The organism is Bradyrhizobium sp. Bra78 (assembly GCF_024519855.1).
GTDB lineage: Bacteria > Pseudomonadota > Alphaproteobacteria > Rhizobiales > Xanthobacteraceae > Bradyrhizobium > Bradyrhizobium japonicum_G.
This window is the reverse complement of the sequence record NZ_JALJRE010000005.1, coordinates 248,669-306,339: the sequence shown is the minus strand read 5'-3', so window position 1 is coordinate 306,339 and position 57,671 is coordinate 248,669. Positions and strand designations below refer to the sequence as shown.

Below are 57,671 nucleotides of genomic sequence, written 5' to 3'. Positions count from 1 at the left end.
CCGCGGCGAAGGTCAAGAACACCAGATTGCGGCCGGGCACGAACGTATTCGGCAGGCCGTCTGCGCCCATCGCGATCGCGACGTCGCGCGTCAGCGCCGTCTCTGACACGGCCGCGAGCGTCGGGATCGACAGTGTGTGGCTCTCGCCGAGTCTTGCGGCCCAATCCGCGCGCAGGCTCTTGAGACCGTCGAAAAGCCGCTCACGGCAGTCGAGCTCGACGGCGTGGCGCTGGCCGTAGTCGAATCCCAGCGTTTCCACGCGCGCGAAGCGGCTGAGCGCCCAGGCAAGGCAGGTGGTCGAGTCCTGGCCGCCGGAGAACAGCACCAGCGCGGTTTCGGAGGAAAATGCATCACTCATGGCTCCGCGCTTTAGCATTGCGGAACGTATCAGCCAATCGGTGGAAATCGGCCTGTTCCGCGTGCCGGCGCTGGGATCGGCCGGCCGCTTTTGGCATAAGGTTGGAGACCCAGGAGACTGCCCCGCAATGACCCCATCCCGCGACATTTCCCGCCTGATCGAGATCATGGCGGCGCTGCGCACGCCGGTGACCGGCTGCCCCTGGGACCTCGAGCAGAATTTTGCGACGATCGCGCCCTACACCATCGAGGAAGCCTATGAGGTGGTCGAGGCCATCAGCCGCGGCGATCTCGACGATTTGCGCGAGGAGCTCGGTGATCTCCTGCTTCAGGTCGTGTTCCACGCCCAGATGGCGTCGGAGCAGAACGCGTTTGCCTTCGGCGACATCGTCGAGGCCATCACGCGAAAAATGATCCGGCGCCATCCGCATGTCTTCGCCGACAAGGACGGCAACCTCGCCTCCTCCCACGTCAAGGAAGTCTGGGACCGCATCAAGGCCGAGGAAAAGGCCGAGCGCGCCGCACGCCGGCCACCGGAGGAGGCGCCGCCGCATAAATCGCTGCTCTCAGGCGTGAAGGCCGGCCAGCCCGCGTTGACGCGCGCCATGGAGCTGCAGCGCAAGGCCTCGACCGTCGGCTTCGACTGGAACGACCCCCGCGCCGTGCTGGCAAAGATCCGGGAGGAAGCCGACGAGATCGAGGCTGCGCTCGATCGCAACGACAGCGAGGGGCTGGCGGAGGAAACCGGCGACCTGATGTTCGCGCTGGTCAACCTCGCCCGCCATGTCGATGCCGATCCGGAAGCCGCGCTGCGCGCGACGAATGCGAAATTCGAACGGCGGTTTGCGTTCATCGAACGGGCACTGGAAGCGCAGGGACGGACGCTGGAGCAGGCGTCGCTGGCGGAGATGGATGCGTTGTGGAATGCGGCGAAGGCCGGGACCCATAACCCCAAGGAGTAGTTTGGCGAAGACTCGTCGTTCGGTGCTTCTACCAATCGCAATCGATAGATCACGAGGTATTCGTCCCGGCCTGCGCCGGGACGACATCGTTCAGGCCGAAAGACGCGGCACGGCGTCGAAGCGATTGACCACGATATCCCGCTTGGTTTCGTCGACCCGCACGGTCATGTCGAACCGGCCGTCATGCAGCTCCTTGGCCAGCACCTCGGAATTGCGATGCAGCCAGCTGATGCCGGCGCCGTCGGCGGCGTCGATCGAGAGATCGAGCGTGGTACGTTTGGCAGCCAGGCGCTCCTCGATCGCGGCGAGCAGCGCGTCGACCCCCTCGCCCGACACGGCCGAGACCAGCATGGCCGGATGATCTTCCGGCCTGCGCGCGGCGATGTTCAACAGCTCTTCGCGCTGCTCGGGGCCGTAACGGTCGATCTTGTTCCAGACCTCGATGATGCGGCCGCTGTCGTCAGGATTGATGCCGAGCTGGCGCAGCACGGCATCGACGTCGCCCTGCTGCGCCTCGGCATCCTCGTGCGAGATGTCGCGCACATGCAGGATGACGTCGGCCTCCAGCACCTCCTCCAGCGTGGCGCGGAAGGCTGCGACGAGCTGCGTCGGCAGGTTCGAGATGAAGCCGACCGTGTCCGACAGCATCGCCTTGCCGCCATGCGGCAAAGTGAGCGCGCGCAAGGTCGGATCGAGCGTGGCGAACAGCATGTCGGCGGCCTGGACGTCGGCGCGGGTCAGGCGGTTGAACAGCGTCGACTTGCCGGCATTGGTGTAGCCGACCAGCGCCACCACGCGATAAGGCACGCGCTGGCGACCGGCGCGGTGCAGGCGCCGCGTCGCCTGCACCTTCTTCAGTTCGCCCTCGAGCTTGGAGATGCGTTCCTGGATCAGGCGGCGATCGGCCTCGATCTGCGTCTCGCCCGGGCCGCCCATGAATCCGAAACCGCCGCGCTGGCGTTCGAGATGGGTCCATGAGCGGACGAGGCGCGAACGCTGGTAGTTGAGATGCGCGAGCTCGACCTGAAGCGAGCCTTCCTTGGTCTTGGCGCGACGGCCGAAGATTTCGAGGATCAAGCCGGTGCGGTCGAGCACCTTGGCGTGCAATTCCTTCTCGAGATTGCGCTGCTGGATCGGCGCCAGCGCGCAATCCATCACCACGAGCTCGACATCGAGGCTCTTGGCCAGCGCGGCGATCTCCTCGACCTTGCCCTTGCCGATGTAGGTCGCGGGCCTGATCTGGCTGATCGGCGCGATGATGGCATCGGCGATGACGAGATCGATCGCGCGCGCGAGGCCCGCGGCTTCGTCGAGCCGGGCCTCGGCGTTTCGCAGGATATGACTTTCCGATTGCGCGTCGGCACTGCCTGCGCGCACCCGCAAATAGGGGCCGATGACAAGCACCCGCCCCGTTCGCTTTGCCCCTGCCGACTGCGGACGGTCGGCTTCCCCGTCGAAATTCCGGGGTTCCAATCAGATCACTCTCAAGCCGGCTGATCCTCGCCGCCTTCGAACAACTGGATCGGAGCGCCCGGCATGATGGTCGAGATCGCATGCTTGTAGACGAGCTGCGAGTGACCGTCGCGCCGAAGCAGCAAACAGAAATTGTCGAACCAGGTCACGATGCCCTGGAGCTTCACTCCGTTGACCAGAAAGATCGTCAGTGGCGTCTTCGTTTTGCGAACGTGATTGAGGAAGGTGTCCTGTAGGTTTTGTGCGCGGTCTGCCGCCATTGTTTTTTTCTCGCTTTGAGTTTCTTTTTATTGCGCCGGTTGCGGCCCTCTTTTGCTGGAGCCGCTTCCGGTTGCCGTCCTCATGAGATCCCCCTCGGAAGGAACAGCTGTGCGATTAGAGGACAGGTGGACATATTAGGCAAGCCGCTTCACGCGGCAGCCCACGCGGTATTGCCCCGAAAAACTACGGAAATCGATGATTTTCCTCGCTTATCCCTGAGGTCCGGCCGCAACGTCGCCGCTCCAGATTGTTGCTTTGACGCCTTTTTCCCGACGCGAACCGTGATGCAACTCCGCTCGAAAAGCCCTAGCCGACGCCGAGCGCCTTCAGCTTGCGGTGCAGGGCCGAGCGTTCCATGCCAACAAACTCGGCCGTGCGAGAAATATTTCCTGAGAAACGGCTGATCTGTGCAATCAAATAGTCGCGCTCGAACACTTCGCGCGCTTCGCGCAGCGGCAGGCCCATGATGTGCTCGCCGTTGTTGCTGGTCGGCATCGCCGGCACCATCGAGCCGACGTCCTGCGGCAACATGTCGGCGGTGATGATGACCTCGGGTCCGCCCGCGGCCAGAATCATGACTCTCTCAACGTTGTTGCGAAGCTGGCGCACATTGCCCGGCCAGACATGCGACTGCAGCACCGCCATCGCGTCCTGCCCGATCTGGCGCTTGGGCAGGCCGCTGCCCGCCGAGATCTGCTCCATGAAATAGTCGATCAATTCCGGAATGTCCTCACGGCGCTCCGACAGCGCAGGCACACGGATCGGCACCACCGAGAGCCGGTGATAGAGGTCCTCGCGGAAATGGCCGGCCGCGATCTCCTCTTCCAGATTGCGCGCGGTGGAGGAGATGATGCGGACGTCGACCTGCACCTTGGCGGTGCCGCCGACGCGCTGGAACGACTGCTCGACCAGCACGCGCAGGATCTTGTTCTGGGTCTCGCGCGGCATGTCCGCGATCTCGTCGATGAACAGCGTGCCGCCATGGGCTTCCTCCAGCGCGCCGGCCTTGCGCGGCTGCTCGCCGTTGGACTGCTCGACGCCGAACATCTCGTGCTCCATCCGTTCCGGCGTGATCGCGGCGGCATTGATCACGACGAACGGGCCGTCGGCTCGGCCCGAGGCGGTGTGCAGCGTGCGCGCGGTCAGCTCCTTGCCGGCGCCGGCGGGGCCGACGATCAGGATGCGGCTGTTGGCCTTGGCCGCGCGCTCGATGGTCTGGCGCAGCTGGTTCATGCTGGGCGAACGGCCGACGAGCGAGCTGGCACTCGGCGCCAGTTGCTTCAGCTCCTTGACCTCGCGCTTCAGCCGCGAGTTCTCCAGCGCCCTGGTGGCGACCAGGATCAGCCGGTCGGCCTTGAACGGCTTCTCGATGAAATCGTAGGCGCCGCGCTTGATCGCGGCGACCGCGGTCTCGATGTTGCCGTGACCGGAGATCATCACGACCGGCAAATCGGCGTTGTCCTTCTTGACCTGCTCCAGCAGCTGCAAGCCGTCGAGCTTGGAGCCCTGCAGCCAGATGTCGAGGAACACCAGATGCGGCCTGCGGTTGGCGATCTCGGTGAGTGCCGTGTCGCTGTCGCGTGCCGTCCGGGTCACGAAGCCCTCGTCTTCGAGGATGCCCGCAACGAGATCCCGAATATCGGCCTCATCATCGACAATCAGAATTTCACTTGCCATGGGTCGCGCCTGTCTTCTCAGTTGCCTGTTGAGGCTTCGATCTTCGTTGAATCATTGGTCTTTTCAGCCGGCTCTTTGGTTCCGGAGGCCGGCTCTATTGTTTCGAGGTGCTTGGCGGGAGCCGTGCTCGCTTCCGCGATTTCCGGCTTGATCGTTGCCTCGCCCGCCGGCTCGGCCCCCTCGCTTTTCGCGGGAGCGCCGGAGATCGCAAACCGCATCCGCATCCAGGCGCCGCGCTGGCCTTCGCGGAAGTCGGAGGCGTCCTTCAGCTCGATGCGTCCGCCATGGTCTTCCAGCACGCGGCCGACGATTGCGAGCCCGAGGCCGGTGCCCTTGGCGCGTGTCGTCACGTAAGGCTCGAGCAGACGCGACCGCGCCACCTTGGGCAGGCCGATGCCGTTGTCGATGACGTCGATCAGCACGTCCTCGCCCTCGCGCGAGACCACGACGTCGATCCGGCCTTTTCCCAGTTCTTCGGCCGGGACCTGCTCGATCGCCTCGGTGGCGTTCTTGACGATGTTGGTGACCGCCTGCGAGATCAGCCGCCGGTCGAACTGGGCGCGGAGCGGATCCTCTTTGAATTGCGCCTCGATCTCGATCTCGGGATGGGCGACCTTCATGAGGAACACGGCCTGCCGCACGGTGTCGGCGACGTCCTCGCCCTCCATCACCGGCTTGGGCATCCGCGCAAAGCGCGAGAACTCGTCGACCATGCGGCGGATATCGTCGACCTGGCGCACGATGGTGTCGGTGCACTGTTCGAAGATCTGCTTGTCCTTGGTCTCGGTGATGGACTTGCCGAATTTGCGGCGGATGCGCTCGGCCGAGAGCTGGATCGGCGTCAGCGGGTTCTTGATCTCGTGGGCGATGCGGCGCGCCACGTCGCCCCAGGCCGAGGTGCGCTGCGCCGAGACCAGCTCGGTGATGTCGTCGAGCGTGATGATGTGGCTGTCGTGCGGCTGGCTGGTCTTCTCGGCGCTGACGCGGACCGACAGATTGCGTTCCTGCCCGTCGCGCGTGATCGTGATCTGGCCCTGCACCAGGCGCTGGGTCCCTTCCCGCGCCGTCTTCATCATCTCGTCGAGCTCGGGCAGCACGTCGGAGAGCGGATGGCCGAGCGTCTCCGCTTCGGAGTGCCCGATCAGCTTCTCGGCGGAGCGGTTGAGGATGCCGACGCTGCCCGAGGTATCGACGCCGATGATGCCGGCACTCGCAGAGGACAGCACCGCTTCGATGAAGCGGCGGCGGCTGTCGATGAGATCGCTGGCGTTGACGAGTTCGTCGCGCTGGCTGCGCAATTCCTGCGTCATCTTGTTGAAGGTCTCGCCGAGCTGGGCGAGGTCGCCTTCCGACTGGTGCACCGGGACCTTCACATGGAGGTCGCCGGTCGAGACCGTATGGGCCGCGTTCATCAGCCGCCGAATCGGCGAGACCAGCGAGTTGGCGAAGTTGAGGCCGATCAGCACCGAGGCCATCAGGATGGTCAGCGCGATCACCGCGAACATCAGCGCAAATGCGACCTGGATGCCGAGCCGGCGCGACTCGATCTGGGCGTATTCGGCGACGCTGACCTCGGTCTGCTTGAGCTGGGTGACGACGTTCGGATCGAGCGGCCGCGCGACGTAGAGGAAGGTGTCGCTGAAGGCGCGCAAGCGGATCACGGCGGCGACGTAGCTGGCGTCCGGCAGCACCGCGATCTCGGGCTCGGATTCGTTGACGTTGCTGAGGAAGTCCGGCGCTGGCGGCGAATAGGCCAGCCGCATGCCGGTGTCGGCGGATTCGAGAATGTTGGTGTTCTTGTCGATGATCATCGCGCCCGGCAGATTGCGGGAGCCGGCGCTGGCGGTCAGCAGCTCGCGGAACGAGCGGCGATCCTGGTCGTAGAGCGGCCGCGCATGAGCGATGTCGTTGGCCATGCCGAGAATATCGCCGCGGATCAGCTGCGCATGGTCCTGCATGTAGGCGCGGGCGATCGTCAGCGAATTCTGGATCACCTCCTTGGTCGGGCCGGAGAACAGGCGGTCGAGGCCGCGCTCGATGGTGACGTTGGCAACGACCGAGACCAGCACCGCCGGCAGCACCGCCACGATCGAGAACAGGCTGACGATCTGGACATGGAGGCGCGCCGCCGCCCGGCCCCGCCGCCGCGCCAGGATCAGCTGCCACAGCTCGCGCACGATGATCCCGACCAGCAGCAGGATGGTGGCCGCATTAAGCAGGTAGAACGAGCGGACCACCGCCGGTGTCGGCTCGATGTTCGTCAGTCCGGTCAGGACCAGAAAGGTCAGCAGGGCGGACAGCAGCGCCAGCGCTACGGCAAAGGGCGCCAGCCAGCGTCGCACCGACCAACGCCGGGGCTCTTCCGCTGGGGCCGTGTCAAAGGATGCGGCCGAGGTGTCTGCGCTGGTCATTCCGGCAATGGGGATGCTGAAAACGGGGATCCGCGGATCGCGGATACTGATGCATTCCTACCACAATGTTGCCGAATTGCGACAATTCCGCGGCGCATCTGCCACGGCGGACCGGCGCATCCACAGGGCATGCCGGGCCGGCGCCAGCCGGCGGAACGGATTCCCGTCCTTCCGGCTTGATCCCGCATGGACAGGTTCTTTCTCGCGATGATGGTTTCGGCCGTGCTGCTGCTGATCGTGGCCGCTGACCTCTTGGTCAACGGCCCGAGCCTGGAGGCGCGGTCGGTGAACCTCGCCTCCACGATGCCGGTTTCAACCCGGCTGGTCAGATAGGTCTGAGGACGCGCGCCCCAGGCCGAATGACCTTTTGCATGTTCCAGAGGAACATTTCAGCCCGGATCGGACTTCTGCTCACCGCGTCAGCCACAACGGCCAGCGCGATCCGGACAGGCTCAGCTCCGCTTTGGTAGGGGAGCTGAGCCACCGTCAGGTTCGAAAAACTAGCCCCCGCTCCGATAGACCTGGATATCGAGATCCCGGATCTTCTTCCGCAGCGTGTTGCGGTTGAGGCCGAGCAGGTCGGCTGCGCGGATCTGGTTGCCGCGGGTGGCGGCGAGCGCAGCCGTCAGCAGCGGCACCTCGATCTCCTTGAGGATGCGGTGATAGAGCCCCGGCGGCGGCACGCCGTTCGGAAAACCCTGGAAGTGCGAGGACAGATACGCCTCCACCGCGCCACCGAGATTGTCGACGCCCTGCTGGACGGCGGCACCCGCACTGACCGTGGGTGGGGCCAGCTCGCCGTCGATGACGGAGCCGGTGATCACGTCCTGCGGATAGAGCGCCGCGAGGCGCCGCGCCAGGTTCTCGAGCTCGCGCACGTTGCCCGGCCAGCGGTGCTGCTTCATCCGCTCCAGCGCCAGCGTGTCGAGCTTCTTCGGCGGCAGGCCGTCCTTCTCGGCCAGCGTGAAGAAGTGCCGCACGAGGTCCGGCAGGTCCTCGATGCGCTCGCGCAAGGGGGGAAGCCGCAGCGGCACGACGTTGAGGCGGAAGAACAGATCCTCGCGGAACAGGCCCTGCTGGATCAGGACGCGCAGGTCCTTGTTGGAGGCCGCGACGATGCGCACGTCGGTCTTGATCGGAGTGCGGCCGCCGACGGTGGTGTATTCGCCCTGCTGAAGCACGCGCAGCAGGCGCGTCTGCGCCTCCATCGGCATGTCGCCGATCTCGTCGAGGAACAGCGTGCCGCCCTCGGCCTGCTCGAACCGGCCCGAGGCGCGGGTGTTGGCGCCGGTGAAGGCGCCGCGCTCATGGCCGAACAGTTCGGACTCGATCAGGTCACGGGGGATCGCGGCCATGTTGACCGCGACGAACGGGCCGTTGCGCCGCTTGCCGTAATCATGCAGCGCGCGCGCCACCAACTCCTTGCCGGTGCCGGACTCGCCCGTGATCATCACGGTGAGATCGGTCTGCATAAGCCGCGCCAGCACGCGGTAGATTTCCTGCATCGCCGGCGAGCGGCCGACCAGCGGGATCGCCTCCATCTCGGCGTCCTCGTCCGGCGACGAGATCCGCTCCTTCGGCTCGGCCAGCGCGCGGCCGACGATGGCGATCAGCTCCTTCAGGTCGAAGGGTTTTGGCAGATATTCGTACGCTCCCCGCTCGGAGGCGCGGATCGCCGTCATGAACGTGTTCTGCGCGCTCATGACGATGACGGGCAAATTCGGCCGCATCTTCTTGATCCGCGGCAGCAGGTCGAACGCGTTCTCGTCGGGCATCACCACGTCGGTGATGACGAGATCGCCCTCCCCCTGGCTGACCCAGCGCCACAGCGTCGCGGCATTGCCGGTGAGCCTGACCTCGTAGCCGGCGCGGGATAGTGCCTGATTGAGAACCGTGCGGATGGCGGTGTCGTCATCAGCAACGAGAATGCTACCTGCGGGCATCGTTAATCCTCATTTTGCCCCCTGTGATGCAGACGACGACTTCCCGGCAGAGCCGTCGCGACTGCTTTGATCGGCATGTTTCACCGATGTGGAATACATCGGCATCAGCACGCGGAAGGTGGTCCTGCGCGGCTGAGATTCGCATTCGATGATGCCCCCGTGATCGCCGATGATCTTCGCGACCAGGGCGAGGCCCAGACCCGAGCCGGTCTGCTTGGTGGTCACGAAGGGATCGAACAGGTTGGGCAGAAGATCGTCCGGCACGCCTGGTCCATTGTCCTTGACGCAGAATTCAAGCGGCAGAGATACCCGGGATTTTTGACCGGGGACTGACAGACGCACGCCGGGACGGAACGCGGTGGTGAGCTGGATCTCGGCGTCGGGAACGTCGATCAGGGCTTCGGCGGCGTTCTTGACCAGATTGAGGAACACCTGAATGAGCTGATCCTGGTTCGCCAGCACCGGCGGCAGCGAGGGATCGTAGTCCTCGACGAAACGGATGTTGCGGGCAAAGCCCGATTGCGCCAGCCGTTTGACGTGATCGAGCACGGAATGGATGTTGACGGGGCCACGGACCACGGGACGTTCGTCGCCGAACACTTCCATGCGGTCGACCAGCGTCACGATACGATCGGCCTCGTCGCAGATCAGCCGCGTCAGCATGCGGTCTTCCGAGGAGGCCTGCTGCTCCAGAAGCTGCGCCGCGCCGCGGATGCCGGAGAGCGGATTCTTGATCTCGTGCGCCAGCATCGCGGCCAGCGCGATCACCGAGCGCGCGGCGCTGCGATGGGTGAGCTGGCGGTCCATCTTGTCGGCGATGGTGCGTTCCTGGAGCATCACCACGATATGTCCGGGCCGCTCGGTCAGCGGCGCGACGTGGAGATCGACCTGGCGGTCGCCGCCCATGCGCGGCGTGCCCAGATCAACCTTGTATTCGTTGACCGGCGAATTCGACGAGCGCACCTGGTCGATCAGCGCCAGCAACGGGCTTCCGAACGGAACCAGCTCCTTCAGCGACTGCCGCTTCAGGAACTGCGTCGAGATCTCGAAGAAGGCTTCGGTCGCGATGTTGGCGGCGACGATCTTGCCGTCCGGCCCGATCATGAGCACGGGATTGGGAAGTGCGTCCAGGATGGCGTCGCTGTCGGACGGAATCGGCCGACGATGTTCAACGGCTGAGCTCATGCAGCAGCGCTCCATGCGAAGTCGTCGAAGGCATCTTGCAGGGACTGGTGGACGCGGCCCGGATCCTCCGAGGTGAGGATCTTCTGGCGCCAGGATTTCAGCGTCGCGGCCGGCGCACGACTCACATCGGCCGCAACGTCGAGCGCCCAGCCGAGATGTTTTCGCGCGTGCCTCAGGCCGATGCGCAGGCCGTACAGCGCGCAGACACCCTCATAGAGCGTGCGCACGTAATGGAGCTGCGTCTCGAGCGACGGCGTGGCTTCCGCTGCCCCGCCCTTCAGGCGGCGGCCGATCTGGCCGGGCAGCCAGGGCTGGCCATTGGCGCCGCGGCCGATCATCACGGCATCGGCGCCGGAGGCTTCCAGCGCCGCGAGCGCCTTCTCGTAAGACGTGATGTCGCCATTGACGACGAGCGGAATCGAGACGGCCTCGCGCACGGCGCGGATCGCATCCCAATCGGCCTCGCCCTTGTAGAACTGGCAGCGGGTGCGGCCATGCACGGTGACGAGCTTGACGCCGGATGCCTCCGCGCGGCGCGCCAGTTCCGGCGCGTTGCGCGTGAGGTCGTCCCAGCCGAGCCGCATCTTCAGCGTCACCGGCACCTTCACCGCCGCGATCGTCGCCTCGATCAGGCTGACGGCATGGTCGAGGTCACGCATCAGGGCCGAGCCGGACTGGCCGCCGGTGACGTGACGGGCCGGACAGCCCATGTTGATGTCGATGATATCGGCGCCTTCGGCCTCGGCGATCCGGGCGCCCTCTGCCATCCAATGCGTCTCGCAGCCGGCGAGCTGGACTACATGCGGGCCGATTCCCGTGGCTTCGCAGCGCAACCGGGACATCCGATGGCCATTGGCGAGCTCGTCGCTGGCGGTCATTTCGGACACGACCAAACCGGCCCCCAGCTCCGCGGCCAACCTGCGGACGGGCGAGTCCGTCACCCCCGACATCGGCGCCAGGAAGACCGGGGCGGCGACATCAATATCGCCTATTTTCAACGGCTTAGAGCCAGATAATGCCGAGCCGGTCACAGGGGTCTCGTTGCGTAGGCAGGGCCTCATCGCGCCTGCCATGATCTATCTTGCGCACAATTCTTGTGCAGTCAAGCGTCATGCCTACAGTTTAGACAGTTCTGCAAATCTTTCAAGTGCAGTGCAACAAAATGCTGTTTCCCACAATCCAGGGAAACCCCCTTTTTTTGCGGGCCTGTCGTGCTAGAGGCATGCGGCCATCACCCCACTCCCGAGTTCTCCTCATTATCAACTGAGTATTTGAGTCCTATGGCGAAATCACAGCGCACCGCAGTCGTTCTTGTCGCGGCCGGACGCGGCCTGCGCGCAGGTGCTGGTGGGCCGAAGCAATATCGCGAGATCGGCGGCGTGCCGGTGATCTATCGCGCCATGGAAGCCTTCAGCGGTCACGCCGAGGTGTTCGCGGTGCAGCCGGTGGTGAACCCCGACGACAGCGCCATGTTCACGGCGGCGGTCGCAGGACTCAAGCACGAGCCGCCGACAAATGGCGGCGCGACCCGGCAGGCTTCCGTTCTCGCCGGTCTCGAAGCGCTTGCAAAGCACAAGCCGGACATCGTCCTGATCCACGACGCCGCGCGGCCCTTCGTCTCGGACGGCGTGATCTCGCGCGCGATCGAGGCGGCGAGCCGCACCGGCGCCGCGATCCCCGTCGTTCCCGTCACCGACACCATCAAGGTCACCGGCGCGAGCGGCCAAGTCGAGGACACGCCGGACCGGGCTCGCCTGCGAATCGCGCAGACGCCGCAATCCTTTCGTTTCGACGTCATCCTCGAGGCGCATCGTCGGGCGGCAAAGGACGGGCGCAGCGATTTCACCGACGATGCCGCGATTGCCGAATGGGCGGGATTGACGGTTGCAACCTTTGAAGGCGATGTTGCCAATATGAAGCTCACCACCCCCGAGGATTTCGTGCGCGAGGAAGCGCGCCTGGCCAGCCTGCTCGGCGACATCAGGACCGGCACGGGCTATGACGTGCACGCTTTCGGCGAGGGCGACCATGTCATGATCTGCGGCGTCCGCGTGCCGCACAGCAAGGGCTTCCTGGCGCATTCCGACGGCGATGTCGGCCTGCATGCGCTGGTCGACGCCATTCTCGGCGCGCTCGCCGATGGCGATATCGGTTCGCACTTTCCCCCGAGCGACGCCAAGTGGAAGGGCGCCTCCTCCGACCAGTTCTTGAAATACGCCATCGAACGCGTCACCGCGCGGGGCGGCCGCGTCGCCAATCTCGAGGTGACGATGATCTGCGAGCGGCCGAAGATCGGCCCCTTGCGCGACACCATGCGCGCGCGCATCGCCGAGATTTCCGGTGTCGACATCTCCCGCGTCGCTGTGAAGGCGACGACCAGCGAGCGGCTCGGCTTCACCGGCCGCGAGGAAGGCATCGCGGCCACCGCAAGCGCCACCATCCGCCTGCCGTTTAACGAGAAGACTTGGAGCGCCTAGTCCATGGCCGGCAGCGACGCACGCGCCCTCTCCCGCTCGCTGCTCGATCTGTGCCGGATGCGCAAGCTGACGATCGCGACCGCCGAGTCCTGCACCGGCGGGCTCGTCGCAGGCGCACTGACCGACATCCCCGGCTCGTCCGACGTGATCGATCGCGGCTTCGTCACCTATTCCAATGACGCCAAGCGCGCGATGCTGGGGGTCGAGGCCGGGACGCTTGCCAATTTTGGCGCCGTCAGCAAGGAGACCGCGACCGCCATGGCGGTCGGCGCGCTGGAGCGTGCCGGCGTCGATCTCGCGGTCGCCATCACCGGCATCGCCGGTCCGGGCGGCGCCACGCCGGGCAAACCGGTCGGTCTCGTCCATTTCGCGGTCGCCGCGCGCGACGGCCGCATCGTCCACCGCGAGCATCGTTTCGGCGCGATCGGCCGCACCGCCGTCCGTCAGCGCTCCGTCGTCGAGGCGCTGCGCATGCTGATGGATCTTGCCCGCGGCCCGCAGGCGGCGACAAAGCCCCGCCGCGCCGCCGCAGCCACTCGTCTGCGTCCTCGCGTGACCCGCTCGCCGCGCCGGCATGTGGCCAAGCGCAGACCGCCGCGGGGCTGAGACCTCGCGCCGCCGCGAGCAGCGCGCTGGCGTGATCGAGCACGTGCTGCCTGACCGCATCGGCATCCGACGGCTTCAGCTTCGCGCTCACGGTCAACTCCACGACGGGCGCTGCGGGATTGGCGGCATCGATGACCTTCGACACATTGACCGCCGGTGCGGCCTTCTCGTCGATCCGCGGGTCGCCGTCCCGGATATGGCTGCGCTCGTGCGGGCCACAATCTCTTGCGTTGCCCGACGGGCAAAACACGCCATCGATGGGTCGATGCCGGCCGACGAAAAGATTCCACTTTACCGAAATTCGGCTTTGGCGTATTCCTGCGCCACCTCATCCCCAGTCAGAGGGGCGTATCGCGATCGTCACGAAACGCGGGATGGGTTGTGGCGGACGCTGGCAGCACTGGCGCGAAGGGCATCGCAGGGCGGCAAAAACCGTGAGCGACAGCGGCGCGCAACGACCGGTGCGGTTCGCGTACGGCAAAACCGTGTCGTCCTGACGCCCGGGGTCTGTGCGTCAAGTCCTGCGGTGATGCGGCGGCCCGACCGGGCACGCGCATCAGCGATCCGCAAGGCGACGGGGGCAATAGTGCATCGCTCCCCGGGGAGAGCACGGCATAAGCCGTCAAACCGCTGCGCAGGGAAGGCCGTGTGTTGGGCTTAACCTGTATGCCGCTGTGCAGAATCTTGTAGCGCAACCTTCGCACAGTGGACCGTGGGTGCCAGCCGGCACCCGGCCTTCCCTGCGCCCTCTGACAAAAGAGGGCGACACGACGAAGCAAAGCTCGGGCGAGACACGCCGCGAGGCTGCAGCGTCATGTTTGCTTTTCAAAAAGCACGCAAATCTTGTCGAATTCGATCGGGATCGTGACGGTTCAAGCGCGACCAAACGTCGTGGTTTCCGTCAGAACTTGGCGCGGCAAAAATATTGGCGCAATAATGCCGCTCTACGTTGTGGTCCGGAATCAACCGACCCACCCCTCTGGAGGGCGACAAAAGTGCTCGCTCGCGCCGCGGCCTCGGCCGTCGTCATGATTGCTTTGACCGCCTTTGATGGTGCAGCCGCACAAACGGCCAACCAGCCGCCGGATACCATGGCAGCGCGGGTGGAAGCCTGCACGCCGTGTCACGGCAACAAGGGCGAAGGTACCAGCGACGTCTATTTCCCGCGCCTTGCCGGCAAGCCGGCCGGTTATCTCTACAACCAGCTCCTCGCCTTCCGCAGCGGCCGGCGCAAATACCCGCCGATGAACTATCTGCTGGAGTTTCTGCCGGACCCGTATCTGGAGGCGATGGCGGAATATTTCGCCAGCGAGCATCCGCCGCTGCCGCAGCCCGCGCCGAGCGAGGTCAGCAAGGACGTGTTGGCGCAGGGCGAGCTGCTCGTGACCAGCGGCGATGCGGGGCGCAACATTCCGGCCTGCGTCAGCTGCCACGGCCCGGGACTGACGGGCATGCAGCCCGGCATCCCCGGCCTGCTGGGCCTCCGCTCCAACTACATCAGCGCGCAACTTGGCGCGTGGCGCTACGGCACCCGCACCGCCAGGTCGCCCGACTGCATGCAGCTTGTGGCCGGCCACCTGACCGAAGCCGACGTCACCGCGGTCGCAGCCTGGCTCGCCACGCGGCCGGCTCCCGCCAACCCTGCTCCCGTCCCGAAAGGCACCTACGCGCTGCCCTTCGGCTGCGGCAGCCAGCCCAACTGACGAGGCGGATGATGGGCTTCAAATTGTCGATCACGCTCCTCGCGCTCGTAGCGCTCACCACGGCTGCGCAGGCGCAGGACAAGACGGGCGATGTCATCGCGCGCGGCGAATATCTCGCCCGAGCCGGCGACTGCACCGCTTGCCATACCGCGGCCGAGGGCCGCCTGTTCGCCGGCGGACGTCCGATGCCGACCCCGTTCGGAACGATCTACACCTCCAACATCACGCCCGATCCGGAGACCGGCATCGGCAAGTGGAGCGCAGACGATTTCTACAGAACCATGCACAACGGGCGCTTCCCGGATGGCGGGCTGATCTATCCGGCGATGCCGTTTGCGTCCTACACCAAGGTCACGCGCGCCGACAGCGACGCGATCTTCGCCTATCTGCGCTCGGTCGCGCCGGTGAACCAGAAGAACAAGCCGCACGAGCTGCGTTTCCCTTACGACAACCGTCAGCTCATCCTCGGCTGGCGCACGCTGTTCTTCAGCGAAGGCGAGTTCAAGCCGGATCCGAAAAAATCGGCGGAATGGAATCGCGGCGCCTATCTGGTTGAGGGCCTCGGCCATTGCGGCATGTGCCATTCGCCGATCAACGCGCTCGGCGGCACCTCGCAATCGGACGCCTTCAAGGGCGGGCTGATCCCGATGCAGAACTGGTACGCGCCCTCGCTGACGTCGAATCGCGAAGCAGGCCTCGGCGACTGGAGCATCAAGGACATCACCGATCTGCTCCAGACCGGCGTCTCCATGCGCGGCGTGGTCTACGGTCCGATGGCCGAGGTGGTGCACAACAGCCTGCAATATCTCAACGACGAGGACACCAGGGCGATGGCGGTGTACCTCAAGGGCATCGCGGAGCCCTCGCCTTCGCCGCCGGCAAGCTCGGCACTGCCGACCACCGAAAGCAGCCTGCTGATCAGCCTCGGCAAGACCGTCTACGACAAGAGCTGCGCGAGCTGTCACGGCACGCAGGGCGAAGGCAAGCCGCCGCACTGGCCGCCGCTCGCCAACAACCAGTCGATCGAGATGCAGTCGGCGGTCAATCCGATCCGCATGGTGCTGAACGGCGGCTATCCGCCGGGGACCAAGGGCAATCCGATGCCGTATGGCATGCCGCCCTTCGCCGGCCTCCTCTCCGACAACGAGGTCGCCGCCGTCGTCTCCTACATCCGCACCGCCTGGGGCAATCGCGGCACGCCGGTCTCGGCGCGCGAGGCCAACGAGCTGCGCTCCGCACCGCTGAACTGAGAGGCGCCGAGGAAACGTCATGTTCAATTCCGATCCGCCGACCAGCCCCGCCGCCGCCGATCAGGCTGTCGAGGAGGTCGTGGCGCAGGGCCCGTCCGGCGCGATCGTGCTCGCCGGCATCGCCACCGCCTGCGTGGTCGCGATGTGGTTCGCCTTCTATCTGTTCGTCTTCCTGCCGCGCGGGTCGCTGCAATGAGCGCCGAGGAAACCCACGGCAACGGCAGCGCCAGCACCGAGGTCGCAGCCCGCGTCGAGCGGCGCTGGGCCACCATCGCGGCAATCATCATCGTGATGATGGCGCTGCTGGCGGCATTCGCGGGCATTCATCGCGCGACCATGCCGCAGCCGCGCGTCGAGACCACCGATCCCTCGCGGCTGCATCTGAGCGGCGAGTTCGTCGAGAGCAATCTTGGCAGCGTGCTGGAGGCCAACGGCAACGTGACGGTGCGCGCGATCGGCCAGCAATATTCCTTCACGCCGGCCTGCATCGTGGTGCCCGCCGACACGCCGATCACGCTGCGCGCCACCAGCGCCGACGTCGTGCACGGCATCCTGATCCAGGGCACCAACGTCAACACCATGCTGGTTCCGGGCTACATCTCCGAGCAGCTGATGCGCTTTACAAAGACCGGTGACTATCTGATGCCCTGCCAGGAGTTTTGCTCTTTCGGCCACGAGGGCATGTGGGGCAAGGTCAAGGTGATCGACAAGGCCGAGTTCGCGAACCGCGCGAAGGGTGGCGGGAGGCTGAGCTGTGTTGGTCAATAGGAAGCTCATTCTCGCCCATTTCTGGCTGGCCTTCGCCGTGTTCGGCATCGCGCTCACGCTCGGCGCCTGGCAGATGTTCATTCGCAGCCCGATCGGCACCTGGCTGTCCAATCCCGAGCTCTATTACCGTTCGCTGACCGCGCACGGCACGGTGATGGGCTACGTCTTCCCGACCCTGGTCGCGATGGGCTTCGGCTATGCCATCAGCGAGGCCGCGCTGCAGCAGCGCCTCGTCGGCGTGCGCTGGGCCTGGGCCGGCTTCTGGCTGATCGTCATCGGCAGCATCATGGCCGTGATCCCGATCGCGCTCGGCCGTGCCTCGGTGCTCTACACGTTCTATCCGCCGCTGATCGGCAACGTCTTCTACTATCTCGGCGTCGTGCTGGTCGTGGTCGGCTCCTGGATCTGGGTCGCGCTGATGTCGGTCAATCTGCGCATCTGGCGAAAGGCCCATCCCGGCGCGCCGGTGCCGCTGGCGATGTTCGCCAATGTCGCGGGCTCCTATCTGTGGGCCTGGACCGCCGTCGGCGCCGCGCTCGAGCTGTTGCTCCAGATCATCCCGGTGGCGGCGGGATTGAAGAACACCATCGATGCCGGACTTGCGCGCATCTTCTTCTCCTGGACGCTGCACGCCATCGTCTATTTCTGGCTGATGCCGACCTACATCGCGTATTACACCATCGTGCCGCGCGCGATCGGCGGCCGGGTCTATTCCGACACGATGGCGCGGATCTCCTTCATCCTGTTTCTGGTGGTGGCGATGCCGATCGGCATGCACCACACCTTCGCCGATCCGCAGGTCGGCGCCGGCTTCAAGTTCATCCATTCCGCCTTCACGGCGCTGGTCACGCTGCCGACGTTTCTGACCGTGTTCACGATCTGCGCCTCTGTCGAGATCGCCGCGCGCCTGCGCGGCGGACGCGGGCTGTTCGGTTGGATCACGGCGCTGCCCTGGGACAATCCGATGATGCTGGCGCTCGCCTTCTCCTTCGTCATGCTCGGCTTCGGCGGCGCCGGCGGCCTCATCAACATGAGCTACCAGCTCGATACCTCGATCCACAACACGCAATGGATCACCGGCCATTTCCACCTGATCTTCGGCGGCGCCATCGTGATCATGTATTTCGCGATCGCCTATGATCTCTGGCCGCATCTGACGGGGCGCGAGCTGGTCGATCTCCGCCTGATCCGCACCCAGCTCTGGCTGTGGTTCGTCGGCATGATCGTCACGACCTTCCCGTGGCACTGGGTCGGGATTCTGGGCATGCCGCGCCGCATGGCCTATTTCGACTTCGGCGATCCTGCGATCGCGCCGCAGGCGCTCTCGGTCACCCTGTCGGCGATCGGCGGCTTCATCCTGCTGGCGTCGGGCATCATGTTCATCGTCATCCTGGCTCGCGGCATGCGTGCGCCCCAGGCCGACGCCGGTGCCTATCGCTTCGCGCTCGCCGTGCATCAGCCGGCCACCGTCCCGGTCGCGCTCAACACACACGCGTTGTGGGTGGCGCTGATGATCGGCCTCACCCTCACCAATTACGGCTATCCGATCCTGAATCTGGCGCTGAGCGAGGGCACCTCGGTGCCGGCCGTCTATGTGGGAGCGCAGTGATGAGCACGCGCGAGCTCTTCACCCTCACCAATCGTCATTTCAAGGCGAGTGTCGGCATCTTTGCCGCTATCTTCGTCGTGACGGCGATTGCCGGTTTCATCGTGCTACCGTTCGCACAGCCCTGGGTTCAGTTCGCCAACGTCTGGGATGCGATCTGCAGCGCCGCCGGCGTGCCGCAGCGCGCGGCAAGCGTGGCGACGCCGGAGCAGAGCAAGCGCCTCTCGGAGGTCGTGCTCACGTCGAACACGCTGTCACGCCCGAGCCAGGAAGCGATCGGCCGCGGTGCCACCCTGGCTCAACGCTGCGCGATCTGCCACGGCCCGACCGGCGTCAGCCGCGCGGATTCGCCCAACCTCGCCGGCCAGTACGCTGCCGTGATCTACAAGGAGCTGCACGATTTCCGCACCGGCGCGCGCACCAATGCGGTGATGTCGCCGTTCGCCGTCAATCTGACGGATCAGGAGATCGCGGACCTCTCGAACTATTACGCCTATCTGCCGCGGCTGCCGGCCTACCACCCGACGCCGCAGCTGCCGAAGCCCAATATCGTGATCTATGGCGCGCCGATGCGCGGGATCGCGCCGTGCGGCTCCTGCCATGGCAGCCTCGACAACAAAACCGGCAGCCCGTGGCTCGAGGGCCAGTCGGAGGCCTACATGAAGGCGCAGCTCCAGGCCTTCGCCTCCGACGAACGGCGCAACGACATCAGCCAGCAGATGCGCAACGTCGCACGCGCGATGACGCCGCAGGAGATCGAGCAGGCCGCGGCATATTACGCCTCGCAGCCGCCGGATATCGTGAAGGCGGTGGATTGAAGTGAGGAGTTCGTGCGGCGTGGATCCCGGCTCTGCGGAGCAGCGCTACGCGCTGCACCGCGTCCGGGACACGAGAGTATGCCTGGCCGGAGCCTACGACGATGCCAGCTTCGGCCGGCCGTAGATCACATCCGCCCGCTTCTCGAATGCGGTCGAGAAGCGCGCGAACGCGGCGTCGAACATCGAGCCCATCAGCAGCGCCAGCATGCGGCTCTTGAACTCGTAGGACAGGAAAAAGCCGACGTCGCAGACGCCACTGCCCTCCTCCTGGCCTTTGGGCTCAAACGTCCAGCGGTTTTCCAGATTGCTGAAGGGACCTTGCAGATATTCGACCAGGATTTTCAGATTGGCGCGGTCGAGCGTCACGCGGCTGGTGAAGGATTCCTTGACCAGCTTGAACGACACCGTCATGTCCGCGACCAGCACCTCGGTGCCGTCGGGCTTTGCCATGCGCTGGCGCACCTTCAACGCGCTGCACAGCGGCACGAATTCCGGATAGCGCTCGACGTCGGCGACCAGATCAAACATCTCGGACGCGCTGTGATTGACACGGCGCTTGCTCGAAAATTTGGGCATGGCGGTTCAGCGGGCGCTAGCTGCCCGCGCGGCCTTCAGTCTCGCAAAGTCCTCGCCGGCATGATGCGACGAGCGGGTGAGCGGGCTCGCCGACACCATCAGGAAGCCCTTGGTATAAGCGACCTTTTCATACGACGAGAACTCGTCCGGCGGCACGTAGCGCATCACGGCGTGATGCTTGCGGGTCGGCTGGAGATATTGCCCGATGGTCAGGAAATCGACGTCGGCGGAGCGCAGATCGTCCATCACCTGCTGCACCTCGTGGCGCTCTTCCCCGAGGCCGACCATGATGCCGGACTTGGTGAAGATGGTGGGATCGAGCTCCTTGACCCGTTGCAGAAGCCGGATCGAATGGAAATAGCGCGCGCCCGGTCGCACCGTGAGATAGCGCGACGGCACGGTCTCGAGATTGTGGTTGAAGACGTCGGGCTTCGCAGCGACGACGATTTCGAGCGCGCCCTCCTTGCGCAGGAAGTCGGGCGTCAGAATCTCGATCGTGGTCGAGGAGCATGCGGCCCGGATCGCGCGAATGGTCTGGGCAAAATGCTCGGCGCCGCCATCGGCGAGATCGTCGCGGTCGACCGAGGTGATGACGACGTGCGCCAGCCCGAGCTTGGCCACGGCCTCGGCGACATTCTGCGGCTCGGCTGCGTCCAGCGCGTTTGGCATGCCGGTCTTGACGTTGCAGAAGGCGCAGGCGCGGGTGCAGGTGTCGCCCATGATCATGAAGGTCGCGTGCTTCTTGTCCCAGCACTCGCCGATATTCGGGCAGCCCGCTTCCTCGCACACCGTGTGCAGACCGTTGGCGCGCACGATGTTGCGGGTGTCGGCATAACCGCGGGTGTTGGGCGCGCGCACACGGATCCAGTCCGGCTTCGGCGGCGAAGCGGAGTCGGGCCGGTTCACCTTTTCAGGGTGGCGCGGGCGCAACGGGTTCGAGATGGTATCGACAATAACGACCATGGGATGTCCGGTCTGACCAAGTCCTACCTAGTCGGTCTGGCGGCCTGCCGCAACCCGGCTCGCCCCGCTTCAGGGAACATGGCAGATATGGGCAATATCCTGCTCTGTTCTCAGGCGATTCTCATCTCGAATGGCTCCAGTCTCGAAAGCCTCCAGACCGCGGCTCGGCAAAGTCCTGAAGCGCAGCTTTTTTGCCCGCAGCGTCCACGAAGTTGCGCCCGACTTGATCGGGGCGACCATGCTGGTCGGCGGCGTCGGCGGGATCATCGTCGAGGTCGAGGCCTATCATCATACCGAGCCGGCGGCGCACTCCTACAACGGACCGACGCCGCGGAACCAGGTGATGTTCGGCCCGCCCGGCTTTGCCTATGTCTACCGCTCCTACGGCATCCATTGGTGCGTGAACTTCGTCTGCGAGGAGATCGGCTCTGCGAGCGCCGTCCTGATCCGCGCGCTGGAGCCGACGCATGGGATCGCTGCGATGCGCCGCCGCCGACATCTCCAGGAGGTGCACGCGCTGTGCTCGGGTCCGGGCAAGCTGACCGAAGCGCTCGGCATCACCATCGCGCACAACGCCCTGCCGCTGGACCGGCCGCCGATCGCGCTTTATGCGCGGACGGAGGACGTCGAAGTCGCGGCGGGCATCCGGATCGGCATCACCAAGGCGATCGAGTTGCCCTGGCGCTATGGCGTCAGGGGCTCGAAATTCCTTAGCAAGCCGTTCCCGAAATAAGCTCAGGACGCCTGCTTGAGCCGTTCCAGCGCCTCGAGCAGCTTGGCCTTGCGGGCGAGCGCGGCCTCACGCTTTTCGCGCTCCTCCTCGACGACCTCCTCGGCCGCGTTGGCGACGAATTTCTCGTTCGCCAGTTTGGACTCGGCGCGCTTGATGTCGGCGTCGGCCTTGCCGATCTCCTTGTCGAGGCGCGTGCGCTCGGCGACGACGTCAATCACGCCCTTCAGCGGCAGCGCGGCCACCTCGCCGCGCACCAGCAGCTGGACTGCGCCATCGGGCGCACGGTCGGCGAAGGAGATGCCGGAGAGCCGGGCCATGCGCTTGATGACGTCGCTCCAGCGCGGCGCGCGCTCCCTGGTCCCGGCCGAAGCGCCCGCGAGCACCAGCGCCGTTAGCGTTGCCGGCGGGATGTTCATCTCGGCGCGCACCGAGCGGATCTGCGTGACGAGGTCGATCACCCAGCCGATCTCGGCCTCGGCCGCGGGATCGGTGAAATCGGCATGGTCGAAGATCGGAAGCACCCAGGCCGGCGAGACGAGCGCGTCGGCCGGTCCGGTCGTCGCAGCGAGCATCGCAAGCTGCTCCGGCGTCGGTGCTGCCGGCTTCAGCGGCCATTGCGCCAACGCGAGCAGACCGTCGCGTTTGGCCGTCACCTCCCAAAGCTCCTCGGTGATGAAGGGCATGAAGGGATGCAGCAGCTTCAGGATCTCGTCGCGCGCCCAGGCGACCATGGCGCGGGTCTCGGCCTTGGCAGGGCTGTCCGGACCGAGCAGCACCGGCTTGGCGAGCTCGACATACCAGTCGCAATAGACGTTCCAGACGAAGCGGTAGATGCTGCCTGCGGCATCGTTGAAGCGATAGGCCTCGATCGCCTCGGTCACCTCGCGCGTGGTGTGCGCGCTCTCATGCGCGATCCAGCGGTTCAGCGTCTCCTTCACCTTCGCCGGCTCGAACCCCTCGGGCACGGCGCAATGGTTCATCTCGGCGAAGCGCGACGCATTCCAGAGCTTCGTCGCGAAATTGCGATAGCCCTCGACCCGGCTGGTCGCGAGCTTGATGTCGCGGCCCTGCGCCGCCATCGCGGCCAGCGTGAAGCGCAGCGCGTCCGCGCCATATTCGTCGATCAGGTTGAGCGGATCGATCACGTTGCCTTTCGACTTCGACATCTTGGCGCCCTTCTCGTCGCGGACGAGGGCGTGGATGTAGATCGTCGAGAACGGCACCTCCTTCATGAAGTGCAGGCCCATCATCATCATGCGGGCGACCCAGAAGAAGATGATGTCGAAGCCGGTCACCAGCGCATTGGTCGGGTAGTAACGCTGCACTTCGGGCGCCTCTTCAGGCCAGCCGAGCGTAGAGAACGGCCACAGCGCCGAGGAGAACCAGGTGTCGAGCACGTCCTCGTCGCGCGTGATGAAGCCCTCGCGCTTGTTGCGGTCGAGCGCCATCTCGCGCCCCTGCTCCGCCGTGATGACCTCCTGCTCGACGTAATAGCCGAGCGCGTGGCTGACGGCCTCCTCCTCGGTCTCGGCGACGAACACCTTGCCGTCAGGGCCGTACCAGGCGGGGATCTGGTGGCCCCACCAGAGCTGACGCGAGATGCACCAGGGCTGGATGTTCTCCATCCACTCGAAGTAGGTTTTTTCCCAGTTCTTCGGCACGAAGGCGGTTTCGCCCGATCGCACCGCCGCGATCGCGGGCTTGGCCAGCGTCTTGGCGTCGACGTACCACTGATCGGTCAAATACGGCTCGATCACCGTGCCCGACCGGTCGCCATGCGGTACCATGTGGGTGTGCGGCTCGATCCGCTCGATGAAACCGAACGAGTCCAGCCGCTCCACGATGCGCTTGCGCGCGGCGAAGCGGTCTAGCTTGTTGAATTCCTCGGCGAACTGCGCGGCGCCTTCGGGCAGGTCGCGCAGATAATCCTCGTTGTCGACGAGATCGAGACAACCTTCCCGGTCGATCACGCTGATGCGGCCCAGGCCGTGGCGATTGCCGACCTCGAAATCGTTGAAGTCGTGCGCCGGCGTGATCTTGACCGCGCCCGAGCCCTTTTCCGGATCGGAATAGTCGTCTGCGACGATCGCAATCTTGCGGCCGACCAGCGGCAGGATCACGTTTTTGCCGACCAGCTTCAGATAGCGCTCATCCTCCGGATGCACGGCAACGCCGGTATCGCCGAGCATGGTCTCGGGGCGCGTCGTGGCGACGACGATGAAGCTCGTGGGATCCTCGGGGCTGAAAGTCTTGCCCTCGATCGGATAGCGCAGATACCAGAGGCTGCCCTTGACCTCGGTCTGCTGCACTTCGAGATCGGAGATCGCGGTCAAGAGCTTGGTGTCCCAATTCACCAGCCGCTTGTCCTTGTAGATCAGGCCGTCGCGGTGCAGCTCGACGAACACCTTGATGACGGCCTTTGACAGGCCCTCGTCCATGGTGAAGCGCTCGCGCGACCAGTCACAGGAGGCGCCGAGGCGCTTGAGCTGGTTGATGATGGTGTCGCCGCTCTCGGCCTTCCACTGCCAGACCCGTTCCAGGAATTTCTCGCGGCCCATCTCGCGGCGGCCGGGCTGCTGGCGCTCCATCAGCTGCCGCTCGACCACCATCTGGGTAGCGATGCCGGCATGGTCGGTGCCGGGCTGCCACAGCACATCGCGGCCGCGCATGCGCTCGAAGCGGCACAGGATGTCCTGGAGCGTGTTGTTGAGGGCGTGCCCCATGTGCAGCGAGCCCGTCACGTTCGGCGGCGGGATGACGATGGTAAAGGGCACTGCGTCGCGGCGGTCGGGGCGGCCGGCCTTGAAGGCAAGGCTGTCCTCCCACACGACGGACATGCGGGCTTCGATATCGGCGGGCTGGTAATTTTTCTCGATCATGGGGGCTAGAAAGCCGCGCGCGGGGGGCAAGTCAACGAAAAGGTCAACGGAAAGCCAGGCGGGAACAGGGCTTTCCGGCCGGTCGGGAGGCCGAATATGACGCGCAAGCGGGGCTTTATGAGGGCTCGACGGCCCGGTCTACCTGCCGCCGCGCGAGACCCGCTCGATTTCGGCCTTGACGATGCGCTCTACGAGGCCCGGCAGGTTGTCGTCGAGCCAGGATTTCAACATCGGACGCAGCATCTCCTTGACCAGATCCTCCAGCGTGCGCGCATTGCTGCTGAGCACCGTGTGGGCCAGGGAATTGAAGGCGGATTCGACCGCCGAGACCGTCGACTGCGCCAGGATCGGCTGCTGGGGCGGCACCGGCGGCGCATCGAAGTCCACGGCTGTGTAGGACGCCGACGGCGGCGGACGCGGCGGCGGCGATTCGGCGAATTCGAGATCGTCGCGCGGCTCGACCTTGCGGAAGCTCGGCGGCGGCGGAGGTGGCGTCGGGTCCATCGCCATTTCGTCGGTCAATTCGAGCACGTCGGGCTCAGGTTCGGGCTCCGGCTCGGGGGTACGGACCTCGGGCGCGGGCGTGGCCGCGTCGAGCCCCGCCAGCAGCGCGTCGATATCGTCCTGATTGTTGGACGCATCCGCCGCAGGTGCGGGTGGCGGCGGTGGTGACGGCTTGGCGGCCGGAGGCGGTGCGGGCTTCTCGGCAGCCGGTTTGGCCGGTGCGACCTTGGACGGCGGAATATCGTTCATCGCCTGCGGCTTCGGCGGCGCGGCGGGGGCTGCGGCCTTCTCCGGCTTCGCGACCTCGGCCGGCGGCGGCTTGGCCTCATCGTCGGCAATGATGCGCCGGATCGAGGCCAGAATCTCCTCCATTGAGGGTTCTGTGACCTTTGCAGGCTGCGTCATCTCCGACTCCACATCATCAACGCCCTCGCATGCGTTGTTTTACACCAAGCACGACAGGATTGGCCGGTTCCGGATCGGTGGCCCGACATTTTCGTCGTGGCAGCCCGACTTGTCCCCAGATGACGGCTCAACGTGCAGCGGTGCGCCCCTGCCCTCGGCACTCAAGCTTTACGCACACGGCATCGGATGCAGGGCGAATCGACCTGCACCTTCTTGGCAAGGCTATGTCAGGGATTTTGACGATTGCAAGCAAAGCGCCGGTCGGCATCGGCTGTTCGCGAGGCCGACCGGATGACTACGGGACTTTAGCGCCCGTCAGGAATGCGCACGCCGGCCCAGCTGTCGCGGACCTGCTGGTAGTGCACGCTGGGATCGTAGACAGTGGTCGCAAGACCCAGCACCTGCGGCGCCAGGCGACCGACCGCGTTGAGCACCGAATAGGACGCCACCACGCGGTCATGCTGGGCGGTGACGAGCGCGACGCGCGCGTTGACCAGGGCCTGTTGCGCGTTGAGCACGTCGAGCGTGGTGCGCTGGCCGGCCTTGGCTTCTTCGCGGACGCCGTTCAGCGCGATCTCGGAGGCCGTGACCTGCGCCTGCGCGGACTGCACCTGCGCCTTGCCGGCTTCCAGCTGGCCCCAGGTCTGCACGACGTTGGCGCGGGCCTGATCGCGGGTGGTTTCAAGGTTCAGTCGCTGCTGCGCCAGGTTCTCTTTCGACTGGCGGATGAGCGCATATTCGGCACCGCCCTGATAGATCGGCACGGAGGCTGTCGCGATAGCTGAAGCGGTCGTCGTTCGGAAGACCGTCAGGGTCTGCTGGTATGACTGGGTGATGCCAGCCTGGAGAGAGACCGTCGGCAGCAGCGCGCCTTCGTTGATCTTGACCTGGAGATAGTTGACGTCGATGCCGAACATCGAAGCCGTAACGCTGGGATTCTCCACCAGGCCGAGATTTACCGCGGAGGCGAGCGTCGAGGGCAGGAAGCGATCGACCGGCGAGCCCGGAGCGAGGTTCGTCGGCTCGTTCCCGATGATCCGGCGGAAGTTCGCGCGCGTCGTCGTGAGATTTGATTCTGCCGTCAGCGCCTGGGTCCTGCCGGCAGCCAGCTGCGCTTCGGATTGCGCGACGTCTGTACGCGTCACCTCGCCGACGTTGAAGCGATCGCGCGTTTGCTTGAGCGTCTGTTCGAGCACGCGCACGTTGCTGCGCTGAACTTCGAGAGTTGCCGAGTCGCGCAGGTAGTCCATATAGGTCGTGGCAGCCTGCAGCAGGACCGTCTGCTCAAGCACGCGCAACGCCTCGCGGGACCCCGAGACCTGGCTCTCCGCCGCGCGCGTCCGGTTGGCAGTCTGATTGCCGTTATAAAGTGTCTGGTTGATGGTCAGGCTGGCGCTGTTGGGCTGAAGCGGATCGGAGCTGTGGATCGGCAGGCCCTTCTGCGTCTGTTGGATATCCTGATATTGAGACCCGCTGCTGAGGGTCATGTTGACCTTTGGGCGATAGCCCGACAAGGCCTGCGGCACGTTTTCGTCCGTCGAGCGCACCTGGGCACGCTGCGCGTTGAGCTGCGGATTGTTCTGATAGGCGCGCACCAATGCGGCCTCGATCGTGTCCGCCAAGGCAGGCGCGGGCCCGGCCAGCGCCGTGAGCAGGACCGAAACCGCAGCTCCGGTGAAGAGCTTCACCCCATGCATCCGTGAAATTCCGTTCATTCTAACGCCAGGTTCGTGCCCGCGAGCCTGGTTACCGTATCCGAGTGGAGTCGTTGCCCCGTCGCAACATAGGACGCGGTCAAGCGCGACGGAACTACCTGAGGGTGGTTCTCGGTCGAAACTCTTTACGTGCAGCATCCCGGCCACACTTCTGATTCAGAACGGGATTTTAACGGGCCAAAGCGCCGCAAAGGGCCGTCAGAAGACGAAGGCGGCGGCCCGTTCCAGCCCGGGAAGGACCGGGGCTGAGGCATCGAACAACGCCCGATGGCCGAATTCACCGTGGGTATGGGTCACGATCATGGCCCGCGGCGGCCTTGATTCGGCAGACACCCCCACCAGCCGCCCGCCTTCCTTGAGCTGGCCAAGCAGCCCTCCCGGCGTCACCTCGGTGGCACCGTTGAGGACGATCACGTCATACGGAGCGGCAGAGGGATCGCCGTCGGTGCAGGCTGCGGCCTTGCAGGTGACATTGGCGAGCCCGAGACCAGCGAAGGCGTCCCTGGCCTTCGCGGCCAAAGCCGAATTACATTCCGTCGCGGTGACCTGACGCGCGATCTTTGCAGCCAGCGCGGCGAGGTAGCCCGTGGCGCAGCCGACCACCAGCACGTTGTCGCCCTCGCCGATCTCGGCAGCCTGAAGCAGCTTGCCGGTCAGTTGCGGCTTGATCAGGAAGCGCTTGGCGCCGCTTTCGCTCACGTCGAGATCGAGGTCGAGATAGGCCAATGCCTGCCTGCTGGCCGGCACGAAGGCCTCGCGTGGAACCGAGAGCATGGCGTCGAGAACACGACGGTCGGTGACGTCATTGGTACGCACCTGGCCATCGACCATTTTGAGGCGCGCGGTCGAGAAACCGGACATTAGCGAACCCTGCAAGGCGGACAATGCCGCGGACCAAAGTTGGCGGCATCTTTGGAACATGCCCGGCGAAAACGCAACATGGCCGTTGGCCCCGAGGATCGTGCCTTCCGCTTCTCTCCAGGTCGAGGGCGAGATGCTTATTCGATCGTGACCGCGAGGCGGCCGATCAGTGCGGCGACTTCATCCAGCCGAGCCGAATCGTGGGTCTCGACCGCGCGCGCAAGACAGGCGAGGCATTCATCGTCGCTGAGCTCGGGGACGTCTGCCGGCTGAATCGAGGGGGCCATTTGGGAACGGTCGGCCTTGATGTCTGGCATGGGGAATCAGCTCCGTAAAAATCCGCCGCTTGCGAAGCTCGATTTGAATTGAGTCGATTTGGCGCCGCGCTGGCGGCGCGAGGGCGCCCGCGCGCACACTTCTGCTTGAACGCGATTCTGTACGGCATGCGGGCCGCCGGACCTGAGGGATTAGCGCAGGAGATCGCGCGTCACATCAGGACGCGACCGCAAACCACTGAAAATGCGATTGAATTTGGCTCCCCGGGCTGGATTCGAACCAGCGACCATCCGATTAACAGTCGGATGCTCTACCGCTGAGCTACCGAGGAAAAGGGCGAACCCGTCGTTCGCGCGCGGCTGCGTATAACAAAGCCGCTTGCGCTTGCAAAGGACCAATTCGCCATCTTGCACATTGCGTCGAGAAAGGGCCTCAAGGTCCCTCCTCCGACGACGTCAGGCCAGGTTACTCGGCTACGAACGAAGTGGTCTTGGTGCCGGGGTCGTAGCGCAGCCGCAGCGCGGTGAACTTGCAGAGGTTGACGTTCTTCCACAGCACGGTCTCGTCATAGTTCTGCCAGTCGACGCGGAGGTTCCAGACGCAGCCCTCGTCGTCCTCATCGAACTCGACATAGGTGCTCGCCTGGTTCTGCAAAACCTTCTCGAGCTCATTGTCCCATTCGTCCAGGCCATCGTCCGGCGCGTTGAAGCCAAGGAATTTGATGGCGTAGCCGGTCTCGTTGATGACGGAGACGTTGCGGGCATCGGCTGCGAACGACGGCGCGGTAGCCATCGACAGAGCGAGGGCAAACAATCCCGACAGAAAATACTTCATGTGAGAATTCCCCGATCGAAACGGGCTTTCGGCGCCTGACGTCGATCGGCGCAGGCGCCGCGGCAACAAAATGGCGTTGCCTCACGAGATTCATCCGGAGCCCGTTCTTATCGATTCGAATTCTCCGCAGCAATGAACCGGCATTCATAGGTCGGCGGTGCCTGGCTTCTCCGTTGCAGGCGCCGGCACCGCTGCACCATTGCTCTTCCCCGTCACGGCGCCGACCAGCGCCTGCACGGGATCATCGCCCGGCGCAAAGCCGCTCTGGCGCAGGATCTCGTCGATCATCGGACGCAGCGCGTGCACCTTGAGGAGCTCGCCGGCGAGCCCTTCGCCGAAACCGACATTGCCGCCGGTGCCGCTACCATTGCCGCCGAACGCACCGCCGGTGTGCAGGATCCGGACGTCCTTGAGGTTACCGATCGGCCTGACCATCTCGGCCAGCGCCGAGGGCATCGTCTCGATCCGCCTCTTGGCAAGCTCGAAGTCGATGACATTGGCGCCGAGCTTGTTCTGCGCCTCGTTCTTGAGCGTGATGATGGCGGCCTCGGCCTCACCGATATTCCTGACGCCGACCGCCTTGATCTTGTTGGACTCGGCTTCGGCGGTGGCCAGCGTCTTGGTGGCCTCGGCGCGGTCCAGCGCCGCCTTCTTCTCGGCTTCGGCCGCCACGATCACCTCAGTCGACTTGCGCTCGGCCTCGGTGCGCGCGGCGAGCACCTGGGTGAGACGCGCGCGGTCGGCGACCTCGACGGCCCGCGCGGTCACGACCTTTTCCTCCGCGGAGACGGCGATCGCCTCGGCCGTCTTGGCTTCGGCGACGGCCTCCGAGGTCTGCTTGCTCTTGGAAGCGATCTGGATCTCGTTCTCCTGGGTGGCGATCTGGATCTCGCGCTGCGCGTCGGTCTTGCGCTTGTTGATCGCCAGATCCGACTCGATGACGGCGGTTTCCTTGACCTGCTTGGCGCCTGCCTCCTTCTCGGCCACGGCGCGGTCGGTATCGATGCGGGCATTCTCCTCGGTCAAACGGGCGGTTTGCGTCGCCGTCGCGACTTCCGCGCGGGTGCTCGCGGTCTTGTTGGCGATGTCGCGCTCCTGGGAGAGCTCGGCCTCTTTCTTGGTGCGCTCGATGGTGAGGGTCTGCTGGCGCGCCTCGAGGTCCTTTTGTGCGATCGCCACCTCGTTGTCGCGCACGATCGAGTTGCGGTCGCGCCGGCGCGTCTCGGTGACGGTTTTCAGCTGGGTCAGACCTTCGGCGTCGAAGAAGTTCTCCGGATTGAAGAACTTCACATCGGTCTGGTCGAGCTTGGTCAGCGACACCGATTCAAGCTCGAGCCCGTTGGATTTTACGTCCGACTCCACGGTCGCCTGCACGTGCTTGACGAAATCGCTGCGCTTTTCCTGCAGTTCCAGAATGCTCATGGTGGCCGCCACTGAACGCAGGCCGTCGACGAATTTTGCCTCGACCTGGTTACGCAGCGCTTCGGCATCATTCGTCAGCGCGCCCAGCGTCTGGCTCGCGAGCGCAATGCTCTCATCGTCGGGGCGGACGCGCACGTAGAACTCGGCGACGATGTCTACGCGCAGGCGATCCTTGGTGATCAGGGATTCCCGTTCCTTGCGCTCGACGGTCAGCCGCAGCGTCTTCAGATTGACGCTGGCGTAGGAGTGGAAGATCGGCAGGATCATGGCGCCGCCGTCGAGCACGACTTTCTTGCCGCCGAGGCCGGTGCGCACGAACGCCTCGTCACGCGTGGCGCGCTTGTAGAGAATGGTGAAGACGATCCCGAGGACGACGATCAGCGCGACGCCGATCACGGCCGGGACTGCGATGTCGAACATGACTTTCTCCAATAAATGACTTGCTAGCTGCTTAGAGTAGGTTTGGACGGTTTGAGTTCATCCTCGGCCTTCACCGCCACGAAGCGGGTGCCGGCGCGATCGACCAGGAGAACCATGGTTCCCTGCGGCAGAGGCGATGACGCCGGCGCGGCGACCGCCCAGACGAAATGGCGGTTGCTGTGGACGTCGGCGACGCTGACGCGGCCGGGCGGCCCCTGATCCAGCGGGCCGATGACGACCTCACCAACGCGGCCGACGAGATCGCCGAGGCCGACCGCGTAGCTTTCATCCTTGGGAATGACCCGCGCGATGGTCCTGCTCGCTGCGCGGACCAGCGGAACCGAGACGACCACCGCTCCGACCGAGGCCAGCGTCGCCGGCAAGGGCCCCGCCACCATCCGCGCGATGTCCTGGATCAAGAAGCCGGTGATGGAGAAGACGCCGAGCAGCAGCAGCAGAAAGATCAGCAGCGGCACGCCGCCGACATTGATCCAGGAAATGGCGTTGATGACGCCATTGTCGCTGGGGTGACCGAAATCGATGTTGGTGCCGAGGATCTCGCTCAAGGAGGCCCCGACCAGCATCGAGACCACCTCGATCGAGCCGACGATGAGGATCATGGCCGCCGCAATCGCGAACGGCCTGACCTCCGGCGACATGACGTGTTCGAGCAGAGCGCTCATGACACAGTACTCAGGAGCGCGACTTCAACCGCGCCAGCCTCGCTGCAATCTCCTTGTCGCGATGCAACGTGCTGAGCTCGTCGATGTCGCTTGAGAACGGGATGGCCGCGGGAACGCCGGTGGCCCGGGCCACTGCCCTGCCCGCACGCAGCGCTTTCGCCGCTGCAGAAGCTCCGCCGGGCTTCCGTGGTGACGTGGAATCCTGCTGGCTCGCGGCCGCCTCGCTCTTTGCAAGATCGGCGCGGCGCTGCTCGGCATCCTGGAGCGCCGACAGCACGGCACGCAGCGATGTGATGCTACTCTCGATCTTCTCGTTGTTCTCGTCGATGGCGCGGGAGAGCACCTCGAACTGCGCCTCCATATCCATCTGTCGCGCGATGCCGGCACGCGCGAGATCGTCGCGACTGTCGGCGATCGCGCCCTCGATCTTGGGAGCAAGATCGGTCATCTCGCGCTCGATCTCGGTGCGGCGGGCGTTGAGGCGGTACTCCTCGGCGCGGGCTGCGGCGAGCGCATCGCGCGCCTCGCTTTCGGCGCGCTCGATCTCGCGGATGGCCTGTCCGACCACCCCAAGCTTGTTCTTGCCTTCCGCCTGCTCGATCGCGTCATAGGCGATCCCGGCGATCAGGCGCCCGACCCGGGACAGGAAGTTGTCGGGGGCGGCAGCAATGGTATCCATGGCATTCTCCTCCTCTGGCAGGCTGTTCGGCGTGACGCCGTAGTGAACCTCGAAACCGTCGTCGGTGCGGATGAGGTGCGCGGGCACGCTCTGCCCCCAGCCCTCGGCGTAGCCGACATAGTCGAACGGCACGCTGAAGCGCCCCTGCACGGTCGCAATCGAAATGGTGGCGGGACCCTTGATCTTGGCCAGCTTGTCGTCGAGCGGCAGCCGGCGGCCCCCCGCTGCGCGATAATCGGCGCGGTCGCGCAGACCCAGCGTCACCAGCCGTGAGGGCAGCGCAGTCTGTTTGCGGATCGGGTCATAGGCATGGGCGTGAAGCAGCACGACGTTGGAGCCCACATTGTGGTTCCGCGCGACCTCATCCAGGATCTCCATCATGCGGTCATAAGCCCTGAACGTCGCCTCCAGCGCGGCCTTGGTGGCCGGGTCAGGGGCAAGCCTGTAACGCAGCGCGGAGGGCGCGTTTCGGGGCGATGGGCTCATGAAAAGCACTAAAGCACCATTTTGGTGCTTTAGGAAGGGACGACCTGATCACGTTCCACTGATCCTGATGTACTCGTGGATTAGTCGCGGCGCCCGGCGCCGCCGTTCAACGCGCTCCATCACCTCTTAGATCACCGCCGATCAAGACTTCTTGCACGCGCGGGTTGCAATTTGAGGTAAATGTGCGGCCGATCGCACGACACTGAATTGCGAGGCACCGCTCTCTCCACGTCATTGCAAGGAGCTCTTGCGACGAAGCAATCGAGAGTCTTTCCTTGGAGGGATTCTGGATTGCTTCACCGCGCTAGCAATGACTGCGTTTGACGCAACAGCTTTCTCCGTCAACTCGCATCTCAACTCGCAGATACGGCTTCGCGTCCTCGCGGCGTGTCTCGCCCGAGCTTTGCTTCGTCGTGTCGCCCTCTTTTGTCAGAGGGCGCAGGGAAGGCCGGGTGCCGGCTGGCACCCACGGTCCACTGTGCGAAGGTTGCGCTACAAGATTCTGCACAGCGGCATACAGGTTAAGCCCAACACACGGCCTTCCCTGCGCAGCGGTTTGACGGCTTATGCCGTGCTCTCCCCGGGGAGCGATGCACTATTGCCCCCGTCGCCTTGCGGATCGCTGATGCGCGTGCCCGGTCGGGCCGCCGCATCACCGCAGGACTTGACGCACAGACCCCGGGCGTCAGGACGACACGGTTTTGCCGTACGCGAACCGCACCGGTCGTTGCGCGCCGCTGTCGCTCACGGTTTTGCCGCCCTGCGATGCCCTTCGCGCCAGTGCTGCCAGCGTCCGCCACAACCCATCCCGCGTTTCGTGACGATCGCGATACGCCCCTCTGACAGGGATGAGGTGAGGAACGATGCGGTAAATCCGCATTTCTGTAAAGGCGAATATTTTCGCAAGGCCGGCTTGACCCTTTGCTTGGGTGTTTTGCCCGTCGGGCAACGCAACGGCTTGTAGCTCGCATCTCACGGCCGCCGGCACACCAGATCGATCTCGATCAGCGCATCATAGGCAAGGCCGGTGACGCCGACGCAGGTGCGCGCCGGCAGGCGGCCGGGCGCGAAGTACGTGCGGTAAGTCTCGTTCATCGCCGTGTAGTCGTCCTTGAAGCGCGTGAGATAGATCCGCGCCATCACCACGTGCTCGAGGCCGAGATCGAGACCGGCGAGCACCAGCTTCAAATTCTCCATCACCGCCCTCGTCTGCGCGACGATGCCCTCTGGCAGCACGCCCGGGGTTTGCGGCGTATCCGGCATCTGGCCGGTGACGAAGACGAAGCCGTCGGTTTCGACCGCGTGGCTGAAGGGCGCGACCGGCTTCGGGCCGCCGCTGATCATGTGGAATTTCACTCGGGTATCCTTCGGCTCAAGGCGCGTCCTGAAACAGGCGCTTGCTGATGATCGCGTGCACGCCCCAATTGCCGTCGACGACCTGGGTGACGCCGAAGTCCACGGCGGCTGACATCAGGGCGATCGCCTCGTCCTCGCTGAGACCCTTCACGTTCATCAGGAAGCGCCGCATCTTGCGGAAGGCGTCCTTCATGGCGAGGTCGAGCGAGGACTTTGCATAGACCTCGCTCTGGCCCTGCGCGCCGAACTCGGCGAGATAGTTGGGATGGCTGAAGCCGGTCAGCACCCAGTCGGTCGCGGTTTCAATCAGGGGATAGCTGAGATCGGCGAAGGGCTGGCCGGCAAGGTCGGCCTTCTTGTGCAGGATCACCTCGAACGTGCCGGTCATGGAGCATTCGATCGCGGTGCCGCTCAACTCACCGTCGCCCTGGGCTGCGTGGGGATCGCCGACCGACAGCAGCGCGCCGGGGACGGAGACCGGAAGATAGACCGTGGCCCCCTTCCCCAGCCGCCAATTGTCGAGATTGCCGCCGAAATAGGATGGCGGCACGGAATCGATGAAATCGACCTCGCGCGGCGCCACCGCGATTACGCCGAAATGCGGACGCAGGGGAATGCGGATGCCGTCGAGCACGGCGTGGCGGCGTTTCACCGTACCGGGCGCGACGGGAATGCCGGGATAATCGTAGGTAGGGTGCACGACGCCGAACGGATCGGTCTGCGGCTCCCAGCGGTAGGAATACAGCGCGCGGGCGTGCGGCGCATCAGCGTCGTCAAGGATCTCGTAGATCGTCACCGCTTCGCGGGGCTTCGGTCCCGAAAGGAACTCGTCGTAATGATAGCCCCACCAGGCCGCGACCGAGGAGCCGAACACGCGGCCGGCATGTTTCGGATGACGGCTCGCCCGCGGCACGATGTCGAGGATCCGCACTTCCAGCACGTCGCCCGGCTGGGCGTCCTTCACTGCCACGGGCCCGGTGCAGATGTGCACGCCGAAGCCTTCGCCGGCGCCGCGACCAAACACGCTGGCGTCCATCGGACCGGCGCCGCGGCGATCCACGTTCTTCCTGGCCTTGGTCCATCCGAACACGCTTTCGGCGGCGGCATCGCCCGCGATCATCAGTTCGGGGTCGTCGGAGGCGTGCTGGGTCAAAGTCTCGATGGTGATGGTATCGCCCGAGGCGATCTCGAGCTGCGGCGCCAGCGAACGGCTGAAATAGCCCCAATGAACACGGTCGGCCTCGATCGGCAGATGATGGTGCTTGCGTCCGGCTGTTCTCGGCTCATCGGTGTCGGTGCGGGAAACATTGCTGCGCGCCTCCGCTCCCGCCTGGTGTGCGCGCAGCTGCGCCAGCGCCTCCTGCGGCCAGCCGCGCTGACCGGTAATCCCGTGCTGCAAGGTCGCCCGCTCCGCCTCCTGCTGGCGGAACTCGCGCGGCGGCAGGCCGAAGCGGTGGCGGAAGGCGCGGCTGAAATGCGCGGAGTCGCCGAAGCCATAGGCGTAGGCGATCTCCGAGATCGAGCGATGCGCTTCAGCCAGATTGGACAGGTCGGCCCAGGCGCGCTGCAGCCGCCGCTCGCGGACGTAATGGGTGAAATTGTCGCCGACCGTCTCGAACAGCTTTTGCAAATAGCGCTCGGAAATCCCCTCGGCCTGCGCGACGCGCGCCGGCACCAGTTCGGGATCATCGAGCCGCCGTTCGATGGTGCGGCAGATCCGGTGCAGCAGCGCGGCCTGCGTCGCGCTCGATCCGGCATCGGACGTCGAGGCCGCCAGTTGATGCGCAAGGGTCAAGAGGAGGTCGACGAGCGACTGCGCGACCGCGTTCCATTCGGCATCGCTCAGCGTCTCGAGCGTGCGCGCGGTCGCATCCAGCAGACGTGCGAACACATCGGCGAAACCGCTGGCCGCAACGACCCGGGGCTCGCCGAGCCTTGGCTTGCCCGAAAGGCGACCGTGCAGCGCGCCCGATGTCACCGACAGCACGATGGCGCGCATGTCGCGCTGGAACACGATGCTCCAGTCCCCGCTCCGCGGCAACAGCACCAGATGGCCGACCGGAACGATGCGGTGGCCGCCGGCACTTCTGAGCACCATGCCATCCTCGAGCGGCATCAGGGCGATCGGGAGCTCTTCGTTCGCGTGAGACAGAGGTCCGACGCTCTGCGCGCCCGCGGCCATGCGCGTCATCGCGACGCCGGCGGCCTGACGATGCGACGCCGTTGCGTGTCCGTCAAAAAAGCAATGGCCGCCAGCCGGTTGCAGGCCGACGGCAGCGAGCACGTCCCGCCAGGCTTCGGGGCGGTCGTCTTGCGTGTAGGACTCGCTCGTGAACGGCCGGAAGCTCATCGGATCAACCCAGATTGCCGTTGATCGAAGCAACCTCTGTGCCAGCCGCACGCGATCATCCGTCGTAGCGACGGGCCGCAAATGACGATCGCTGCTCATCCTCTCATCCCGGAAACACGCGACGCTTCAACGCATTAGTCGCAACGGAAGATGTTCTTGCGGATCGTGCCGTGAACGCCCCAATTGGCGTCGACCACCTGGGTGACGCCGAAATCGGCGCCGACCGACATCAGCGAGATCGCCTCGTCCTCGCTGAGGCGATGCACGGTCATCAGGAACCGTCGGAGCTTGCGGAACGCATCGCGCATCGCACGGTCGAGACTGCTGTGATTGGCAATGTCGGTTTGGGCGTCGGCGCCGAGCGCGGCGAGATAGTTCGGATAGGTGAAGCCGTAGAACGACCAGGCCTGATCGGTCTCCAGCATCGGATGGTCGAGACCTTCGAGGCTGGTGCCGGCGAGGTCGGCTTTCTTGTGCAGGATGAACTCGAAGTCGCCGGTCAGCGAGGTCTCGATTGCGGTGCCGCCGAGCTCGCTGTCGCCCTGCGCGGCATGGGGATCGCCGACCGAGAAATACGCGCCGGGGACGGCGACCGGATAGAACATGCGCGCACCCTTGCCGATGCGCCAGTCGTCGATGTTGCCGCCGGTATAGCTCGGCGGGATCGAGCTGACGAAATCGGCCTCCGACGGCGCGAGCCCCATCGTGCCGAAATGCAGACGGGCCGGCACCTTCACACTGGACAGGATGTTCTCGCGCTTCTTGATGGTGGCGTGATCGACGCGCACGCCGGGATAGTCGATCATCGAGTGCACGATGCCGTCGGGATCGGTCTGCGGCGTCCAGACGTAATTGTAGACCGCCTTGGCGTAGGGCTCGCCGGAGGTGTCGAGCTCGAAGATGGTGACGACCTCGCGTGGCTTCGGCTCCTCGATCAGGTCGTGAAAATGAAACCCCCAGTTCGCCGCGACGTTGGAGCCAAAGCAGCGCCCGGCATGGCAGGCACTGCAGCTCGGTCGTGGCCGGACGTCGAGGATGCGCACCTCCAGGATATCGCCGGGCTCGGCTCCTTCGATCGCGACCGGTCCGGTGAGGAGATGCACGCCAATCCCCTCGCCTGCGCCGCGGATGAACGGGCCTTCGACGGGACCTGAGCCGCGGCGCGCCACCGCCTTGTGCTCACGCGTCCACTGGAACACGCTCTCGGCACCGGGATCGCCCGCGATCATGCGCTCGTAATCGTCATTGGCGTGATGGGTCAGCGTCTCGATGGTGGCGCGATCGCCGGAGCGCAGCGTCAACGCCGGGGCGACGGCTTTGGAGAAATAACCCCAATGGACCGTCTTGGGCGACACCGGCAGCGTGACATGCTTCATGACTTGATCTCTTTTGACTTGGCCTCTTCAGGTGACTTGGCCTCTTCGGGGAACGCGGTCGCTGGTCTTGCGAGGCCGGACGGCAGGGTCATCGCACCGCCTCCGGAATCTTGTCGGCTTCCATCACGCTGAGAAAACGCGCGGTCAGCGGATTGCGGGGATTGGTGAGCACCTCATGCGCCGGCCCCTCCTCGATGATCACCCCGCCGCTCAGGAAAGCGACGCGGTCGGCGACTTCATCGGCGAAGCGGATCTGGTGCGTCGAGATGATCATGGTGAGACCGTCGTCGATGGCGAGACGGCGGATCACTTCCAGCACCTCGTTGACGAGCTCGGGATCGAGCGCGGAGGTCGGCTCGTCCAGCAGCAGCACGCTCGGGTTTGGTGCGAGTGCGCGCGCGATGGCGACGCGCTGCTGCTGGCCGCCGGAGAGATGCCGCGGCAGCGCATCGGCGCGATGTGTCAGGCCCACGCGCTCGAGCAATTCGGCCGCGCGGCGGTCGGCATCGATGCGGGTCATGCCGTGCACCCAGCGCAGCGGACCGGCGATGTTCTCCCTGGCCGACAGGTGGGCAAACAGGTTGAATTGCTGGAACACCATGCCGACGCCAACCGTTGCCCGTTCGTTGGCCATCGCCCGGGGTGACAGCAGCTTGCCGTCGTCGTCAAAACCGAGGCGGCGGCCGCCGACGCGCACGGTACCTGCGTCCCAGCTTTCGAGATGATTGATGCAGCGGAGCAGCGTGCTCTTGCCGGAGCCGCTGGGACCGAGCAATGCGACCACCTCGCCGACGCGAACGGTGAGATCGAGACCGCCGAGCACCTTTTGCGCGCCGTAGCTCTTGGTGAGGTCCTTGGCCTCGACCGCGATGTTGTTGCGCGCGATCGTCGCTGCGCGCCGGGTGCGTTCCTCGCGCGTCAAGGCCAGCGGAGGCGTCTCGGCAAGCTGCTCCGCCGCTACCGGCTCGGGATCGGCAGCGGTCGCCTCGGCAAGCTCGAGCCTGGTGGCGAGATCGACGCGACGCCACGGCAGATAGTCGGCGAGCTTGCGCTCGCGGCCTTGGGCGCGGTCGAGATCGAGCAGCCATTCGACGAACAGCTGGATGACGCTGATGGCAAAGGTCAGCACCAGATACAAAAGGCCGGAGGCGAAGAAGATCGAGAAGAAGTCGAAGGTCGAGGACGCAAGCTGGGTCGAGCGCAGCGTCAGCTCCTGGACCGCGACGACGGAGGCGAGCGAGGAATTCTTCAGCGCGCTGACGGCCTCGTTGCCGAAGGCCGGGATCATGGTGCGGATCGCCTGAGGCGCGATCACCCGCCACATCAGGATTCTGGGCGTCATGCCGAGCGCCTGGCCCGCCGTCACCTGCCCGCGGTCGACGCCGAGCACGCCGGCGCGCAGCATCTCGGCGATGAACGGCGCCTCGTTGCAGGCGAGCGCGAGGCCGGCGGCCAGCACCGCCGGCAGCTTGATGCCGATATGCGGCAGCGCGTCATAGGCGAACACCATCTGCAGGATCAGCGGCGTCCCGCGGAAGATCACGGTGTAGGCCCGGGCGATCGCCGCCAGCAGCCAGAAGCGCGACAGCTGCATGCCGGCGAGGATCAATCCGAGGATCAATCCGCCGCCGAGCCCGAGGGCAGTCACCTCGAGGGTGAGCTCGATGCCCTCGAGCAGATACGGCATGCTCAGGTAATGGAGGAACAGCGACATCAGTCTGCCGTCAGGATGTCAGGCTCCTTGAAGTTGTTCACGTCGAGCCCATGCTTCTTCAGAAGCTCCATATGCGTGCCGGCCTTCTGCACCTCGATCAGCGCGGCGAGCACGGCGTCACGGAATTTCGGCTTGTCCTTCGGCACTGCGATCCCGACCGAATACGGGATCGTCACCGCGATCGCCTTCTCCAGCTTGTCCGGATAGGCCTTCACCGCGCTGTCGACGGTGTTGACGTCGTTGACATAGGTGTCCGCCCGGCCGGCGAGGATCGCTTGGATGCAGTTGGCGTTGTTGTCGTAGAGCTGGACGGTCGGCTCGGGCTTGCCGGCCTTCTTGCACTCCGGCATCAGGGCCTGGATCAGAGGCACCTCGACATATCCGGTGTTTTCGGCGGCAGCCGCGCCGCACATCGACATGTTGATGCCATTGATGCCCTTCGGATTGCCCTTGGCGACCAGCACGCCGTCGAACACCTTCGAGTAGGTGATGAAGTCGGCGGCCTTGGCGCGCTCCTTGGTGGCATAGATATCGGAGATGACGATATCGGCCTGTCCCGCGGCGAGCGTGGTCAGCAGTGCGGCGAACGTCACCGGCTTGTAGGTCAGCTTGAAGCCGAGGCATTCGCCGATGGCTTCGCCGAGGTCGATGTCGAAGCCGATATATTTGCTGGGATCCTTCGGGTCGATCGTCTCATAGCCCGGCGTGTGCGGGTTGATGGCGTTGACGAGCGTCTTGCCCTTCCAGTCCGGATATTTGGCCTGGAGCGCGGCGCAGGCGGCGGGCGCTGCGGCCTGCGCGCTCAGCGGTGCAGCGGCAACGAGGCCGATAGCGATGGCGGCGCCGAGCGCGAGCCTGCGCCACGGCTGTGATGCGCGCGCGATCCCCCGCCGCGCCTGGGGCAATACCCGTGTCTCCATCTCCAGCTCCTTCGAATTGTCATGGCAATGGCCATGTTCCAGATCTCGGGAGCGAGCCTAGGTGGAGTGCGGACCGGAAAGCTTGTCCGCGGGCGTACAAAAAATTGGATGGAAGTGGCCCGTGATTTGGGCAAGCGACTGCACAAAAACTGTTCGCAGGCACGACGTGTCCCGGCGCGGGATTCCGAATTCGGGAGAACCATATCGTTCCGGATGACGTACCGATCTGCGCGATCCGAGAATCATCCGGTCAGCTTATTTGACAGAGATACGACGATGACCGGCGGAGATACGACGATTTATGGATCCATCTGCGGCCGGCATCCGAACTGGATCACCGCCGTCCACAGCCTGTCCGCAGCATATCCACAGGCCGATCATGCCGGATTCGCGAGCCCGCACGAGCCACTTGCTGCGCACAAACTCACAGGCCTGGTATGTCAGCCACCGGCCTGATCGAACACGCTGCGGCAAGCCTCGCTCAAGCTTGACCGATTACGGCGAAGGCAGGCTGTGATGGCACGGACGTTGGGGATCTCGCCGGCGCAGAGCCGGTAGACGTCGGGCGTGCAGGCCCGACGCTGCTCGGGCGTTCCCTGCTGCGCATGTGCGGCGGAGGCAAACAGCGTCAGAAACAATCCGAGCGTCGAGGCGCGACGCGCCCGGCTCTTCACACCCGCAAACCGCAAGAACCTTGCCTTCATGACGAAGTCTCCTGTCTGCCCTGCCCACCCCCGGCCTGCATTGGCCGGGCTTGCGAAGGGGTAGGAGAAATAAACCGCCGGGAATGTGATCTCTTTCACACGGGCAGCCGGTCGGAGGCGCTTACGGTTCCCGGGGGATTTTCATGAATCGCTAACCAATCGGGACCCGATCGCCGGATCGTTAAAATGCGAACGATCGGTTCAATCGGGTAACAAGCCGGCTTTGCGACATTGCGCCATCCGCGGTTCGGAGGGTGTGATGAGCGAAGCCGAATTCAACTTGCTGCTGGATGCCGTCCAGGACGCCATGGTCCATGAAGATCCGGCGTTCGCGCCGGGGGAGGATTTCGTGCCGCGCTCGTGGACGTTCAACGCCAAGCCCAAGGCCGCCAACGACAATGAGGGCGCCTGGCCCCTCCTGCCGTTTCCGGACGGCTGGTACGCGGCCTGCTGAGGCCAATTTCAACACGAAAACGCAGCGCGCGCCCGCGGGCGTTTTGCGCCAGGCCCAGCGCCGCACGGGCACGACCGTGATCAGGTCTTGATGCGCTCCTCGCCGTCCTGCGGCGCCCGGTCGGGCGCGGTCGGCGGAAAGATGCTGTCATAGATCGCTCGGGCCTCGCGAATGAGGCGAGCCCGCTCCAGCTCGGATTTCGGGACAAATCGGACGATTTCGCTCACGTGCTCTCCAGCGCTCGATCGCTCGGGGAATACATCACCTGGCTGATGCGAACTCTATGCCAGCAGGCCTGAATCACGGGTTTCCGGCAGGCCCGGGCAAACCCGGTGTGCGCCAGCGCGGCCTTCGTGGCCGGATCTGCATGCAGGCGCGGCGGAACCTGCGCCGCAATCAATTTGTGCTGAAAGATCAGAGCTTTGCGATGGAGGCCACGTCGGGACTCGAACCCGAGTAAACGGTTTTGCAGACCGGCGCGTAACCACTCCGCCACGTGGCCCCAACGAGGGCGGAGCAATATAGGGGATCATGGATTTAGGCAACCCCGACCGGAGCCGGCCATGCCTTCGCACTGCCGAGATATCTGCCGGGAATCTCATCGATGGCGCCGGCCGTCGCGACGCGTCCCTCCTCCAGGAGGATCGCGCGGTTTCAGGTGCTTGGGACGAGTCAGGCCCGCTTGCCGCGCCGGACACCACGCCGGCGGTCCTTGACCACCGGTTTCGGCGCCAATTCCGGCATCTCGGCCTGGACTTCGCGATAGCGGGTTAGCATCCGTTCAAAACTCGCGTTCAGCGTCTGCGCGATGTCGGGGCGCTTCTCGAGACTGGCCAGGATCGTTGCGGCCGCCTCGATGGTGGAGAGTCCGTCCTTGCGCGGCTCCTTGCGCAGGCGCCCGTAGCGCGAGGGGTGCGCCGGGTTGAGGATCACGCGCTGGCACTTCAGCATCCAGGGGTTGCGCCACCACAATGCCTTGGCCTGGCTCCACGTGCCGTCGAGCAGCACCACGCCTTCGAGCTTGCCCAGGATCGCACGCTGGTTCTCCGCAATCGCGCCCTTGCGGTCGAGTGCGACAATCTCGCCCTCGGCCTCGAGAGCGGCCGCGCGTGCCGAGCCGAGATAGAGCACGGCCCAGCGCGCCGCATTCTCGACCGGCTGCCCCAGCGCCTTGGACAGGCTCGGCCAGGACAGGCCGACGCGCACCGTCGCCTTGGCGAAATGCTTCGCAAGCAGCCGTGCGGTGCCAAGCGCCCTGTCCTGCTCCTGCGGATGCTGGAGGATCAGGAGCGAGAGCCGGTTTTCAATCGGCGTGACGCTGTCGCAGATGCACAGCGGCATCGGCTTCTGGCAGTGCGGGCATTCGGGGATCGGATCGGCCGGCGCGGCGGCTGCTGGGTTCGACATGGTCGCCGCTATACGCTTTGCGCGGCGCTTCAACAACCCGCCTATTCCGCCGGCGCGGCCAGCGGGCGCGGCTCGGAGCGCCGGCGCAGCCGGTCGATCAGAAGGTAGATCACCGGCGTCGTGTAGAGCGTCAGGATCTGCGAGACGAACAGGCCGCCGATGATGGTGATGCCGAGCGGGCGGCGCAGCTCCGTGCCGGGGCCGGTCGCGACCACCAGCGGAATGCCGGCGAACAGCGCCGCCATGGTCGTCATCAGGATCGGGCGGAAGCGCGCCTGGCAGGCCTCGAAGATCGCCTCGGCGGAGGACAGGCCGCGCTGGCGCTCGGCATCGAGCGCGAAGTCCACCATCATGATGCCGTTCTTCTTGACGATGCCGATCAACAGGATGATGCCGACGAAGGCGATCACCGTCAGCGGCGTGTTGGTCACCTGCAAGGCGAGCAGCGCGCCTAATCCGGCCGAGGGCAGCGTCGAGATGATCGTGAGCGGATGGGCGAGGCTCTCATAGAGCACGCCGAGCACGATATACATCGCGACCAGCGCGCCGAGGATCAGCAGCGGCTGTCGCCCGCTGGTCTTGGCAAAATCGCCGGCATTGCCGTCAAAACTGCCGCGGATGCCTTCCGGCATGTGCAGCTCCTCGACCGCGCGCTGGATGTTCTGCGTCGCGGCCTGGAGCGCAACGTCCGGCAACAGGTTGAACGACACCGTGGTCGAGGGGAACGACTGCGAGTGATAGACCGCGAGCGCGGCGAGCCCACGCGTCGCATGCACCACGGCCGACAGCGGCACCTGCGCGTCGCCCGCGCCGGCGACATAGATGCGGTCGAGATTGGACGGATCGACCTGGAATTTCGGGTCGATCTCCAGCACCGTCATGTACTGGTTGCGCTGGGTGTAGATGATCCCGATCTGCCGCTGCGAGAACGCGTTGTTCAGCGCGTTGTCGATATCCTGGACGCGGACGCCGAGCGCCGAGGCCTTCTGGCGGTCGATGGACAAGGTCAGCTGAAGCCCGCCGGGATCGCGGTCGCTGGAGACGTCGGTGATGCCGTCGACGCTCTCCATGCGCTTGGCCACGATCGGAGCCCACTTCTGGAGCAAACTGAGGTCGGTGCTGGTCAGCGTGTACTGGTAGTCGGAATCGCTCTGCCGTCCGCCGGCGCGGACATCCTGGGCGGCGAACATGAAGAGGCGGATGCCGGGGACCGGAAACAGTGCGCGCCGCAGGCGATCGATCACGACCTGCGTTGAAACGTGATCGCGCTGCTCCGGCGGCTTCAGGCTGATGAACATGGTGCCGCGGTTCGAGGTCGCGCCGCCCGGCCCGCCTCCGCCGCCGACCGTCGAGCCGATGCCGGCCACCGCCGGATCCTGCATGACGATGTCGGCGAGCCGCTGCTGAAGGCTGAGCATGGACTGGAACGAGATATCCGCCGAGGCGCGCGTCGCGCCGATGACGAAGCCGGAATCGTCGGTCGGAAAATAGCCCTTGGGGACCTTGATGTAGAGCACCACCGTCAGCCCGATCGTGGCGAAGAACACCAGCAGCGTCAGCAGCGGGAATTCCAGTACGGTGCGCAGGGTGCGGGCATAGAATGCGACGATGCGCGACAGCGAGCCCTCGATGATGCGATCGAACAGCGTCGCGGAGCCGGACGTGGTCTGCCGGATGTAATGGGCGCAGATCATCGGCGTGACCGTCAGCGACACGAGCGTCGACACCACGATCGCGAAGGTCAGCGTCAGCGAAAACTCGCGCAGCAGACGGCCGACGATGCCGTCCATGAAGATCAGCGGCGTGAACGCCGCGATCAGCGACAGGCTGATCGAGACCACGGTGAAGCCGATCTGCCTGGCGCCCTCGATCGCCGCCTGGAACGGCCGCATGCCGTGCTCGAGATTGCGGTACATGTTCTCGATCATGACGATGGCGTCGTCGACCACGAAACCGACCGAGATCGCCAGCGCCATCAGCGACAGATTGTCGATCGAAAAGCCGGCGACCCACATGCCGGCGCAGGTGCCGGCCAGCGCCAGCGGCACCGAGATGCCGGCCGCGATCGTCGGCGTGAGACGGCGCAGGAACACGAAAACCACGACCATCACCAGGATGGCGGTCGCCAGCAGCGTCCATTGCATATCCATCACGCTGGCGCGGATCGTGCTGGTGCGGTCGACGAGGGTGGAGACCTCCACGCCGGCCGGAATCCACTGCTTCAGCGCCGGGATCAGCGCCTTCACCCTGTCAACGGTGTCGATGACGTTGGCGTCGCCCTGCTTGGTGATCTGGATCAGCACCGCAGGCTGCTTGTTGAACCATGCGATCGAACGGGCATTGCGGACGCCGTCCTCGATCTCGGCGACATCGGCGAGGCGCACGAAATTGCCGTTCGCGCTCTTGATGACGATGTCGCGGAATTCCTTGGCCGTGCGCATTTGCTTGTTCAGCGACAGCGTCTCGCTCTGGCGCTCGCCGTTGAAGATGCCGACGGGGCCGAGCGGATTGGCGTTGATGATGGCGGTCCGGACGTCGTCGGTGGCGATGCCGGCGTTCGACAGCGCGACCGGATTGAGCTGGATCCGCACCGCCGGCTGGTCCGCACCGCTGATCGTCACGTTGCCGACGCCGGGGACCTGCGAGATGCGCTGGGCCAGCACGGTGTCGGCGACATCGTAGATCGCGCTCGCCGCAAGGGTCTTCGAGGTCAGCGCCAACACGAAGACGGGCGCGCCGGCGGTGTTGGCCTTGCGGAAGCGCGGCAGCGTCGGCAGATCGCTCGGCAGGTCGACCAGTGCGGCGTTGATCGCCGCCTGCACGTCGCGCGCGGCCTTGTCGATGTTGCGACCGATGTCGAACTGGAGCTGGATGTTGGTGGTGCCCAGCGACGACGTCGAGGTGATCTGGTTGATGCCCGAGATCTCGCCGAGCCGCCGTTCCAATGGCGAAGCCACGGTCGCGGCCATCACTGACGGGTCGGCGCCCGGACGGCTGGCCGAGACGAAGACGGCGGGGAAATCGACGTTCGGGACCGAGGCAACGGGCAGGAACTCGTAGGCCACGACACCCAGCAGGAACAACCCGATCGACAGCAGCGTGGTCGCAACCGGGCGGCGGATGAAGGGCTCCGAGATCGATGCCATCACTGCATCCCCTCGGTCGCGCCCGCGACGGGCGGACCGCCGGGCTCGACCGGCGGCAGCGCCTGCTCGAGGCGGCGGTTGATGCGGTCGAGCGCGAGATAGATCACGGGCGTGGTGTAGAGTGTGAGCAACTGGCTGAGCAGCAGCCCGCCGATGATGGAGATGCCGAGCGGAAACCGCAGCTCGGCACCGGTGCCGCTTTCGATCGCGAGCGGCAGCGCGCCGAACAGCGCCGCCAGCGTCGTCATCATGATCGGGCGGAAGCGCAGCAGGCAGGCCTGCACGATCGCCTCATGCGCCGGCATGCCCCGCCCGCGCTCGGCCTCGAGCGCGAAGTCGATCATCATGATCGCGTTCTTCTTGACGATGCCCATCAAGAGGATGATGCCGATCAGGCCGATCACCGAGAGGTCCTGGCCGCATAGCATCAGCGCCAGGATGGCGCCCACGCCGGCCGACGGCAGCGTCGAGAGGATGGTGATCGGGTGGATGTAGCTCTCGTAGAGCACGCCGAGCACGATGTAGATCGTGATCACGGCGGCGAGCAGCAGCCATGGCTGGCCGGCGAGCGCCTTGGCGAATTCGGCAGCGTCACCGGCGTAGACGCCGACGATGCTGTTGGGCATCTCGATCCGGGTCTCGATCGTCTTCACCGCCTCGACGGCATCGCCGAGCGCCGCGCCCGGCGCGAGGTTGAAGCTGAGCGAGATCGACGGGAATTGCGCCTGGTGCGAGATCGCGAGCGGGGCCGTGGTGCGCTTCAGCGTCGCCACGGCGGACAGCGGTACCTGCGCGTTGGGGGCGCCGACGGTGGCGCTGGCGGCGCCCGGCAGATACAGCTTCGACAGGATCGAGGGATCGCGCTGGTACATCGGCAGCGCTTCCAGCACCACGCGATACTGGTTGGCCTGGCCGTAGATCGTGGAGATCTGGCGCTGCGCGAAGGCGTCGTTGAGCGTGTCGGTGATGCCTTGCAGGCTGACGCCGAGCTGTCCGGCGCGGGTGCGGTCGACATCGAGCTGCGCCCGCAGGCCGCCTTCCTGCGCCTCCGAGGACACGTCACGAAACAGCGGGTCGTGCCGCATCTCCGCAACCAGCTTGCGCGCCCATTCCGAGACCAGCGCCGCGTCGGTGCCGGTCAAGGTGTACTGGTATTGCGAGCGGCTCGACTGGGTCGAGATCTGCACGTCCTGCACCGGCTGGAAATACACGGTCATGCCGGGGATGCCGGCCACCCGCTCCTTCAGCCGGGTAATGACCACGCTGACATCGTCGCGGCGCTCGCCGCGCGGTTTCAGCGTCATGACGAGGCGCCCGACATTGGTGGTCGGGTTGACCGAGCCGGCCCCGATCACCGAGACAACACCGGTCACATCGGGATCGGCCTTGATGGCGTCGGCCGCCGCGGCCTGCCGTTTCTGCATCTCCGCGAACGAGACGTCAGGCCCAGCCTCCGTCACCGCCGTGATCGAGGCAGTGTCCTGGAGCGGCAGAAAGCCTTTTGGCGCCACGACGTAGAGAACGAGAGTTGCGATCAGCGTGGCGAAGGTCACGACCAGTGTGGCGCGCTGGCGTTCCAGCACCCACAGAAGCGTGCGGTGATAGGCCTCGACGGTCCGGTCGATGAAGCGGCTGATGGCGGCCAGTCCCGGTACCGCCAGCTCCTCGTGCGCGTGCTTGAGCAGGCGCGAGCACATCATCGGCGTCAATGTCAGCGAGACCACGGCCGAGGTCACGACCGCGATGGTCAGCGTCAGCGCGAATTCGCGGAACATGCGGCCGACGAGGCCCGACATGAACAGCAGCGGGATGAACACCGCGATCAGCGACACCGTCAGCGAGATCACGGTGAAGCCGATTTCGCTGGCGCCCTTCAGCGAGGCTTCCATCGCACTGTCGCCATTCTCCATGTGGCGGACGATGTTCTCGATCATGACGATGGCGTCGTCGACGACGAAGCCGGTGCCGATGGTGAGCGCCATCAGCGACAGATTGTCGAGGCTGAAGCCGGCGAAATACATGATGCCGAAGCTGGTGATCAGCGACAGCGGCAGCGCCACGCCCGCGATCAGCGTGGCTCGCAGCGAGCGCAGGAACAGCAGCACCACCAGCGTCACCAGCACGACGCTGAGGATCAGCGTGAACTGCACGTCCCGGACCGAGGCGCGGATGGTCACGGTGCGGTCGGAGACGATGGTGAGATTCACGCCGGCCGGAATCGCGCGCTGGACTTTCGGGATTTCGGCGCGGATCTGGCTGACGACGTCGATCACATTGGCGCCGGGCTGACGCTGGATGTCGATGATGACGGCGGGCGAGCCCTGGTACCAGCCGCCGGTGCGGTCGTTCTCGAGGCCGTCGACGATCTGCGCGACGTCGGCGATGGTGACGGGCGAGCCGTTGCGGTACGTGACGATGATGGGCTTGTAGGCGTCGGCGGCGGCGATCTGGTCGTTGGCCGCGATGATGTAGGATTGCTGCGCGCCGTCGAGCGAGCCTTTCGGCCCGGACACATTGGCGTTGGCGATCGCGGTGCGCAGATCCTCCATCGCGATGCCGTAAGCCGCGAGCCGCGCCAGATCCGCCTGGATGCGTACCGCCGGCTTCAGCCCGCCGAGCACCGAGACGCGACCGACGCCGGATATCTGGCTCAGCCGCTGCGCCAGCAGCGTGTCGGCGATGTCGCTCATCGCCCGCAGCGAGATCGTGTCGGAGCGCAGCGCCAGGGTCATCACCGGCGCGTCCGCCGGGTTCACCTTGGCGTAAGTCGGCGGATAAGGCAGCGTCTTGGGCAGCACGCCGGCCGCTGCGTTGATCGCCGCCTGCACGTCCTGGGTCGCGCCGTCGATGTCGCGGTTGAGGTCGAACTGGAGCGATATCTGGCTGACGCCGAACGAGCTGGTCGAGTTCATCGCCGAGAGCGACGGGATCTGGCCGAGCTGCCGCTCCAGCGGCGCGGTGATCAGCGAGGCGATCACGTCGGGGCTCGCACCGGGCAATTGCGTCGTCACCTGCACGGTCGGGAAGTCGACCTGCGGCAGCGCCGAGACCGGCAGCGCGAAATAGCCCAGCAGCCCGCCGATCAGGAGCGCGATGCCGAGCAGCGAGGTCGCGATCGGCCGTCGGATGAAGGGTTCGGAGACGCCCATGGGATGCGCCTGCCGCTCAGGCGGCTGTTGTCGGGATCATGGCTGCTTGGCTCCACTTCCCGATGCCCCAGGATTCGGCGGAGGCCCCGGTGCCGGTCCAGTCTGGCCCTTCTGGTCGCCTTCGCTGCTGCTCCGTTTCGCGCGGCGCTCGCCGTCCTTGCCTTGTCCGTCCCTCGGACCGTCTTTGGCGCCATCCTTCTTCTGACCGTCCGGCGCGCGCGCGCGCTTGCGCGGCGCGAGATCGGCCGACGGGGTCTGGTCGTCGCGGCCGATGACCACCTTGGAGCCGTCGGACAGATTGGCAAAGCCCGTCGTGACGACCCTGTCTTTCGGCGACAGGCCGCTGGCGATGACGGCGTCATGCTCGTTCTGCTGGGTCACCGTCACTGGCTTGGCCGCGACGACATTGTCCTCGCCGATGACATAGCTGAAGGTCCCGATAGGGCCGCGCTGCACGGCCGAGGTCGGCACCACCAGCGCCTGCGTCAAGGTCTCGACCTTGAGGCGGACGTTGACGAACTGACCCGGCCAGAGCTGGTAATTGGCGTTGGGGAATTCCGCCTTGAGCCTGAGCGTGCCGGTGGTCTGATCGACCTGGTTGTCGATGCCGGTGAGCTTGCCGGTATCGATCACGGTGATGCCGTCATTGCCGAACACGTCGACCGCGAGCGCGCCCTTCGATGCCGCCGCGTTGACGCGCATGATCTGCTGCTGCGGCAGGCTGAACCACACCGCGATCGGCTGCAATTGCGTGATCACCACGAGGCCGGTGGTGTCGGAGGCGTGGATGATGTTGCCCTGATCGACCTGGCGAAGGCCGGCGCGGCCCGAGATCGGCGCCACGATCTTGGTGTAGCTCAGCGTCGCCGCCGCGTTGTCGATCGCGGCCTGGTCGGCCTTGACCAGCGCCTCGGTCTGCGCGACCAGCGCGCGCTGGGTGTCGGCCTGCTGCTTGGAGCCGGCGTTGGACGCCGCGAGCTGCTCGTAGCGCGTGAGGTCGATGCGCTGGTTGGCGAGCTGGGCCTGGTCCTGCGCCTTCTTGGCGACGGCCTGATCGTACATCGCCTGATACAGCGCCGGATCGATCTCGCCGACCACGTCGCCCTTCTTGACATCCTGGCCTTCCGTAAAATTCACCGCGATCAGCTTGCCGTCGACCTGGGAGCGCACGGTCACGGTGTTGAGCGCGCGGATCGCGCCGACGCCGTCGAGATAGACCGGAACGTCCTGGATCCGGGGCGTCGCCGCCAGCACCGGCACCGGCAGATCGGGCCGCTGGTTGCGGTTGTTGGCCTGAGGCTGCTGATGCATGGCGCTCCAGCCGAGATAGCCGAGACCACCGAGGATCGCGAACGTGATCAGGGTCATCACGAAGCCGCGGCCGCGCGACCCTTTCGCCGTCCCCTCCTTGGCGCCTTGCTTGGCATCCGGCTTAAAGAGCATTGACCGGTTTCTCCATCCTCGGCTCCCAACCGCCGCCGAGCGCCTGATACAGGCTGACGATGGCGATGAGCCGTGCGAGTTGGGCCTGCGACAGCGCGTCTTCCGCCTGGAACAGGGTCAGTTGGGTGTTGAGCACGGTCACGATGTCGGCGGTGCCGGCGCGCAATTGCTGCTCGGCGAGGTCGAACGCGCGACGCGACGCGGTCACGACATCGCGCTGCAATTGCAGCTTGATCGTGGTCTGCTTGATCGAGAACAGCGCATTGTCGACGTCGGCAAACGACTGGACGATGGTCTTGCGATAGGTCTGGAGCAATTCGTCCTGCCGGGCCTTGGCATATTCGAAATTGCCGAGGATCTTGCCGCCGTCGAAGATCGGCTGCGTCGCGCTGCCGACGAGCTGGAAGAAGGCCGCGTGCGGCTGGAACAGCGACACCAGCGCGGAGCTCTGATAGCCGCCATTGCCGGTAAGCTGGATGGTCGGAAAGAACTGCGCACGGGCGTTGCCGATGTTCGCGGTCGCGGAGGCGAGCTGCGCCTCCTGGCGGCGGATGTCCGGCCGCTGCGTCAGGATCTCGGACGGCAGGCCGGGCGTCACGCGCGGGATCGCGATCCGGTTCAGCGAGCCGCCGAGCACGCGCACGCCCTCCGGCGGACGCGACACCAGCACCGCGAGCGCATTGACGTTCTGGTCGAGCGTCTGGCGCAGCGGCGGCACGAGCGCCTTCTGGTTGGCGAGCACGCTCTCCTGCTGGGCGACGTCGAGATCGGTGCCGGTGCCGGCCTTGCGCCGTTCCCTGACGGCATCGAGGATGCGCTGCGCGCTGGCGATGTTGCGCTGTGATGTCCTGATGCGATCCTGGGAAGCCAGCACCTGGAAATAGGCGTTGGCGACCCCTGCCAGGGTCGTCAGCGCGACGACGTCGCGATCGAAGCGGTTGGCGTTTGCTGTCTCTTCGGCGGTTTGCAACGCGTCCCGGTTCTGGCCCCAGAAGTCGAGCTGGTAGCTCGCGCTCAGCGAAGCCGAATAATTGACCACCTCGCGGCCACCATTGGTGAGGCCCGAGGACGACGAGCCGGAGGTGCGCGAATAGGTTTCGGAGCCGCCGCCCGACAGGCTCGGCAGCAGCGCAGCCCCCGCCTGCCGCGCCTGGGCGTCCGCCTGTACGATACGCGAGACGGCCGCGGCGATGTCGAGATTGACGGTCTGCGCCTCCTCCATCAGCTGCGTCAGCTCCGCGGAGCGGAAGCCGCGCCACCAATCCAGCGTGGGTGGCGCGTCGGCCTTGCCGGCGTATTTGTACTGCGCGGGAACATCGAGCGCGGGATCCGGCAGATCCTGCGTCAGAACGCAGGCTCCGGAGGCCGCGGCAAGGCACAGCACCACACCCCAGCGCGCCGCATGCCGCGCTGGAAACACCGACCCAAAGGATCGCCGCATGGCGACCACAGGACCATCCCGTGTCACATCCACCCTCCGCCGGGCAGATAAAGCCGCCACCGCGCAGCCGGATTAACCGATTCGCGGCGGGGCAGTCGGAGGGCTTTGGACAGCTCGTTCACCACGGTGATGCTTTCTGCGGAACCTGGGCTTCATACTAGCCGGGTGTGCAACAGCGTGACAGTCCCGCAGCTGCGAAACGCACACCCCAACATACCGGCATCGGCGCGACTCAAATGCAGAATAGACCTGTCCTGCAGCAATCTTTCGCATTGCCGCGCCACCATGAACGCGTTCAAGCTTACCAAGATTTCATGTGATATTGCCGCCACACCTGCACCGGAGCCGTCCGACCACTCTCACGAGGTCGTCAGCTTCCGAAAGCGGGGCGCGTCCGCTCGCAGGTCGGACTTCCACCCTCGACGCGCGCTCTCAACACCGTTGAGGCCCCCTCCTTGGTCGAGCTCGCATGCGCTTCGACATTGCAGCGTCCCGCGAGGGCGCACATGGCCGATCAGCTCCGCTCGCCGCGACAGTTATCTTCCATATCCCGATGGCGGCTTGCCATATCCATCTCCTGATCATCGGCTTCGCGGCAAGCAGGTCTCTCCTGCCGGAATATCGCTGCTTTGGCGGGCGTTTGGGCCTGTTTCGCCGCAGCGCAAAAGCCTTCCCCTTTTGCTTCCCAAGCACTAGGTTCTGGCCAACCTGATCAACCTCTTTGCCAGTGATTTTCCCCGACATGACCATCAAAAACGACGTTGTCGAAGCCATCGGCAACACCCCGCTGATCAAGCTCAAGCGCGCATCGGAATTGACCGGCTGCACCATCCTGGGCAAGGCCGAGTTCATGAATCCCGGCCAGTCGGTGAAGGACCGCGCCGGCAAATGGATGATCCTGGAAGCCGAGAAGCGCGGCGAGCTCAAGCCCGGCGGCCTCGTGGTGGAAGCGACCGCCGGCAATACCGGCATCGGCCTTGCCGTGGTCGCGAGTGCCCGCGGCTACCGTACGCTGATCGTGATCCCGGAGACGCAGAGCCAGGAGAAGAAGGATTTTCTGAAGCTGTGCGGTGCCGAGCTGCTGGAATCGCCGGCCCTGCCCTATTCCAATCCGAACAACTACCAGCATGTCGGCCGCCGGCTCGCCGATGAGCTGCGCAAGACCGAGCCCAACGGCGTGCTGTTCGCCGACCAGTGGAACAACCTCGACAACGCCAAGGCGCATTACGAGTCCACCGGCCCCGAGATCTGGCAGCAGACCGGCGGCAAGCTCGACGGTTTCGTCTGCTCGGTCGGCAGCGGCGGCACGCTTGCCGGCACCAGCCGCTATCTGAAGGAGAAGAACAAGGATATCCGCATCGCCTGCGCCGATCCGCACGGCGCCGGCATGTATGAATATTTCAGGACCGGCGATGCCAAGGCGACGCCCGGCGGCTCAATCACCGAGGGGATCGGCCTCAACCGCGCGACTGCGATCGTCGAGACCGCGAAGGTCGATGACGCCTATCTCATTTCCGACGCCGAAGCGGTCTCGGTGATCTACGAACTGCTCCAGCACGAGGGCCTCTGCCTCGGCGGCTCCACCGGCATCAACATTGCCGGCGCGATGCGGTTGGCAAAGCAGCTCGGCCCCGGCAAGACGATCGTCACCGTGCTGTGCGATTCCGGTAGCCGCTACCAGTCGAAGCTGTTCAACGCCGATTTCATGCGCGCCAAGAACCTGCCCGTGCCGGAATGGCTGGAGAAGCGCAGCAACATCAAGCTGCCGTTCGTTTAGCTCCAGGTCGGCCGCGGCGATCCCCGCGATACCCGTGCGAGACGCGCGTTCGATAGCGAGGGCTTGACCTCGCTCCGGTGCGACTCGAGGGGAGTGCCGTAGGAGCCTTCGCCGTCGCCGCCCGGCCAGAAAATCAGCACCAGCATCAGCGCGAGGTTGACGAGCGCTCCGAGCGCCGTTCCCTGATGCTCCTGCCCGATCGCCCATGCCGGAAACCGGCCTGCGACGAGATGGTCGACGATCATGAGCGCGAACCAGGCCGGGATCACGCAGACCGGATCCCAGCCGATGTCGCGAATGCGCATCGACTGCAGCGTGAAAGTCGCAATTCCGAACAAGACGATCGCAGCGATGATTGCCCAGCTAACCCGAGGCACAATAATCGCGCCAGAACTCGCGATAGCCCGCCTCGACCCTGCGCGTGTACGTTTCGACATTGCCGGCGGGCGAAGCTGCGATCCGGGCCGGCAGCTCCGCGCGCAGCTTCGCCAGATGATCAAGCTGCGCTGCGTATTTGCAGGCCATCGCGGCATAGCCCTCGTCGTCGTCGGCAACCCAGTCGCTGAGACCGACGGCGGCCACGATCGAGCCGCCGGCGCGCGACGAGGAGCCGCTGCCGAGCTTGGCGATGACCGGAACTCCCGCATAGAGGGATTCCCAGGTGCTGATGCCGCCATTTTGCGGGAAAGTGTCGAGCGAGATGTCGACATTGGCAAAGGCCCGCAGATGCTCGGCGCGGGGGGTCGAGCCCAGGCACGTGACGTTCGCTTCGGCAATGCCCTGCGCCACGAACCGCGCGATCAGGCTGTCGCGCAACAACGGATCGTCAAGCAGCGTATGCTTGACGATGATCTTCGACCCGGTCACCTCCCGCATCACTTTGGACCAGACGCGGATAGCCTCGTCCGAAATCTTGTAGATGCGGTTGAATACGCCGAAGGTGACATGGCCGTTGCGGAGCATGGGAGGCTCCGATGCAGGCACATCCAGAACGGGATCGATCGTGATCAGGCACGGCAGGTCAAAGACCTTCTCGACCAGCAGATGGCGCGCCGATTGCGGAATGAAGACCGGATCCGCGAGCACGTGGTCCATGGCCTGAAGGCCCGTGCCGGTCGCATGCCCGAAACCCGTGACCTGAATGGGGGCCGGCTTGCGGGCGAAGACAGGAAGCCTGTTGCCGGTCGTATGCCCGGACACATCGATCAGGATATCGATCCCGTCGGCCTGAATGCGATCGGCCAGCTCGTCGTCCGAAAGCTGCCAGGCGTCGACCCAGACGTCGGCCGCCGCCTTGAATTCCGCAGTCATCTCGTCCTGTCGCGGCGAGCAGGAATAGCAGACGATCTCGAATTTGGCGTGATCGTGATGGCGCAGCACCGGCAACAGCGTGAACGCCGCCGAATGGTACCAGAACTCGGCAGCAACGTAACCGATCACGATCCGCCGCTCCGGATCGAGCTGCCGGGGTAAGAGAGCCCTTCGCGGGAACCTGGCGCCGATCACCTGCCCCCAGTGTTTTCGCGCAGCCTGCTGAACCGCGAAATCGGCCTCGGACAGATAGTCGAGAAAGAAGATCTTCCGCGCGATCAAGTCCGCATTATCCGGCGCGATTGCCAGCGCCGCGTCGAGATGCCGGATCGCGGACGCGATCTCTCCCTGGTTTGCGAAACAGGCGCTCAGCAGGGTCATGGCGATCGCAGAGCGCGGGTTTTCCTCGAGCAAGGTGTTGCAGGCCAAGATCGCCTGCGCCGTATTGCCCATGCTGAGCGAGACTTGCGCCTTCCCCTGCAAGGCCACCTCGAGCTTGGGCGAAAGCGCAAGCGCTGCATCGAAATCCGCCGCCGCCTGTTGCGGGCGCGACAGCGCGAGATTGAGCCGCCCACGATGCGCCAGAGCCTTGGCCGAACCGGGCCTGATCTTCAGCGCCGCCGCGAGCGCGGCTTCGGCCTCATCGTAATGCTTGAGGTCGATACCGACTACGCCTTTGCCGACGAGCGCTTCCGCGTGACGCGGCTGGAACAATAAAGCGCGATCGAAACTTTGCCTGGAGCGCTCAAACTGGCCCAGCGCCAGCTCCGCCAAGCCACGATTGCAAAGCGCATCCGCATGGTCGGGCTTCAGCCTGATGGCGCGATCGTACAGTTCGATGGCCTGCTCGGGCAGGTTCATGTGGAGCAAGGTATTGCCGAGGCCGGTCAGGGCCAGCGCAAAATTCGGCTTCAGCGCGATCGCCTTCTCCTGACAGGTCCGGGCGGCCTCAAATTTCCGACGGCCGAAGTGTACCGCCGCGAGATTGTTGTAGGCCTCGTGCGAACGCGGATCGATCGCGATCGCGCGCTCGAGCAGTTGTTGCGCCTCCTCCAGGCGTCCGCCCTGCTGCACGGACAGGCCGAGCAGGTGTGTGGCGTCGAAATGATCCGGAACAGCTTGCAGGACCTGGCGGCAGAGCGCCTCGGTCTCCGCATATCTGCCCTGGCCATAGGCGCTCGCCGCGGCGGTAATGATACCGTCCGCCTGCTTCTTCAACTTCTTCTGCAATCGCGCATTCTGAAATGCGCGCGCGCCGGCGCTGCTCTGCAAGGTTCTCTCCGGAGGATGGCCCGGGAGGAGTCTAGCTGATTCGCAGCCAGGACCGGCTGCTCAGCCGGTCCGGCAAACTCCGGGATATGCCGGTGCTCGGCGCAGGCTTCGCCTACGCAACGTCGCAGCGTTCGGAGGCATCGGCGCAATAGTCGCGCCAGAACTGGCGGTAACCCGCTTCGAGCTCACGCGTGTAGATCTCGACATTGCCTGCGGGCGAGGCCGCGATCCGGGCCGGCAAATCTGCGCGCAACTTCGCCAGATGATCGGGCTGCGTCGCAAACTTGCGGGCGATCTCGATGTAGCCGTCGTCATCCTCGGCGACCCAGTCGCCGAGACCGACGGCGGCGACGATGGAGGCGCCGGCACGCGAGGACGCGCCGTTGCCGAGCTTGGCCACGACGGGAACGCCCTTGTAGAGCGATTCCCAGGTGCTGATGCCGCCATTCTGCGGGAACGTGTCGAGGGATATGTCAACCTGGCCAAAGGCAAGCAGGTGGTCGTTGCGGGAGGTGGTGCCGAGGCACGTGATGCTCTCCTCGGCAATGCCCTGCGCCACGAAGCGCGCGACCAGGCTGTCGCGCAGCAATTGATCGTCGAGCAAACCATGCTTGATGATGATCTTCGATCCCGGCAGTTCGCTCATCAGGCGCGACCACACACGGATCGCGTGATCCGAAATCTTGTAAATGCGGTTGAAGACGCCGAAAGTGACATAGCCGTTGCGGAGCATCGGAAGCTCGGAAGGCTGCTGATCCGAGACGGGCTCGATCGTGATCAGACACGGCAGATCGTGGATCTTTTCGGCAAACAGATGCCGGACCGATGGCGGAATGAAAACGGGATCCGCGAGCACATAGTCCATGGTCTGCATGCCCGTGCCCGTCGCGTGCCCGAAGCCGGTGGCCTGGATCGGAG

Annotated in this window: 48 protein-coding genes and 2 tRNA genes (2 of these 50 running past the window's edge); 14 read left to right on the top strand and 36 right to left on the bottom strand. The window is 65.3% G+C overall.

The window, feature by feature from the left end:
* A protein-coding gene (gene queC / locus OC450_RS14495; RefSeq protein ID WP_262048103.1) for a 7-cyano-7-deazaguanine synthase QueC crosses the window boundary here: on the bottom strand, window positions 1-358 show its 5' portion. 356 nt of this gene lie to the left of the window's left edge; only the first 358 of its 714 coding nucleotides appear in the window; its start codon is at window positions 356-358; its stop codon lies beyond the left edge, outside the window.
* Between the two features lie 127 nt (window positions 359-485).
* On the opposite strand from queC, the gene mazG reads away from it, so the two are divergent.
* Window positions 486-1,319: a nucleoside triphosphate pyrophosphohydrolase gene (gene mazG, locus OC450_RS14490; protein WP_211386489.1), complete on the top strand. Its 834-nt coding sequence runs from the start codon at window positions 486-488 to the stop codon at window positions 1,317-1,319.
* A 90-nt stretch (window positions 1,320-1,409) separates the two neighbouring features.
* Here the strand turns inward: mazG and hflX are convergent, their stop codons facing one another.
* The 4 genes from hflX to OC450_RS14470 all read right to left on the bottom strand — a co-directional run bounded on the left by hflX (window position 1,410) and on the right by OC450_RS14470 (window position 7,141).
* Complete coding sequence (gene hflX / locus OC450_RS14485; RefSeq protein ID WP_211386490.1) at window positions 1,410-2,792, bottom strand: GTPase HflX; 1,383 nt, start codon at window positions 2,790-2,792, stop codon at window positions 1,410-1,412.
* Window positions 2,793-2,803: 11 nt separating this feature from the next.
* The gene (gene hfq / locus OC450_RS14480; protein ID WP_007591126.1) at window positions 2,804-3,052 is read right to left on the bottom strand and encodes an RNA chaperone Hfq; all 249 of its coding nucleotides are present in this window, start codon (window positions 3,050-3,052) and stop codon (window positions 2,804-2,806) included.
* A gap of 307 nt (window positions 3,053-3,359) precedes the next feature.
* The gene (locus OC450_RS14475) at window positions 3,360-4,730 is read right to left on the bottom strand and encodes a sigma-54-dependent transcriptional regulator (protein WP_211386491.1); all 1,371 of its coding nucleotides are present in this window, start codon (window positions 4,728-4,730) and stop codon (window positions 3,360-3,362) included.
* A gap of 17 nt (window positions 4,731-4,747) precedes the next feature.
* Window positions 4,748-7,141 (bottom strand): sensor histidine kinase NtrY-like, encoded by a 2,394-nt coding sequence (locus OC450_RS14470; protein WP_211386492.1) that lies wholly within the window; start codon window positions 7,139-7,141, stop codon window positions 4,748-4,750.
* Window positions 7,142-7,327: 186 nt separating this feature from the next.
* Here OC450_RS14470 and OC450_RS14465 point away from each other — a divergent pair, with 186 nt between their 5' ends.
* On the top strand, window positions 7,328-7,474 hold the full coding sequence (locus OC450_RS14465; protein ID WP_211387367.1) for a hypothetical protein: 147 nt from the start codon (window positions 7,328-7,330) through the stop codon (window positions 7,472-7,474).
* 167 nt (window positions 7,475-7,641) lie between these two features.
* On the opposite strand, the gene ntrC is transcribed toward OC450_RS14465, so the two are convergent.
* Genes ntrC through dusB form a run of 3 tightly spaced genes read right to left on the bottom strand, consistent with a single transcriptional unit; the run spans window position 7,642 to window position 11,267 of the window.
* Entirely contained in the window at window positions 7,642-9,084 is a 1,443-nt protein-coding gene (ntrC, locus tag OC450_RS14460; protein WP_211387357.1) for a nitrogen regulation protein NR(I), read from the bottom strand.
* 9 nt (window positions 9,085-9,093) lie between these two features.
* Window positions 9,094-10,269, bottom strand: a complete 1,176-nt coding sequence (locus OC450_RS14455; RefSeq protein ID WP_256806700.1) for a two-component system sensor histidine kinase NtrB — start codon at window positions 10,267-10,269, stop codon at window positions 9,094-9,096.
* Window positions 10,266-11,267, bottom strand: coding sequence for a tRNA dihydrouridine synthase DusB (dusB, locus tag OC450_RS14450; protein WP_256806702.1), 1,002 nt, complete (start codon window positions 11,265-11,267; stop codon window positions 10,266-10,268). The genes OC450_RS14455 and dusB overlap by 4 nt, the downstream gene beginning before the upstream one ends.
* A 282-nt stretch (window positions 11,268-11,549) precedes the next feature.
* On the opposite strand from dusB, the gene OC450_RS14445 reads away from it, so the two are divergent.
* From OC450_RS14445 to OC450_RS14410, 8 genes are all read left to right on the top strand, one after another.
* Complete coding sequence (locus OC450_RS14445; protein ID WP_211387354.1) at window positions 11,550-12,746, top strand: bifunctional 2-C-methyl-D-erythritol 4-phosphate cytidylyltransferase/2-C-methyl-D-erythritol 2,4-cyclodiphosphate synthase; 1,197 nt, start codon at window positions 11,550-11,552, stop codon at window positions 12,744-12,746.
* A 3-nt stretch (window positions 12,747-12,749) separates the two neighbouring features.
* Window positions 12,750-13,352 carry a CinA family protein gene (locus OC450_RS14440; protein ID WP_211387353.1) on the top strand — a complete coding sequence of 201 codons (603 nt, stop codon included), beginning with the start codon at window positions 12,750-12,752 and terminating at the stop codon, window positions 13,350-13,352.
* Between the two features lie 995 nt (window positions 13,353-14,347).
* Window positions 14,348-15,055 (top strand): c-type cytochrome, encoded by a 708-nt coding sequence (locus tag OC450_RS14435; protein ID WP_211387317.1) that lies wholly within the window; start codon window positions 14,348-14,350, stop codon window positions 15,053-15,055.
* A gap of 11 nt (window positions 15,056-15,066) precedes the next feature.
* A complete protein-coding gene (locus tag OC450_RS14430; RefSeq protein ID WP_211387318.1) occupies window positions 15,067-16,305 on the top strand; it encodes a cytochrome c in 1,239 nt (412 codons plus the stop codon).
* A gap of 19 nt (window positions 16,306-16,324) precedes the next feature.
* A complete protein-coding gene (locus tag OC450_RS14425; RefSeq protein ID WP_181769924.1) occupies window positions 16,325-16,501 on the top strand; it encodes a hypothetical protein in 177 nt (58 codons plus the stop codon).
* Entirely contained in the window at window positions 16,498-17,073 is a 576-nt protein-coding gene (locus OC450_RS14420; protein WP_211387319.1) for a cytochrome C oxidase subunit II, read from the top strand. Before OC450_RS14425 ends, OC450_RS14420 begins: the two co-directional genes overlap by 4 nt.
* Window positions 17,060-18,682 (top strand): b(o/a)3-type cytochrome-c oxidase subunit 1, encoded by a 1,623-nt coding sequence (locus OC450_RS14415; protein ID WP_256806709.1) that lies wholly within the window; start codon window positions 17,060-17,062, stop codon window positions 18,680-18,682. The genes OC450_RS14420 and OC450_RS14415 overlap by 14 nt, the downstream gene beginning before the upstream one ends.
* Window positions 18,682-19,497: a c-type cytochrome gene (locus tag OC450_RS14410; protein ID WP_256806711.1), complete on the top strand. Its 816-nt coding sequence runs from the start codon at window positions 18,682-18,684 to the stop codon at window positions 19,495-19,497. Before OC450_RS14415 ends, OC450_RS14410 begins: the two co-directional genes overlap by 1 nt.
* A gap of 93 nt (window positions 19,498-19,590) precedes the next feature.
* Here the strand turns inward: OC450_RS14410 and OC450_RS14405 are convergent, their stop codons facing one another.
* Window positions 19,591-20,073 carry a type II toxin-antitoxin system RatA family toxin gene (locus tag OC450_RS14405; RefSeq protein WP_211387322.1) on the bottom strand — a complete coding sequence of 161 codons (483 nt, stop codon included), beginning with the start codon at window positions 20,071-20,073 and terminating at the stop codon, window positions 19,591-19,593.
* 6 nt (window positions 20,074-20,079) lie between these two features.
* On the bottom strand, window positions 20,080-21,036 hold the full coding sequence (gene lipA, locus OC450_RS14400; protein ID WP_211387323.1) for a lipoyl synthase: 957 nt from the start codon (window positions 21,034-21,036) through the stop codon (window positions 20,080-20,082).
* Between the two features lie 130 nt (window positions 21,037-21,166).
* On the opposite strand from lipA, the gene OC450_RS14395 reads away from it, so the two are divergent.
* Window positions 21,167-21,769, top strand: coding sequence for a DNA-3-methyladenine glycosylase (locus OC450_RS14395; RefSeq protein WP_211387324.1), 603 nt, complete (start codon window positions 21,167-21,169; stop codon window positions 21,767-21,769).
* Between the two features lie 2 nt (window positions 21,770-21,771).
* Here OC450_RS14395 and OC450_RS14390 read toward each other — a convergent pair whose 3' ends face one another.
* The 16 genes from OC450_RS14390 to OC450_RS14315 all read right to left on the bottom strand — a co-directional run bounded on the left by OC450_RS14390 (window position 21,772) and on the right by OC450_RS14315 (window position 41,353).
* Window positions 21,772-24,648: a valine--tRNA ligase gene (locus OC450_RS14390; protein ID WP_256806714.1), complete on the bottom strand. Its 2,877-nt coding sequence runs from the start codon at window positions 24,646-24,648 to the stop codon at window positions 21,772-21,774.
* A 138-nt stretch (window positions 24,649-24,786) separates the two neighbouring features.
* On the bottom strand, window positions 24,787-25,557 hold the full coding sequence (locus tag OC450_RS14385) for a PopZ family protein (RefSeq protein WP_262048102.1): 771 nt from the start codon (window positions 25,555-25,557) through the stop codon (window positions 24,787-24,789).
* A gap of 305 nt (window positions 25,558-25,862) precedes the next feature.
* Complete coding sequence (locus OC450_RS14380) at window positions 25,863-27,254, bottom strand: TolC family outer membrane protein (protein WP_211387333.1); 1,392 nt, start codon at window positions 27,252-27,254, stop codon at window positions 25,863-25,865.
* Between the two features lie 216 nt (window positions 27,255-27,470).
* Complete coding sequence (locus OC450_RS14375; RefSeq protein ID WP_262048101.1) at window positions 27,471-28,133, bottom strand: protein-L-isoaspartate O-methyltransferase family protein; 663 nt, start codon at window positions 28,131-28,133, stop codon at window positions 27,471-27,473.
* A gap of 137 nt (window positions 28,134-28,270) precedes the next feature.
* Window positions 28,271-28,450, bottom strand: coding sequence for a hypothetical protein (locus OC450_RS14370; protein WP_211387328.1), 180 nt, complete (start codon window positions 28,448-28,450; stop codon window positions 28,271-28,273).
* 215 nt (window positions 28,451-28,665) lie between these two features.
* Window positions 28,666-28,740: transfer RNA gene (locus tag OC450_RS14365), tRNA-Asn, on the bottom strand.
* A 134-nt stretch (window positions 28,741-28,874) separates the two neighbouring features.
* Complete coding sequence (locus OC450_RS14360) at window positions 28,875-29,243, bottom strand: hypothetical protein (protein ID WP_211387329.1); 369 nt, start codon at window positions 29,241-29,243, stop codon at window positions 28,875-28,877.
* A 144-nt stretch (window positions 29,244-29,387) separates the two neighbouring features.
* Window positions 29,388-31,085, bottom strand: a complete 1,698-nt coding sequence (locus OC450_RS14355; RefSeq protein ID WP_256806718.1) for a flotillin family protein — start codon at window positions 31,083-31,085, stop codon at window positions 29,388-29,390.
* Window positions 31,086-31,108: 23 nt separating this feature from the next.
* Window positions 31,109-31,768: a YqiJ family protein gene (locus tag OC450_RS14350; protein WP_262048100.1), complete on the bottom strand. Its 660-nt coding sequence runs from the start codon at window positions 31,766-31,768 to the stop codon at window positions 31,109-31,111.
* 10 nt (window positions 31,769-31,778) lie between these two features.
* Window positions 31,779-32,942 (bottom strand): PspA/IM30 family protein, encoded by a 1,164-nt coding sequence (locus OC450_RS14345; protein ID WP_211387332.1) that lies wholly within the window; start codon window positions 32,940-32,942, stop codon window positions 31,779-31,781.
* A 963-nt stretch (window positions 32,943-33,905) separates the two neighbouring features.
* The gene (locus OC450_RS14340) at window positions 33,906-34,289 is read right to left on the bottom strand and encodes a RidA family protein (RefSeq protein WP_211385795.1); all 384 of its coding nucleotides are present in this window, start codon (window positions 34,287-34,289) and stop codon (window positions 33,906-33,908) included.
* Window positions 34,290-34,305: 16 nt separating this feature from the next.
* Complete coding sequence (locus OC450_RS14335; protein WP_211385794.1) at window positions 34,306-36,639, bottom strand: acetamidase/formamidase family protein; 2,334 nt, start codon at window positions 36,637-36,639, stop codon at window positions 34,306-34,308.
* Between the two features lie 134 nt (window positions 36,640-36,773).
* Window positions 36,774-38,015, bottom strand: coding sequence for an acetamidase/formamidase family protein (locus tag OC450_RS14330; protein WP_211385793.1), 1,242 nt, complete (start codon window positions 38,013-38,015; stop codon window positions 36,774-36,776).
* An 88-nt stretch (window positions 38,016-38,103) separates the two neighbouring features.
* Entirely contained in the window at window positions 38,104-39,729 is a 1,626-nt protein-coding gene (locus tag OC450_RS14325; protein WP_262048099.1) for an amino acid ABC transporter permease/ATP-binding protein, read from the bottom strand.
* Window positions 39,729-40,649 carry an ABC transporter substrate-binding protein gene (locus OC450_RS14320; protein WP_211385791.1) on the bottom strand — a complete coding sequence of 307 codons (921 nt, stop codon included), beginning with the start codon at window positions 40,647-40,649 and terminating at the stop codon, window positions 39,729-39,731. Before OC450_RS14320 ends, OC450_RS14325 begins: the two co-directional genes overlap by 1 nt.
* A 440-nt stretch (window positions 40,650-41,089) precedes the next feature.
* Window positions 41,090-41,353 carry a hypothetical protein gene (locus OC450_RS14315; RefSeq protein ID WP_256809455.1) on the bottom strand — a complete coding sequence of 88 codons (264 nt, stop codon included), beginning with the start codon at window positions 41,351-41,353 and terminating at the stop codon, window positions 41,090-41,092.
* A 259-nt stretch (window positions 41,354-41,612) separates the two neighbouring features.
* On the opposite strand from OC450_RS14315, the gene OC450_RS14310 reads away from it, so the two are divergent.
* Entirely contained in the window at window positions 41,613-41,807 is a 195-nt protein-coding gene (locus OC450_RS14310; protein ID WP_211385789.1) for a hypothetical protein, read from the top strand.
* Window positions 41,808-41,887: 80 nt separating this feature from the next.
* Here OC450_RS14310 and OC450_RS14305 read toward each other — a convergent pair whose 3' ends face one another.
* From OC450_RS14305 to OC450_RS14275, 7 genes are all read right to left on the bottom strand, one after another.
* Window positions 41,888-42,034, bottom strand: coding sequence for a hypothetical protein (locus OC450_RS14305; protein WP_211385788.1), 147 nt, complete (start codon window positions 42,032-42,034; stop codon window positions 41,888-41,890).
* Between the two features lie 201 nt (window positions 42,035-42,235).
* Window positions 42,236-42,309: transfer RNA gene (locus OC450_RS14300), tRNA-Cys, on the bottom strand.
* 170 nt (window positions 42,310-42,479) lie between these two features.
* The gene (locus tag OC450_RS14295; RefSeq protein WP_262048098.1) at window positions 42,480-43,214 is read right to left on the bottom strand and encodes a tRNA-uridine aminocarboxypropyltransferase; all 735 of its coding nucleotides are present in this window, start codon (window positions 43,212-43,214) and stop codon (window positions 42,480-42,482) included.
* 41 nt (window positions 43,215-43,255) lie between these two features.
* Complete coding sequence (locus OC450_RS14290) at window positions 43,256-46,360, bottom strand: efflux RND transporter permease subunit (RefSeq protein WP_211385786.1); 3,105 nt, start codon at window positions 46,358-46,360, stop codon at window positions 43,256-43,258.
* The gene (locus OC450_RS14285; protein ID WP_211385785.1) at window positions 46,360-49,509 is read right to left on the bottom strand and encodes an efflux RND transporter permease subunit; all 3,150 of its coding nucleotides are present in this window, start codon (window positions 49,507-49,509) and stop codon (window positions 46,360-46,362) included. Before OC450_RS14285 ends, OC450_RS14290 begins: the two co-directional genes overlap by 1 nt.
* A gap of 36 nt (window positions 49,510-49,545) precedes the next feature.
* Window positions 49,546-50,952, bottom strand: a complete 1,407-nt coding sequence (locus OC450_RS14280; RefSeq protein WP_262048097.1) for an efflux RND transporter periplasmic adaptor subunit — start codon at window positions 50,950-50,952, stop codon at window positions 49,546-49,548.
* Window positions 50,942-52,393, bottom strand: coding sequence for an efflux transporter outer membrane subunit (locus tag OC450_RS14275; protein ID WP_262048096.1), 1,452 nt, complete (start codon window positions 52,391-52,393; stop codon window positions 50,942-50,944). The genes OC450_RS14280 and OC450_RS14275 overlap by 11 nt, the downstream gene beginning before the upstream one ends.
* A 469-nt stretch (window positions 52,394-52,862) precedes the next feature.
* Between OC450_RS14275 and OC450_RS14270 the strand changes: the two genes are divergently transcribed.
* Entirely contained in the window at window positions 52,863-53,105 is a 243-nt protein-coding gene (locus OC450_RS14270) for a hypothetical protein (protein WP_262048095.1), read from the top strand.
* A 30-nt stretch (window positions 53,106-53,135) separates the two neighbouring features.
* A complete protein-coding gene (locus tag OC450_RS14265; RefSeq protein WP_256809446.1) occupies window positions 53,136-54,170 on the top strand; it encodes a cysteine synthase A in 1,035 nt (344 codons plus the stop codon).
* Here OC450_RS14265 and OC450_RS14260 read toward each other — a convergent pair.
* From OC450_RS14260 to OC450_RS14250, 3 genes are all read right to left on the bottom strand, one after another.
* Window positions 54,167-54,475 carry a hypothetical protein gene (locus tag OC450_RS14260; protein ID WP_262048094.1) on the bottom strand — a complete coding sequence of 103 codons (309 nt, stop codon included), beginning with the start codon at window positions 54,473-54,475 and terminating at the stop codon, window positions 54,167-54,169. The genes OC450_RS14265 and OC450_RS14260 overlap by 4 nt on opposite strands.
* A 58-nt stretch (window positions 54,476-54,533) precedes the next feature.
* Window positions 54,534-56,753 (bottom strand): tetratricopeptide repeat protein, encoded by a 2,220-nt coding sequence (locus tag OC450_RS14255; protein WP_262048093.1) that lies wholly within the window; start codon window positions 56,751-56,753, stop codon window positions 54,534-54,536.
* Window positions 56,754-56,865: 112 nt separating this feature from the next.
* Window positions 56,866-57,671 carry the end of a tetratricopeptide repeat protein gene (locus OC450_RS14250; protein ID WP_211385780.1) on the bottom strand. Its footprint extends 1,435 nt past the window's final position, so 806 of the gene's 2,241 nt are visible here — the last part of the coding sequence; its start codon lies beyond the right edge, outside the window; the stop codon is at window positions 56,866-56,868.

Bases quoted from the DNA above. Each gene is read 5' to 3' on its own strand.
- mazG (WP_211386489.1), top strand. From the start codon at position 486: ATGACCCCATCCCGCGACATTTCCCGCCTGATCGAGATCATGGCGGCG.
- hfq (WP_007591126.1), bottom strand. From the start codon at position 3,052: ATGGCGGCAGACCGCGCACAAAACCTACAGGACACCTTCCTCAATCAC.
- OC450_RS14475 (WP_211386491.1), bottom strand. From the start codon at position 4,730: ATGGCAAGTGAAATTCTGATTGTCGATGATGAGGCCGATATTCGGGAT.
- OC450_RS14470 (WP_211386492.1), bottom strand. From the start codon at position 7,141: ATGACCAGCGCAGACACCTCGGCCGCATCCTTTGACACGGCCCCAGCG.
- OC450_RS14465 (WP_211387367.1), top strand. From the start codon at position 7,328: ATGGACAGGTTCTTTCTCGCGATGATGGTTTCGGCCGTGCTGCTGCTG.
- ntrC (WP_211387357.1), bottom strand. From the start codon at position 9,084: ATGCCCGCAGGTAGCATTCTCGTTGCTGATGACGACACCGCCATCCGC.
- OC450_RS14455 (WP_256806700.1), bottom strand. From the start codon at position 10,269: ATGAGCTCAGCCGTTGAACATCGTCGGCCGATTCCGTCCGACAGCGAC.
- OC450_RS14445 (WP_211387354.1), top strand. From the start codon at position 11,550: ATGGCGAAATCACAGCGCACCGCAGTCGTTCTTGTCGCGGCCGGACGC.
- OC450_RS14440 (WP_211387353.1), top strand. From the start codon at position 12,750: ATGGCCGGCAGCGACGCACGCGCCCTCTCCCGCTCGCTGCTCGATCTG.
- OC450_RS14430 (WP_211387318.1), top strand. From the start codon at position 15,067: ATGGGCTTCAAATTGTCGATCACGCTCCTCGCGCTCGTAGCGCTCACC.
- OC450_RS14425 (WP_181769924.1), top strand. From the start codon at position 16,325: ATGTTCAATTCCGATCCGCCGACCAGCCCCGCCGCCGCCGATCAGGCT.
- OC450_RS14420 (WP_211387319.1), top strand. From the start codon at position 16,498: ATGAGCGCCGAGGAAACCCACGGCAACGGCAGCGCCAGCACCGAGGTC.
- OC450_RS14410 (WP_256806711.1), top strand. From the start codon at position 18,682: ATGAGCACGCGCGAGCTCTTCACCCTCACCAATCGTCATTTCAAGGCG.
- OC450_RS14405 (WP_211387322.1), bottom strand. From the start codon at position 20,073: ATGCCCAAATTTTCGAGCAAGCGCCGTGTCAATCACAGCGCGTCCGAG.
- lipA (WP_211387323.1), bottom strand. From the start codon at position 21,036: ATGGTCGTTATTGTCGATACCATCTCGAACCCGTTGCGCCCGCGCCAC.
- OC450_RS14395 (WP_211387324.1), top strand. From the start codon at position 21,167: ATGGCTCCAGTCTCGAAAGCCTCCAGACCGCGGCTCGGCAAAGTCCTG.
- OC450_RS14390 (WP_256806714.1), bottom strand. From the start codon at position 24,648: ATGATCGAGAAAAATTACCAGCCCGCCGATATCGAAGCCCGCATGTCC.
- OC450_RS14385 (WP_262048102.1), bottom strand. From the start codon at position 25,557: ATGACGCAGCCTGCAAAGGTCACAGAACCCTCAATGGAGGAGATTCTG.
- OC450_RS14380 (WP_211387333.1), bottom strand. From the start codon at position 27,254: ATGCATGGGGTGAAGCTCTTCACCGGAGCTGCGGTTTCGGTCCTGCTC.
- OC450_RS14375 (WP_262048101.1), bottom strand. From the start codon at position 28,133: ATGTCCGGTTTCTCGACCGCGCGCCTCAAAATGGTCGATGGCCAGGTG.
- OC450_RS14370 (WP_211387328.1), bottom strand. From the start codon at position 28,450: ATGCCAGACATCAAGGCCGACCGTTCCCAAATGGCCCCCTCGATTCAG.
- OC450_RS14360 (WP_211387329.1), bottom strand. From the start codon at position 29,243: ATGAAGTATTTTCTGTCGGGATTGTTTGCCCTCGCTCTGTCGATGGCT.
- OC450_RS14355 (WP_256806718.1), bottom strand. From the start codon at position 31,085: ATGTTCGACATCGCAGTCCCGGCCGTGATCGGCGTCGCGCTGATCGTC.
- OC450_RS14350 (WP_262048100.1), bottom strand. From the start codon at position 31,768: ATGAGCGCTCTGCTCGAACACGTCATGTCGCCGGAGGTCAGGCCGTTC.
- OC450_RS14335 (WP_211385794.1), bottom strand. From the start codon at position 36,639: ATGAGCTTCCGGCCGTTCACGAGCGAGTCCTACACGCAAGACGACCGC.
- OC450_RS14330 (WP_211385793.1), bottom strand. From the start codon at position 38,015: ATGAAGCATGTCACGCTGCCGGTGTCGCCCAAGACGGTCCATTGGGGT.
- OC450_RS14325 (WP_262048099.1), bottom strand. From the start codon at position 39,729: ATGTCGCTGTTCCTCCATTACCTGAGCATGCCGTATCTGCTCGAGGGC.
- OC450_RS14320 (WP_211385791.1), bottom strand. From the start codon at position 40,649: ATGGAGACACGGGTATTGCCCCAGGCGCGGCGGGGGATCGCGCGCGCA.
- OC450_RS14315 (WP_256809455.1), bottom strand. From the start codon at position 41,353: ATGAAGGCAAGGTTCTTGCGGTTTGCGGGTGTGAAGAGCCGGGCGCGT.
- OC450_RS14310 (WP_211385789.1), top strand. From the start codon at position 41,613: ATGAGCGAAGCCGAATTCAACTTGCTGCTGGATGCCGTCCAGGACGCC.
- OC450_RS14295 (WP_262048098.1), bottom strand. From the start codon at position 43,214: ATGTCGAACCCAGCAGCCGCCGCGCCGGCCGATCCGATCCCCGAATGC.
- OC450_RS14290 (WP_211385786.1), bottom strand. From the start codon at position 46,360: ATGGCATCGATCTCGGAGCCCTTCATCCGCCGCCCGGTTGCGACCACG.
- OC450_RS14285 (WP_211385785.1), bottom strand. From the start codon at position 49,509: ATGGGCGTCTCCGAACCCTTCATCCGACGGCCGATCGCGACCTCGCTG.
- OC450_RS14280 (WP_262048097.1), bottom strand. From the start codon at position 50,952: ATGCTCTTTAAGCCGGATGCCAAGCAAGGCGCCAAGGAGGGGACGGCG.
- OC450_RS14275 (WP_262048096.1), bottom strand. From the start codon at position 52,393: ATGCGGCGATCCTTTGGGTCGGTGTTTCCAGCGCGGCATGCGGCGCGC.
- OC450_RS14270 (WP_262048095.1), top strand. From the start codon at position 52,863: ATGCGCTTCGACATTGCAGCGTCCCGCGAGGGCGCACATGGCCGATCA.
- OC450_RS14265 (WP_256809446.1), top strand. From the start codon at position 53,136: ATGACCATCAAAAACGACGTTGTCGAAGCCATCGGCAACACCCCGCTG.
- OC450_RS14260 (WP_262048094.1), bottom strand. From the start codon at position 54,475: ATGCGCATTCGCGACATCGGCTGGGATCCGGTCTGCGTGATCCCGGCC.